The 57,392-nt window shown below is 72.5% G+C and carries 53 protein-coding genes and 1 pseudogene (1 of these 54 running past the window's edge); 21 read left to right on the top strand and 33 right to left on the bottom strand.

The features are described 5' to 3' along the window. The 6 genes from KBX00_RS18760 to KBX00_RS18735 form a co-directional block, all read left to right on the top strand. Window positions 1–657, top strand: partial view of a glycoside hydrolase family 3 C-terminal domain-containing protein gene (locus tag KBX00_RS18760; protein WP_210828769.1) — the 3' portion only. It extends 1,788 nt beyond the left edge of the window; only the last 657 of its 2,445 coding nucleotides appear in the window; the start codon falls outside the window, past its left edge; its stop codon occupies window positions 655–657. After that, window positions 654–1,751 carry a LacI family DNA-binding transcriptional regulator gene (locus tag KBX00_RS18755; RefSeq protein ID WP_210828767.1) on the top strand — a complete coding sequence of 366 codons (1,098 nt, stop codon included), beginning with the start codon at window positions 654–656 and terminating at the stop codon, window positions 1,749–1,751. The genes KBX00_RS18760 and KBX00_RS18755 overlap by 4 nt, the downstream gene beginning before the upstream one ends. Then, window positions 1,702–1,950, top strand: a complete 249-nt coding sequence (locus KBX00_RS18750; RefSeq protein ID WP_210828879.1) for a hypothetical protein — start codon at window positions 1,702–1,704, stop codon at window positions 1,948–1,950. The genes KBX00_RS18755 and KBX00_RS18750 overlap by 50 nt, the downstream gene beginning before the upstream one ends. 12 nt (window positions 1,951–1,962) lie before the next feature. Continuing rightward, window positions 1,963–3,162: a hypothetical protein gene (locus tag KBX00_RS18745; protein WP_210828765.1), complete on the top strand. Its 1,200-nt coding sequence runs from the start codon at window positions 1,963–1,965 to the stop codon at window positions 3,160–3,162. Between the two features lie 51 nt (window positions 3,163–3,213). After that, window positions 3,214–3,807, top strand: coding sequence for a pyridoxamine 5'-phosphate oxidase family protein (locus KBX00_RS18740; protein WP_210828763.1), 594 nt, complete (start codon window positions 3,214–3,216; stop codon window positions 3,805–3,807). Between the two features lie 266 nt (window positions 3,808–4,073). After that, window positions 4,074–4,415 (top strand): RNA polymerase-binding protein RbpA, encoded by a 342-nt coding sequence (locus KBX00_RS18735; RefSeq protein ID WP_046564157.1) that lies wholly within the window; start codon window positions 4,074–4,076, stop codon window positions 4,413–4,415. Between the two features lie 55 nt (window positions 4,416–4,470). Here the strand turns inward: KBX00_RS18735 and KBX00_RS18730 are convergent, their stop codons facing one another. The 9 genes from KBX00_RS18730 to KBX00_RS18690 form a co-directional block, all read right to left on the bottom strand. After that, window positions 4,471–5,022, bottom strand: a complete 552-nt coding sequence (locus KBX00_RS18730; protein ID WP_210828761.1) for an FxsA family protein — start codon at window positions 5,020–5,022, stop codon at window positions 4,471–4,473. A gap of 134 nt (window positions 5,023–5,156) precedes the next feature. Further along, on the bottom strand, window positions 5,157–5,966 hold the full coding sequence (locus KBX00_RS18725) for a polyprenol monophosphomannose synthase (RefSeq protein WP_307868866.1): 810 nt from the start codon (window positions 5,964–5,966) through the stop codon (window positions 5,157–5,159). 10 nt (window positions 5,967–5,976) lie between these two features. After that, window positions 5,977–7,707 carry an apolipoprotein N-acyltransferase gene (lnt, locus tag KBX00_RS18720; RefSeq protein ID WP_210828760.1) on the bottom strand — a complete coding sequence of 577 codons (1,731 nt, stop codon included), beginning with the start codon at window positions 7,705–7,707 and terminating at the stop codon, window positions 5,977–5,979. Between the two features lie 507 nt (window positions 7,708–8,214). Then, window positions 8,215–9,546, bottom strand: coding sequence for a glutamate mutase L (locus tag KBX00_RS18715; RefSeq protein WP_210828758.1), 1,332 nt, complete (start codon window positions 9,544–9,546; stop codon window positions 8,215–8,217). Further along, window positions 9,543–9,935 (bottom strand): hotdog domain-containing protein, encoded by a 393-nt coding sequence (locus tag KBX00_RS18710; protein WP_210828757.1) that lies wholly within the window; start codon window positions 9,933–9,935, stop codon window positions 9,543–9,545. The genes KBX00_RS18715 and KBX00_RS18710 overlap by 4 nt, the downstream gene beginning before the upstream one ends. Then, window positions 9,932–10,687, bottom strand: a complete 756-nt coding sequence (locus tag KBX00_RS18705) for an OAM dimerization domain-containing protein (RefSeq protein ID WP_210828756.1) — start codon at window positions 10,685–10,687, stop codon at window positions 9,932–9,934. The genes KBX00_RS18710 and KBX00_RS18705 overlap by 4 nt, the downstream gene beginning before the upstream one ends. Then, complete coding sequence (locus KBX00_RS18700) at window positions 10,684–12,261, bottom strand: lysine 5,6-aminomutase subunit alpha TIM-barrel domain-containing protein (RefSeq protein WP_210828755.1); 1,578 nt, start codon at window positions 12,259–12,261, stop codon at window positions 10,684–10,686. The genes KBX00_RS18705 and KBX00_RS18700 overlap by 4 nt, the downstream gene beginning before the upstream one ends. Next, window positions 12,258–13,826, bottom strand: coding sequence for an amidohydrolase (locus KBX00_RS18695; RefSeq protein ID WP_210828754.1), 1,569 nt, complete (start codon window positions 13,824–13,826; stop codon window positions 12,258–12,260). The genes KBX00_RS18700 and KBX00_RS18695 overlap by 4 nt, the downstream gene beginning before the upstream one ends. A 4-nt stretch (window positions 13,827–13,830) precedes the next feature. Beyond that, window positions 13,831–14,892 (bottom strand): zinc-binding alcohol dehydrogenase, encoded by a 1,062-nt coding sequence (locus KBX00_RS18690; protein WP_307868864.1) that lies wholly within the window; start codon window positions 14,890–14,892, stop codon window positions 13,831–13,833. Between the two features lie 142 nt (window positions 14,893–15,034). Between KBX00_RS18690 and KBX00_RS18685 the strand changes: the two genes are divergently transcribed. Then, a complete protein-coding gene (locus tag KBX00_RS18685; protein WP_210828753.1) occupies window positions 15,035–16,441 on the top strand; it encodes a KamA family radical SAM protein in 1,407 nt (468 codons plus the stop codon). A gap of 67 nt (window positions 16,442–16,508) precedes the next feature. Here KBX00_RS18685 and KBX00_RS18680 read toward each other — a convergent pair whose 3' ends face one another. Continuing rightward, the gene (locus KBX00_RS18680) at window positions 16,509–16,703 is read right to left on the bottom strand and encodes a CsbD family protein (RefSeq protein WP_210828751.1); all 195 of its coding nucleotides are present in this window, start codon (window positions 16,701–16,703) and stop codon (window positions 16,509–16,511) included. A gap of 304 nt (window positions 16,704–17,007) precedes the next feature. Between KBX00_RS18680 and KBX00_RS18675 the strand changes: the two genes are divergently transcribed. Beyond that, complete coding sequence (locus KBX00_RS18675) at window positions 17,008–17,619, top strand: histidine phosphatase family protein (protein WP_210828750.1); 612 nt, start codon at window positions 17,008–17,010, stop codon at window positions 17,617–17,619. Between the two features lie 47 nt (window positions 17,620–17,666). Here the strand turns inward: KBX00_RS18675 and KBX00_RS18670 are convergent, their stop codons facing one another. The 5 genes from KBX00_RS18670 to KBX00_RS18650 form a co-directional block, all read right to left on the bottom strand. Further along, window positions 17,667–19,370 carry a CDP-glycerol glycerophosphotransferase family protein gene (locus tag KBX00_RS18670; protein ID WP_210828749.1) on the bottom strand — a complete coding sequence of 568 codons (1,704 nt, stop codon included), beginning with the start codon at window positions 19,368–19,370 and terminating at the stop codon, window positions 17,667–17,669. 2 nt (window positions 19,371–19,372) lie between these two features. Beyond that, on the bottom strand, window positions 19,373–20,827 hold the full coding sequence (locus KBX00_RS18665; RefSeq protein ID WP_210828747.1) for a polysaccharide pyruvyl transferase family protein: 1,455 nt from the start codon (window positions 20,825–20,827) through the stop codon (window positions 19,373–19,375). Between the two features lie 244 nt (window positions 20,828–21,071). Further along, complete coding sequence (locus KBX00_RS18660) at window positions 21,072–21,542, bottom strand: Lrp/AsnC family transcriptional regulator (RefSeq protein ID WP_210828746.1); 471 nt, start codon at window positions 21,540–21,542, stop codon at window positions 21,072–21,074. A 63-nt stretch (window positions 21,543–21,605) separates the two neighbouring features. After that, on the bottom strand, window positions 21,606–22,748 hold the full coding sequence (locus tag KBX00_RS18655) for an acyl-CoA dehydrogenase family protein (RefSeq protein WP_210828744.1): 1,143 nt from the start codon (window positions 22,746–22,748) through the stop codon (window positions 21,606–21,608). Then, window positions 22,745–23,860: a Xaa-Pro peptidase family protein gene (locus KBX00_RS18650; protein WP_210828739.1), complete on the bottom strand. Its 1,116-nt coding sequence runs from the start codon at window positions 23,858–23,860 to the stop codon at window positions 22,745–22,747. The genes KBX00_RS18655 and KBX00_RS18650 overlap by 4 nt, the downstream gene beginning before the upstream one ends. Window positions 23,861–24,035: 175 nt before the next feature. Between KBX00_RS18650 and KBX00_RS18645 the strand changes: the two genes are divergently transcribed. Beyond that, the gene (locus tag KBX00_RS18645) at window positions 24,036–24,263 is read left to right on the top strand and encodes a hypothetical protein (RefSeq protein ID WP_210828738.1); all 228 of its coding nucleotides are present in this window, start codon (window positions 24,036–24,038) and stop codon (window positions 24,261–24,263) included. 12 nt (window positions 24,264–24,275) lie between these two features. Here KBX00_RS18645 and KBX00_RS18640 read toward each other — a convergent pair whose 3' ends face one another. Then, window positions 24,276–24,656: a VOC family protein gene (locus tag KBX00_RS18640; protein WP_210828737.1), complete on the bottom strand. Its 381-nt coding sequence runs from the start codon at window positions 24,654–24,656 to the stop codon at window positions 24,276–24,278. A gap of 108 nt (window positions 24,657–24,764) precedes the next feature. Between KBX00_RS18640 and KBX00_RS18635 the strand changes: the two genes are divergently transcribed. Continuing rightward, the gene (locus tag KBX00_RS18635; protein WP_210828863.1) at window positions 24,765–25,673 is read left to right on the top strand and encodes a 5'-3' exonuclease; all 909 of its coding nucleotides are present in this window, start codon (window positions 24,765–24,767) and stop codon (window positions 25,671–25,673) included. 63 nt (window positions 25,674–25,736) lie between these two features. Here KBX00_RS18635 and KBX00_RS18630 read toward each other — a convergent pair whose 3' ends face one another. The 3 genes from KBX00_RS18630 to KBX00_RS18620 are packed head-to-tail and all read right to left on the bottom strand — an operon-like array spanning window position 25,737 to window position 28,848. Then, a complete protein-coding gene (locus KBX00_RS18630; RefSeq protein WP_307868861.1) occupies window positions 25,737–26,549 on the bottom strand; it encodes a sugar phosphate isomerase/epimerase family protein in 813 nt (270 codons plus the stop codon). Next, window positions 26,546–27,700: a DUF993 family protein gene (locus tag KBX00_RS18625; protein ID WP_210828736.1), complete on the bottom strand. Its 1,155-nt coding sequence runs from the start codon at window positions 27,698–27,700 to the stop codon at window positions 26,546–26,548. The genes KBX00_RS18630 and KBX00_RS18625 overlap by 4 nt, the downstream gene beginning before the upstream one ends. Further along, on the bottom strand, window positions 27,697–28,848 hold the full coding sequence (locus KBX00_RS18620) for a Gfo/Idh/MocA family protein (protein ID WP_210828735.1): 1,152 nt from the start codon (window positions 28,846–28,848) through the stop codon (window positions 27,697–27,699). The genes KBX00_RS18625 and KBX00_RS18620 overlap by 4 nt, the downstream gene beginning before the upstream one ends. A 191-nt stretch (window positions 28,849–29,039) precedes the next feature. Here KBX00_RS18620 and KBX00_RS18615 point away from each other — a divergent pair, with 191 nt between their 5' ends. The 4 genes from KBX00_RS18615 to KBX00_RS18600 all read left to right on the top strand — a co-directional run bounded on the left by KBX00_RS18615 (window position 29,040) and on the right by KBX00_RS18600 (window position 33,523). Next, window positions 29,040–29,879 (top strand): class I SAM-dependent methyltransferase, encoded by an 840-nt coding sequence (locus tag KBX00_RS18615; protein WP_210828728.1) that lies wholly within the window; start codon window positions 29,040–29,042, stop codon window positions 29,877–29,879. A 96-nt stretch (window positions 29,880–29,975) separates the two neighbouring features. After that, the gene (locus KBX00_RS18610) at window positions 29,976–30,992 is read left to right on the top strand and encodes a LacI family DNA-binding transcriptional regulator (protein WP_210828726.1); all 1,017 of its coding nucleotides are present in this window, start codon (window positions 29,976–29,978) and stop codon (window positions 30,990–30,992) included. Between the two features lie 93 nt (window positions 30,993–31,085). Continuing rightward, window positions 31,086–32,615, top strand: a complete 1,530-nt coding sequence (locus KBX00_RS18605; protein ID WP_210828725.1) for an alpha-N-arabinofuranosidase — start codon at window positions 31,086–31,088, stop codon at window positions 32,613–32,615. Window positions 32,616–32,647: 32 nt separating this feature from the next. Beyond that, a complete protein-coding gene (locus KBX00_RS18600) occupies window positions 32,648–33,523 on the top strand; it encodes an aminoglycoside phosphotransferase family protein (RefSeq protein WP_210828723.1) in 876 nt (291 codons plus the stop codon). 9 nt (window positions 33,524–33,532) lie between these two features. On the opposite strand, the gene KBX00_RS18595 is transcribed toward KBX00_RS18600, so the two are convergent. Continuing rightward, window positions 33,533–35,239 carry an NAD-binding protein gene (locus tag KBX00_RS18595; protein WP_210828721.1) on the bottom strand — a complete coding sequence of 569 codons (1,707 nt, stop codon included), beginning with the start codon at window positions 35,237–35,239 and terminating at the stop codon, window positions 33,533–33,535. A gap of 182 nt (window positions 35,240–35,421) precedes the next feature. Here KBX00_RS18595 and KBX00_RS18590 point away from each other — a divergent pair, with 182 nt between their 5' ends. Beyond that, complete coding sequence (locus KBX00_RS18590; RefSeq protein ID WP_210828712.1) at window positions 35,422–36,459, top strand: phosphotransferase family protein; 1,038 nt, start codon at window positions 35,422–35,424, stop codon at window positions 36,457–36,459. A gap of 95 nt (window positions 36,460–36,554) precedes the next feature. Here the strand turns inward: KBX00_RS18590 and KBX00_RS18585 are convergent, their stop codons facing one another. From KBX00_RS18585 to KBX00_RS18560, 6 genes are all read right to left on the bottom strand, one after another. Beyond that, entirely contained in the window at window positions 36,555–36,710 is a 156-nt protein-coding gene (locus tag KBX00_RS18585) for a hypothetical protein (RefSeq protein ID WP_210828710.1), read from the bottom strand. Between the two features lie 84 nt (window positions 36,711–36,794). Continuing rightward, the gene (locus KBX00_RS18580) at window positions 36,795–38,597 is read right to left on the bottom strand and encodes an IucA/IucC family siderophore biosynthesis protein (RefSeq protein WP_210828707.1); all 1,803 of its coding nucleotides are present in this window, start codon (window positions 38,595–38,597) and stop codon (window positions 36,795–36,797) included. Continuing rightward, complete coding sequence (locus tag KBX00_RS18575) at window positions 38,584–39,195, bottom strand: GNAT family N-acetyltransferase (protein WP_210828704.1); 612 nt, start codon at window positions 39,193–39,195, stop codon at window positions 38,584–38,586. The genes KBX00_RS18580 and KBX00_RS18575 overlap by 14 nt, the downstream gene beginning before the upstream one ends. Continuing rightward, window positions 39,192–40,472, bottom strand: a complete 1,281-nt coding sequence (locus KBX00_RS18570) for a lysine N(6)-hydroxylase/L-ornithine N(5)-oxygenase family protein (protein WP_210828703.1) — start codon at window positions 40,470–40,472, stop codon at window positions 39,192–39,194. Before KBX00_RS18570 ends, KBX00_RS18575 begins: the two co-directional genes overlap by 4 nt. Window positions 40,473–40,507: 35 nt before the next feature. Continuing rightward, window positions 40,508–42,058 carry an aspartate aminotransferase family protein gene (locus KBX00_RS18565; protein WP_210828698.1) on the bottom strand — a complete coding sequence of 517 codons (1,551 nt, stop codon included), beginning with the start codon at window positions 42,056–42,058 and terminating at the stop codon, window positions 40,508–40,510. 145 nt (window positions 42,059–42,203) lie between these two features. Then, window positions 42,204–43,232 (bottom strand): ABC transporter substrate-binding protein, encoded by a 1,029-nt coding sequence (locus KBX00_RS18560; RefSeq protein ID WP_210828697.1) that lies wholly within the window; start codon window positions 43,230–43,232, stop codon window positions 42,204–42,206. A 234-nt stretch (window positions 43,233–43,466) separates the two neighbouring features. Here KBX00_RS18560 and KBX00_RS18555 point away from each other — a divergent pair, with 234 nt between their 5' ends. The 5 genes from KBX00_RS18555 to KBX00_RS18535 all read left to right on the top strand — a co-directional run bounded on the left by KBX00_RS18555 (window position 43,467) and on the right by KBX00_RS18535 (window position 48,900). After that, window positions 43,467–44,414 carry a FecCD family ABC transporter permease gene (locus KBX00_RS18555; protein ID WP_374225324.1) on the top strand — a complete coding sequence of 316 codons (948 nt, stop codon included), beginning with the start codon at window positions 43,467–43,469 and terminating at the stop codon, window positions 44,412–44,414. Then, the gene (locus tag KBX00_RS18550; protein ID WP_210828696.1) at window positions 44,411–45,433 is read left to right on the top strand and encodes an iron chelate uptake ABC transporter family permease subunit; all 1,023 of its coding nucleotides are present in this window, start codon (window positions 44,411–44,413) and stop codon (window positions 45,431–45,433) included. The genes KBX00_RS18555 and KBX00_RS18550 overlap by 4 nt, the downstream gene beginning before the upstream one ends. 77 nt (window positions 45,434–45,510) lie before the next feature. Then, complete coding sequence (locus tag KBX00_RS18545; RefSeq protein WP_210828695.1) at window positions 45,511–46,320, top strand: ABC transporter ATP-binding protein; 810 nt, start codon at window positions 45,511–45,513, stop codon at window positions 46,318–46,320. Next, entirely contained in the window at window positions 46,317–48,359 is a 2,043-nt protein-coding gene (locus tag KBX00_RS18540; RefSeq protein WP_210828693.1) for a penicillin acylase family protein, read from the top strand. Before KBX00_RS18545 ends, KBX00_RS18540 begins: the two co-directional genes overlap by 4 nt. Continuing rightward, window positions 48,352–48,900, top strand: coding sequence for a GNAT family N-acetyltransferase (locus KBX00_RS18535; protein ID WP_210828692.1), 549 nt, complete (start codon window positions 48,352–48,354; stop codon window positions 48,898–48,900). Before KBX00_RS18540 ends, KBX00_RS18535 begins: the two co-directional genes overlap by 8 nt. A gap of 176 nt (window positions 48,901–49,076) precedes the next feature. Here KBX00_RS18535 and KBX00_RS18530 read toward each other — a convergent pair whose 3' ends face one another. The 7 genes from KBX00_RS18530 to KBX00_RS18500 form a co-directional block, all read right to left on the bottom strand. Next, complete coding sequence (locus KBX00_RS18530) at window positions 49,077–49,793, bottom strand: dihydrofolate reductase family protein (RefSeq protein WP_210828689.1); 717 nt, start codon at window positions 49,791–49,793, stop codon at window positions 49,077–49,079. Beyond that, a complete protein-coding gene (gene ribA, locus KBX00_RS18525; protein ID WP_210828687.1) occupies window positions 49,790–50,431 on the bottom strand; it encodes a GTP cyclohydrolase II in 642 nt (213 codons plus the stop codon). Before ribA ends, KBX00_RS18530 begins: the two co-directional genes overlap by 4 nt. Before the next feature lie 11 nt (window positions 50,432–50,442). Continuing rightward, on the bottom strand, window positions 50,443–51,363 hold the full coding sequence (locus tag KBX00_RS18520; protein WP_210828859.1) for a lysylphosphatidylglycerol synthase domain-containing protein: 921 nt from the start codon (window positions 51,361–51,363) through the stop codon (window positions 50,443–50,445). Window positions 51,364–51,467: 104 nt separating this feature from the next. After that, on the bottom strand, window positions 51,468–52,295 hold the full coding sequence (locus KBX00_RS18515) for a class I SAM-dependent methyltransferase (protein ID WP_210828685.1): 828 nt from the start codon (window positions 52,293–52,295) through the stop codon (window positions 51,468–51,470). Next, a complete protein-coding gene (locus KBX00_RS18510; RefSeq protein ID WP_301548201.1) occupies window positions 52,292–53,317 on the bottom strand; it encodes a glycosyltransferase family 4 protein in 1,026 nt (341 codons plus the stop codon). The genes KBX00_RS18515 and KBX00_RS18510 overlap by 4 nt, the downstream gene beginning before the upstream one ends. 10 nt (window positions 53,318–53,327) lie before the next feature. Further along, window positions 53,328–53,759 carry a 6-carboxytetrahydropterin synthase gene (locus KBX00_RS18505; protein WP_210828683.1) on the bottom strand — a complete coding sequence of 144 codons (432 nt, stop codon included), beginning with the start codon at window positions 53,757–53,759 and terminating at the stop codon, window positions 53,328–53,330. Window positions 53,760–53,762: 3 nt separating this feature from the next. After that, complete coding sequence (locus tag KBX00_RS18500) at window positions 53,763–54,743, bottom strand: zinc-binding alcohol dehydrogenase (RefSeq protein WP_210828681.1); 981 nt, start codon at window positions 54,741–54,743, stop codon at window positions 53,763–53,765. A gap of 97 nt (window positions 54,744–54,840) precedes the next feature. Here KBX00_RS18500 and KBX00_RS29870 point away from each other — a divergent pair. After that, window positions 54,841–57,392, top strand: a pseudogene (locus KBX00_RS29870) (CDP-alcohol phosphatidyltransferase family protein); the annotation flags it as partial.

Raw genomic sequence — 57,392 nt, 5'->3', positions numbered from 1 at the left:
CTGGGCTGGGCTCAGCGGCACCTGCCGGCGGTGCTCTGGTCGGCGCACGGCGGGCAGGAACACGGCAACGCCCTCGCCGAGGTGCTTCTCGGCGACGCCGACCCCGGCGGCCGGCTCACCCAGACCTGGTACGCCGACGCCGCCGAGTTGCCCGACCTGCTCGACTACGACGTGATCGGCGCGGACTCCACCTACCTGTACTACCGGGGAGAACCGCTGTACCCGTTCGGGCACGGGCTGTCCTACGCCGAGTTCGACTACCGCGACCTGCGGCTGAGCGCCACGTCGGTGCGCGTCGGCGAGGAGGTCGGGGTGAGTGTGGACGTGACGAACACCAGTGACCGCCCCGGCGTGGAGGTGGTGCAGCTCTACACCCGGCAACGGCGTTCCCGGGTGAAGCAGCCGCTGCGGCAACTACGCGACTTCGCCCGCATCGTCCTCGCCCCCGGCGAACGGCGTACCGTCACGCTGCGGCTGCGCAGCGCCGAGCTGAGCTGGTGGGACGCCGACGCGGGCACTTTCGTGGTGGAGGATGCCACCCACACCGTGCTGGTCGGGCGTTCCGCGACCGACGTACGGCTGGTCGGCGCCGTGGCCGTACGCGGTGAGCCGCTTACGCCGCCGGCCCGGCCGCATGCCACCAGCGGGGCCCGGTGAGCGGGCGGGGCCGGGTGCCGTCCGGCCAACCCACCATCGCCGACGTGGCTCGGCACGCCGGTGTCGCGGTGAGCACCGTGTCGTACGTGCTCAGCGGCAAGCGGGCCATCTCGGAGCTGACCCGCAACCGGGTGCTGGCCAGCGTCCGGCTGCTCGGCTACCACCCGAACGCCGGTGCCCGGGCCCTGGCCAGCCGACGCGCCAACGTCATCGCGTTGGTCCTGCCGCTGCGCTCGGGCATCCAGGTGCCGGTGGTGATGCAGTTCGCCACGGCGGTGGTGACCTCCGCCCGCCGTCACGACCACGACGTGTTGCTGCTGACCTCCGACGAAGGCCCGCAGGGGTTGCACCGCATCGCCGCCGGTGCCCTGGTCGACGGGGTGCTGGTGATGGACGTGGAACTGCGCGACGTCCGGGTGCCGCTGCTGCGCACGCTGGGTCGACCCAGCGTGCTGATCGGGCTGCCCGCCGACACCGACGGGCTGACCTGTGTGGACCTGGACTTCCACCGGGCCGGGCAGGTCTGCGTGGAGCACCTGGCGGGGCTCGGACACCGCCGCGTCGCGCTGCTCGGCGCGCCGGCCGCCGTCTACGAACGAGGCACCGGATTCGCCCACCGCACCCGCGCGGGCGTGGTCGAGGCGGCGGCCCGGCACGGCGTCGAGGCGATCACGCTGCCCTGCGAGGAGAACGCCGCGCAGGTGCACGCCCGGGTGGTCGAGCTGTTCGCCCGGCAACCGGAACTGTCCGCTCTGGTGGTGCAGAACGAGGCGGCGGTGGGTCCGGTGCAGGCGGCGCTGGCCGCGCTGGGTCGACGGGTGCCCGATGACGTGTCGGTGGTGGCCGTCTGCCCGGACCAGTTCGCCGAGCACGCCAGCCCCCGCCTGACCTCGGTGCCGGTACCCGCCGAGGAGATCGGTCGACAGGCCGTGTCGCTGCTCATGCGTAAACTGCGCGGCGAGCCGACCCCACCGGTGACGCTGCTGGAGCCTCGGCTGACCGTACGGGACAGCACGGCCGCGGCGACCGGCACGCCGGCGACGTATGACCCCGGCCGGCCGGCGGGCGCAGGCCGGCCGGCCGCTGGCCGGTGACGGGATGCTGCGCTGGACGCAGTCGTTCCATCCCGGCTTCGCGTTGACCGTCGACTCGGCGGTCACCCGACGACTGCGGGTGCGCAGCCGCTACGGCGAGCCGGTCCGGCAGATGGCAGCCGGCCAGCCGGTCGAGGTGTCGTTCACCGGGGACAGGGCCCCGCCGCGACCTCGGCAGCGGCGCTGGGCGGCGCACTAGACTGCCCGTTCGATGGACGTTGAGTCGACTTCCGCCGCCGACACCCGGCCCTGCGCCCACTGCGGGCGTGACGTGCCGCAGCGGGCCGGCGCCGGCCGCCCGTTCCGGTACTGCCGGGACAACGACGGTGCCTGCCAGCGGGCCTCCCGCAACAGCCGCATGCGGCACCGCAACGCCCCGGGCCTGCCCGGACAGGTGGCCCGGACCTGGGAGGCGGTGGACCGGCTCGACCAGATCGTGGCCACCCTGACCGAGGCGCTGCACGCCGAGTTGTCCCCGGCCGGGGTGCAGCGGCAACTGTCACAGCTACGCGCGGAGACCGCCGGTGAGATCGCGGCGGCGCAGACCGAACGCGACGAGGCGCTACGGGCCGCCGAGGACGCCGCCGCCCACGCCGAGCGGCAGCGTCGGCAGGCTCAGGCGGCGACCGTCGAACGCGACGCCGCCCGAGCCGAGGCCGCCCACGCGAGCGAGCGGGCCGAGTCGGCCGTCAGCCGGGCGCAGGATGCGCAGACGGCCCGGGACGAGGCACGGCGGGAGGCCGCTGCCGCGCAGGCGTTGCGGGCCCAGGCCGAGGCGGACCGGGACGCCGCGCGCGGCCAGGTGGCCGAGCTGCGGGCCGACCTGGCCGCCGAGCGTCGTCGCAACGGTGACCTGGTCGCCGAACGCGACGCTGCCCGCGCCGAGGCGGAGCGGGCCGCCGGCACCACGTCGGCGGCGCTCGCCGAGGTCGACCGGCTGCGGGCCGAGGTCGACCAGGCGCGGGCCGAGGTCGACCAGGCGCGGGCTGCGGCCGAGCGAGCCCATGCGCTGGCCGAGCAGGCCAGGGCCGAGACTGAGCAGTCCCGGGCGGAGGCTGCGCAGGCTCGGGCGCAGACCGAGCGGGCCAGGGCGGAGGCGGTGGCCGCCCGGGCCGAGACCGAACGGGCGCAGCAGGCGCAGGCGCAGGCATCCGCCGACCGCGAGCACGCCCGGGCGCAGGCCCGGCAGTCCGCTGAGCAGCGGGCCGCGCTCGCCACGCGCGTCGACCGGTTGGGCGAGGAACTGACCGGCCTGCGGGCGACGCTCGGCGCCGCCGAGAGCCAGGTGAGCGAGCTGACGCTACGCCTTCGCGCCACCGAGGCCGACCGCGACGACGCCCGCGAGCGGGTGGCCCAGCTCGCCGCCAAGGTCGCCGACCTGGCCACCGCCCTCACCCGCACCACCCCCTGACCACCGTCCTCTCCCTCTCGGCGTCGAGCGGGGGTGGGGGAGGATGGCGGTATGGGTAAGACGCATGAGCGCATCGACGGGCGGCTGCGGGAGTTCATCGAGGCGCAGCCGATGTTCTTCACCGCGACCGCGCCGCTGGCCGGCGACGGCACCGTCAACCTCTCCCCGAAGGGCCTGCAGGGCTGCCTCGCGGTGCTCGACGAGCAGACGGTGGCCTATCTGGACTTCGCCGGCAGCAACGCCGAGACCATCGCCCATCTGCGGGAGAACGGCAGGATCACCCTGATGTGGTGCGCCTTCGCCGGCCCGCCGAACATCGTGCGGATACACGGCCAGGGTGAGCCGGTGTTCCGCGACGATCCCCGCTTCCCCGACCTGCTGACGCACTTCCCGGACATCGACACCACCCAGCACGGCCTCCGGGCGGTCGTCGTGGTGCGGGCCCGGCTGATCCGCGACACCTGCGGCTACGCGGTGCCGTTCATGACCTACGACAGTGACCGGGACCTGCACGCCCGCCGTTTCGCCCGGGAGGACGACACGTCACTGGACGCCTACTTCGCCGGCAAGGACGACATCGCCACCAGCATCGACGGCCTGCCGGGGTTGCCGTTGCCGCTGCCACCGACGCCGCGCACCGGCTGACCGCGACACCGAAGGGTGCCCGCCCGGCGCGTCCACCCGGCGCGTCACCGCACCACGACCTCGGCCGGTTACCATTCCCGCTGGCGGTGACGGTCCGCCGAGACGACCCGGCCGGGACGACCCCCGCCGGGCGTACGTGATGGCCGGTTACCCTGGACTGCGCACCCGGGTGTACGGGGTTGTCGACGCGCGGCCGCGGGAATGGCCCGACGGAGACGGACCGTTACACCGATAGGACCCGCACCACCGAAGAGGGGAAGTCGATCATGGGCGAGCGTATGCTGCGCGGAAGCCGGCTGGGCGCGGTCAGCTACGAATCCGACCGCAACACGGAGCTCGCGCCGCGGCAGACCCGCGAGTACCTGTGCGCCAAGGGTCACCAGTTCGAGGTGCCGTTCGCCGTCGACGCCGAGGTGCCGACCACCTGGGAGTGCAAGTTCGACGGCAGCGTGGCCCGACTGGTCGACGGCAGCGAGCCGGAGCAGAAGAAGGCCAAGCCGCCGCGTACCCACTGGGACATGCTGCTGGAGCGACGGTCGATCGCCGAGCTTGAGGACATCCTGGCCGAGCGGCTGCAGGAGGTTCGCACCCGTCGCGGTCGCGCCTGACCCGTCACGTCGACGGCGCCCCGGGAATTTTCCCGGGGCGCCGTTTTCGCGTGCGTCAGCGCGGCTCCACGATCTCGCCCTCGATGGCCTCCCCCTCGACCACCGGACGCGCCGGGGAGACGGGCGGCGGCGACGTCGTCGAGGCCTGCGGCGGCGGAGTCGGCCCCGGCTGCGCCGGCCCGCCCCGGTACACCCGCACCCGGCGGGGACCGAACAGGTCACCGGCGGTCATCGACGACACCCGGCGCTCCGCGACCCGCTGCACCCCACCGCGGGTCAACCGCCGCACCGGCGGCACCAGCAGCAACACCCCCACCAGGCCGCTGACCAGACCCGGGGTCGCCAGCAGCAGCGCGCCGAGCAGCCCCACCAGCCCGTCGGTCACCTGCCGGCCGGGCGGCCGACCCGACTGCGCGGCCTCCCGGAAACCCCGCCACGCCCGTACGCCTTCGCGGCGCAACAGCACCAGACCCAGCAGCGAGGCCGCGAACACCAGCAGCGTCGCCGCACCGAACCCGAGCGCCCGACCCACCACCACGAACACGGCGATCTCCGCGGCCACGGACACCAGCAGAGCCAACGGTACGAACCTCAGTGCTCGGCGCATCTCACCCCAACCGCCTCACGGCGCCTCGTCGTCCCGGCCCCGCCCCGGCGGCGCAGCCGTCCCGTCCGTCCAGCATGACACGCCGCCGCTCAGAGCGGGTTCGAGGATGCCCGCCCGCAGCGGGCCGAGTGTGGTCAGGGCCACCGCGCCTGTCCGGCCGTGGCCGCACGCAGCCCACGCCGCACCGCCGTACGCCGGTCCCGGACCGCCCAGCCGGTGATCCGCCACAACGCCTCGACGACGATCAGCGGGCTCATCTTGCTGGCACCACGTTCCCGCTCGGCGAAGGTGATCGGCACCTCCACGATCCGCGCCCCCGCCCGGTGCGCCAGCCGCGACAACTCCACCTGGAACGAGTACCCCTGCGAACACACCGAGTCCAGGTCCAGGGCGTCCAGCACCCCGGCCCGGTAGACCCGGTACCCGCCGGTGGCGTCGGCGACCGGCATCCCCAACGCCAGCCGCGCGTACAGGTTGCCGCACCGCGACAGCAGCAGCCGCCGCAGCGGCCAGTTCACCACCCGGGCACCCCGGGTCCACCGCGATCCGATCACCACGTCGGCGTCCCGGGCCGCGGCCAGCAACGCCGGCAGGTCCTCCGGGGCGTGGGAGCCGTCGGCGTCCATCTCCACCACCGCGTCGAAGCCACGCCGCCGCGCCCACGCGAACCCCGCCAGGTACGCCGCGCCGAGTCCCTGCTTGCCCTCCCGGTGCAGCACGTGCACCCGCTGGTCGGCGCGGGCCATGCCCTCGGCGATCTCGCCCGTGCCGTCGGGGCTATTGTCGTCGGCGACGAGAATCTCCACCTGCGGCGCGGCCCGCCGAACCCGCCGCACGATCGCCGTGACGTTGTCGGCCTCGTTGAAGGTCGGAATCACCACCAGCACCCGACCCACGCCGGGCACGCCGGTCGTCACCGGACGGATGTCGGTTCCGCGTACCACCGCTGCCCCCTCACCCCGGGTGGGCGGCCCCCGGTACGGACCGGCCGTCCCGCCGACGCCGCAGCACCGCCGTGCCGACCAACGCGGCCACGGCCAGCCCCGCCAGCACCACCTCCGGCAGCACCCCGACCCGGGTGGCCAGCGTGCGTCCCTCGGTCAGCCGCAGCTGCCGCACCACGACCGCGCGGGTGTTGAACCCGGTGGCGTCGCTTACCCGCCCGTCCGGGGTGACGAACCCGGACACCCCGACCGTGGAGGCCATCAACGCCGCACGCCCGTGCTCGACCGCCCGTAGCCGCACCATGGCCAGCTGCTGACGCGCCTCGGCCTCGTCGAAGGTGGCGTTGTTGGTCTGCACCACCAGCAGTTGCGCCCCACCGACGACGGTGTCGCGGACCAGCCCGTCGTAGGCGACCTCGAAGCAGATCACGTCCCCGAGCACCACCGGTCCGGTGTCGACCACTCCCGCCTCGGTACCGGCCACGAAGTCGGCCCGCACCCGATCGACCTGGTCGCTGACCATCCGGGCGATCCGGCGCAACGGCACGTACTCGGCGAACGGCACCGGATGACGCTTCACGTACAGCTGCTCCAGGTCGGGGCCGCTACCGGGACGCCACAGCAGCCCCGCGTTGCGCACCTGCCCCCGCTCCGGCCCGGACAGCACGGCACCGACCAGGATCGGCACCCCGACGGCGTCCGCGGCGGCGGAGATCCGCGCTCCGGCCGACGCGTTGCGCAGCGGATCGATGTCACTGGAGTTCTCCGGCCACACCACCAGGTCCGGTCGGGGCCGGGTCCCGGCGGCGACCTCACCGGCCAGGGCGATGGTGGCCTCGACGTGGTTGTCGAGCACGGCCTGCCGCTGGGCGTTGAAATCCAACCCGAGTCGCGGCACGTTGCCCTGCACGATCGCCACCGTCACGCTCGCCGCGTCACGGGTGGTGGCCACCGGCACCAGCAGCCCACCGGCGAGCAGCAGCAGCACCGCCGCGGCGCACCCGGCCGCCGGCACCCACCGCCGGGGGCCGCTGCTACGCCGCGCCCGTACCGTCCACCACGCCCCGGCGACCAGCAGCCCACCGGCCAGCGCCACGGCGAACGTCACCAGCGGCGCACCGCCGAGCGCGGCCAGCCGCAGCAGCGGCGACTCGTCCTGCCCGAACGCCAACCGGCCCCACGGGAACCCGCCGAACGGTGTCCGGTCGCGCAGCGCCTCCTGCCCCACCCACAGCACACCGGTCACCGCCGGCCACATCGCCGGCAGCCGGTCGACAAGCGGCGACACCCACGCCGTGGCCATGCCCAGCACCGCCAGGTAGCCGGCCTGCAACAGCGACAGCAGCACCCACGGCAGGTAGCCGGTGTGCAGGTTCGTCCAGGCCAGCAACGGCGCGAACAGGGTCAAACCGGCCAGGAAACCCAGACCGGCGCCGGCCCGCAGCCGCCGCCGGTGGGTCGCGGCGGCCAGCAACGCCACCCCGACCGGCGCCAGCGGCCACCACCCGTACGGCGGGAAGGCCAGCAGCAACGCCAGGCCGGCGCCCACCGCCATGGCGACAGCCACCGGCAGGCGCACCAGGCCCGCCGGCACCTGACCGGACGGCGGCGGTTCAGGCCCGGCGGCGCGGTCCACGGTCGTCACGGGCGGGTCGGACGCGATCACGCGCCGAAGGCTACCCGGCCGCCCGCACCATCGCCCCCGGCGGCCCGGGTCACGGCCGGGGGCGATCCGACGCATCCCGCCGGCGGCGCCCCCGGCGCATCGTCCGGCACGGCATGACATGCCTGCCGCAGACTGGCCGCCCCGGCGGCCACACACGAAGTCGGGGCGCGGCATATGCCGCGCCCCGATGCTCCCAGGCCCCTCCCGGCCGGTGCGGCGGAATGTGGCACGCCGACCTTCGGACCGACCCGACGGTGACTGGCTGTCCCCGCCTGACCGTTGTCTACTGGCCGTGCACCCCATCCTGCCCATACACCGGTAACCGCGGCCGGTTCGCGCCGCCCCGCCGACCCCCGCCCGCTGGACCTGGCCGCCGCGACTGAACATGCACCGTGTCGCTCGGCCAGCGGACGAAGGGACGAAGCGAACAACAGCCGCTTCCCGTGGTAGGACTCAAAGACGGTACGTGGCCAACCCCCGGCCTTGTCAACCCACCCCCGACGAGTCGTCGCACCGGCCCGGCGTGTCGTGACGGCCACCACCTCGTCGACGCCCCCGACCGGCGGCAGGCATCCACCCCGGTCAACCCAGCAGCGACCGCAGCAGCCCCCGCGCCGCCACCTGATGCTCCTCGGCCAGCAAACCGGCCGCAGCCAGCACGTAGTCGGTGTCCACCACCGGCCGGGCCGCCCTCGGCAACGCCCACCCACCCGCATGGTCGGTCAACACCGTGCCCAGCACCCCGGCCGCGTCGTTGTCCGAAGCGTGCCGCAACACCCCACCCGAGCCCACGAGCAGCCGAACATCACGAAGATCCCGACCGGCCCGCTCACCGGTACCCACCCCACGGGCGTGCCGACGCAGCGCCACCGTCGCCGCCAACGCCGCGATCCGCGCGTCGACCGCCCGACCGGCGGCGTCGCCCGGCAGGAACCCGGGATCGGCGGCACGCACCGCAGCCTCGGCCGCCAACCCGTCGCCCTCCCCCACCGCGACCAGACGTTCCTCCACGGCCGCCCGCACCACCCCCGGTGCGCTCCACCGCACACCCAGATCCCCCTCGACCGTCCGAGCCCGCCACAGCTCACCGGCCACCTCCCGACCCGGCCCACCGGCCCGCTCGTCCGGGGTGAGCACCGAGTACACATCCGTCGTCGCCCCACCCACGTCGACGACCACCAGGTCACCGCCGGCCACGTCGGCGAGCACCTCCACCCCCGACAACACCGCATCCGGTGTCGCCGCCCGCACCAGCCGGGCGAACCGGCCACCCCTCGACAACCCCTTACCACCGATCACGTGGCGCAGGAACACCTGCCGGATCGCCGAACGCGCCGACACCGGCGCCAACACCCCGATGCGGGGCAGCACGTTGTCGGCCACCGTCACCGGCACCCCCGCCCCCGACAACAACGCGTGCAGGTCGTCCCGGGCGTCGACGTTGCCGGCGAGCACCACCGGCACCCGCCACCGGGCCCGCGCCAGCCGCGTCGCATTGTGCGTGAGCGTGTCCGCGTCCCCGCCGTCGGTGCCACCGACCAGCAGCACCACGTCCGGGCGGGCCGCCCGCAACGCCGTCAGCTCCGCCCGACCCAGCCGCCCGGCCGCCACGTGCACCACGTCCGCCCCCGCCGACAGGCCGACCCGCCGACCCGCCTGCGCGGTCACCAGCGGCTCGTAGCCGATCACCGCCAGCCGCAACCCACCACCCGCCGACGAACACACCAACCACGGCACCTCAGCCGAGGTGAGGCCGACAGTCGCCGCACCCACCGCCGCGTCCAGGCCGTGCAGCACATCCGAGCCCACGGTGGTCGGCGCCGCCGCCGCCGACACCAGCCCACCACCGTCGAGGTCGACCACCGCCACCTTCGTGAACGTCGAACCGACGTCGGCGCAGACCGCGACGTTCACACCGCGGCGGGCACGACCACCGTGCCGGTCGCCGTCACCGCCACCAACGGCTCAGCCAACACCTCCGCCGCCGACCCGCCACGATCCGGCCGGCCCCGGCACACCACCCGGGCCTCGAAGTCGATGGTGCGGCTCCGGGTACCCACCCGAATCACCGTCGCCACCACCTCCACCACGTCACCGGCCCGCACCGGGGACCTGAACTGCACGTCCGAGTACGACGCGAACAACCCCTCGTCACCGTCGGTACGGATACACACCTCGGTGGCCACATCGCCGAACAGCCCCAACGCGTACGCCCCGTCGACAAGATCACCCGCGTAGTGCGCGTGCGAATACGGCACATACCGCCGATGCGTCACCGTCACACCCAACCGACCGTCAGTCATGCCACCCTCGCCCTCCCACCCGTGATCAACGCATGGACCAGATAGGACGCCACCTCACCCGGAGTCGTACCCCGACCGAAGATCCGATCCACCCCCAGCTCGGCGGCCTGCGACTCGTCGAACCGCGGCCCACCCACGATCAACAACGGTCGGCGGGCCGCCGGCAACGCCTCCCGGAACGCCGCCGACATCTCCCGCGTGTTGTGCAGGTGCGCATCCCGCTGCGTCACCACCTGCGACACCAGCACCGCATCGGCCCGCGCCACCCGCGCCGCCTCCACCAACTCCGGCACACTCACCTGCGCGCCCAGGTTCGTCACCGACAACTCCCGGTAGTACTCCAAACCCTTCTCCCCCGCGATGCCCTTCACGTTGAGGATCGCGTCGATGCCCACCGTGTGCGCGTCCGTGCCGATACACGCCCCCACCACCGACAACTTCCGCCGCAACCGCCGCTTGACGACCGCGTTGACCTCCTTGGCGCTCAGCAACGGAAAATCCCGCTCCACCACCCGCACCGCCGACAGGTCCACCAGATGGTTCACCCGCCCGTACACCACGAAGAACGTGAACCCGTCGCCGATCGGCTTCGCGTGCACCAGCAACGCCGGGTCGATACCCATCCTGTTCGCCAACTGCACCGCCGCACCCTCGGCCCGCTTGTCATGCGGCACCGGCAACGTGAACGACACCTGCACCATGCCGTCACCGGTGGTGTCCCCGTACGGCCGCACCACACCGCCGCCCGTCATGGCCGGGCCTCCTCGGGTCGCGGCTGCTCCAGGATCTCCGTCGCCGGGTTGAAGTAACCCACCTCGTGCCGCGCCACACCGTCCAGACCCTTACCCCGATCCGCCGGCCGCTTCATGATCCCGAACGTGCCCTCGGCGATCGCCGTCAACAACGACTGCTCACCGATCCGCTCCAACAACGCCACCGCCTCGGCCAGCACCCGGTTCGCCCGCTGCTGAATGAACCCACCCGCAGCCGGCACGAAATCCTCGTGCAACCCACCCGCCGCGCCGAGCACGTACCGCACGTTCTGCAGGGCGATGTCCCGATCCGACAACCACGGCGTCACCACCGCCTCCGTCATCATCCCCACCAGCAGGATGCCCTGCCCGGTCATCGTGCCCACCAGGTTGAAGAACCCGTCCAGCAGATTCCCCCGGAACACGTCCCCGGTCATGTGCTTCGTCGGCGGCATCCACTTCAACGGCGCGTCCGGAAACAACTCCCGCGCCAGCAACGCGTGCGCCAACTCCAGACGCAACGACTCCGGCACCTCCGGGTTGATCTCGAAAGCGTGCCCCAGCCCCAACTGCCAGTCCGCCAGCCCCGCCTCATGCGCGAAGTACTCGTTGAGCAACTGCGACACCGTCACCGTGTGCGCCTCGTCCACCGCATCCGCAGTGGTCAGATAGTTGTCCTCACCGGTGTTGATGACGATCCCCGCCCGCGCGTGCACCTGCCGCGAAAACCGCTGATCCACGAACGTACGCACCGGATTGATATCCCGGAACAAGATCCCGTACATCGAGTCGTTGAGCATCATGTCCAACCGCTCAAGACCCGCGAGCGTCGCCATCTCCGGCATGCACAGCCCCGACGCGTAATTCGTCAACCGCACATACCGCCCCAACTCCTTCGACGACTCGTCCAACGCCGCCCGCATCAGCCGGAAGTTCTCCTGCGTCGCATAGGTACCCGCGAAACCCTCCCGGGTCGCCCCCTCCGGCACGTAATCCAACAGCGACTGCCCCGTCGACCGGATCACCGCGATCACATCCGCACCCGCCCGCGCCGCCGCCTGCGCCTGCGGAATGTCCTCGTAGATGTCCCCCGTCGCCACGATGAGATAGATCCACGGCCGCTGCGCCGGATCCCCGAACCGCCGCACCAACCGGTCCCGCTCGGCCCGCCGCCGGTCGATCCGCCGGACCCCCGCCGCGACCGCCCTGCCGGCAGCCCGCCGCGCCACCGTCGCCGCCCGACCCGACGGCACCTGGAACCGCACCGACCCCGCCGCCGCCTGCTGCGCCAGCAACGTCACATCCGTGACCTGCTCCCGGGCCAGCGCGTCGAACACCGGCAACGCCACCCCGTGACCCAACCCGACATCCGCCACCACCGCATCCACCAGCCGGTTCACCCACGGAATGCCATCCGGATCCGCGCCGGTCACCCCGGCAAGCCGCAGCACCGCCCGCTCCACCGACACCGTGGTATGACCACGCGCCAACTCCACCACCGGCCGCCCGGCCCGCCGCGCCAACTCCCGCGCCCGCGCCACCAGCACCGGATCCAGGTCAAGCTTCCCCGTCACACGGACCCTTCCTCATAGATCACCTCACCGCGCAGCACCGTACGCCGGCACACCGGCAACGGCGTCGGATCATCCACACCACGCGTCTCCGGATCAGCGGCCTGCAACACCGGCAACCCCCGCTCTACCCCGGCCGGCGTGGACCACACCGCGAACGTCGCCGGCGCACCCAACGCCAACACCCCCTCGCTGTCCAGATGCACCGCCCGCCAACCACCCCGGGTATGCGCCGCAAACGCCGCCCGCACACTCATCCGCTGCACCGGATTGTGATGCGCCACCGCCGCCCGCACCGAACCCCACGGATCCAACGGCGTCACCGGCGAATCCGAACCGAACGCCAACGTCACCCCGACCCCGTGCATCGCCCCCATCGGATTCGACGCCAACGACCGCGCCAACCCCAACCGCGTCTCGTACATCCGGCCCGCGCCGCCCCACAACCGGTCGAACGCCGGCTGCATCGACGCCACCACCCCGTACTCCACGAACCCGGCGATCAACCGCCGATCCACGATCTCCGCGTGCTCCACCCGATGCCGCGCCGCCCGCAACCGCTCCGTGCCCAACCGCCGCGCCGCCGCCGCGAAACCCTCAAGCACCGTCGACACCGCCGCGTCACCGATCGCATGGAACCCGCCCTGCATCCCGTGCGCCGCACAGTCCAACAAATGATCACGCACCTGGTCCGCGCTCAGATAACCGTGACCACACCCGTCACCGTCGGCGTACGGCTGCGACAGGTGCGCCGTCCGGGAACCCAACGCACCGTCCGCGAACAGATCACCACCGGCACCGACCGCCCCCAACTCCCGCGCCCGCGCCGCACCACCCAACTCACCCCAGTACCCGTACACCTCCGGCACCCCCGCACCGGAGATCGCCAACAGGCCGGTGAAATCCTCCTCGTCGGAGATCTCCGGCCCACCGCACTCGTGCACCGCCGCGATCCCCACCGACGCCGCGTGCCCCAACGCCACCCGCTGCGCCGCCACCCGCTGCGCCCCCGTCACCGACGCCCGCGCCACCGCCCGCACCACATGGTGCGCGTCCCGCCGCAGCCAACCCGACCCGTCGTAGCCCGGCGCGGCCACCGCCTCCGGACACGCCGCCAGCAACGCCTCCGACACCAACGCCGAATGGATCGACGCCTGCGACAGATAGACCCGCCGACCGTCGGCCGCCCGCCCGAGCTGCGCCGCCGACGGCGGCTGCGCCACCGGCCACGTCGACTCGTCCCACCCGTGCCCCAGCACCACCGCGTCCGCCGGCAGCCCCGCCGCGTACGTCGACACCGCGCCCAGCAGCTCACCGGCCGAGCGCACCCCGGACAGATCCAGCCCGGACAACGCCAGCCCCGTGTCGCTGACGTGCACGTGCGCGTCCACGAAAGCCGGCGTCACCAACGCACCGTCCAGCTCCACCACCAGGTCCGCCGACGGAGCGTCGGCATCCGAACCCAGCCACACGATCCGCCCGTCACGGACGAGCAACGCCGTCGCGGACGGATCCGCCGGGCAGTGCAGCACACCGGCGCGGTACAACGTCGAGGGGATGTTCGTCATGGCCTCAGTCTGCCGCCAGCCGCGACTCGAACAGCCCACGCACCCCCGGCTCACCCCGCAACAGACCCAACGCCAACTCCGCGTGCCCCGGCACGTACCCGTTGCCGACAAGCATCGTCACGTCCGCCGCCAGACCCTCCGCACCCAACGCCGCCGCCGCGAAGCTCGTCGCCATCGAGAAGAAAATCACCGTGCCGCCGCCCCCGGTCGCCAGCACCGCGCCGTGCTCACAGCCCGGCACGTCCACGCACACCACCGTCACGTCCGCCGGCACCCCCAGCGCCGAGGTCACCGCCGACGACAACGCCACCGGATCACGGGCATCGGCCACCGCCACCACGTCGGCCAGACCCGCCGCCACCAGCGCGTCCCGCTCCGCGACCACCGGCACCACCCCGACCGTACGGCCCGCGCCTGCCCGCCGCGCCGCCGCCAGCGACAACGAACCACTCTTGCCCGCGCCGCCGACCACCGCCACCGTGACCGGCCGGGCATCCCCCTCGGCCGCCCGCTCGGCCATGTACCGGGCCACCACCCGCGACGTCAACGCCGGCGCACCACACACGTCCAGCACCGCCAGGGACAGCTGCGGGTCCAGATCCGCCGGCAGCACCGCCGCCACCGACCGGGCGAACAGGATCGCCCACCCTTCACACGGCACCTGCTCGCTGCGGCCGTCCCAGCCGGCCAGCCCGTCCGTCACCACCAGCGGGGTCAACGTCAACGACACGAGCGTGGCCACCCGCTCGCCCGCCTTGAGCCCCAACGGCGACCGCCGGCCCGTCTCCTCGACGGTGCCGATCAGCATGCCGCCGGACCCGGTCACCGGGTTCTGCATCTTTCCCCGGGTCGCGATGATGTCGAGCACCTCGGCCCGGATCGCGTCGCCGTCCCCATCGTGCTTGACGGACAACTGCCGGAAACTCGCGGCGTCCAGGTTGAGCCGCTCCACCCGGATCCGCACCTCGTTCGGCGCGATCTCCGCACGTGTGTCGAGCCGCCAGGCGGCCTGTGGCAACACGCCCGCAGGCTCCAGGACGCGGTGCAGACCCACCGGTGACGTCACACCGACCTCCCCCTGTCCGGCCGCCTGAAGCCTCGCTTTGGACTCGCATGGCGGGAAAACTTACGGCAGAATAATTTCTCTACCGAAATTTTTCCAGTAGCCTTCGGGTCGCTGATCACCCAGGCAGACCAGAGGAGGGGCCGTGACCCAGACCCGACCGCCGGCGCAGACCATCCCGGCGCCCACGCCGGCCCTCACCACCACCCGCACCGGCCAGCCCTACGAATACCGCCGCAGCCCCCTCGTCGAACCCGACTGGACCCGCTTCCCCGGCTGGCGCGAGGTCACCCGCGACCAGTGGGAGAGCGCCCAGTGGCAGCGCGTCAACTGCGTCAAGAACATCAAGCAACTGCGCACCGTGCTCGGTGACACCGTGGACGACACCTTCTACGCCGACCTCGAAGCCGACCAGCGCGCCCTGGCCACCATGTCCATGCTGGTGACCCCACAGATGATCAACACCATGGCGCCGTACGGCCCACCCACCACCGAGACGCTGCTCGCCGACCCGATCCGGCGCTACATGATCCCGGTCGCCTCCGACCGGCGCACCGACTGGCCGTCACACCCCTACGCCACCCGCGACTCCCTGCACGAACACGACATGTGGGTCGCCGAGGGCCTCACCCACCGCTACCCCACCAAGGTCCTCGCCGAACTGCTCTCCACCTGCCCGCAGTACTGCGGGCACTGCACCCGCATGGACCTGGTCGGCAACTCCACCCCCACGGTGGACAAGCTCAAGCTCACCCTCAAGCCCGTCGACCGCTACGACGCCCACATCAGCTACCTCAAGGCCCACCCCGGCGTACGCGACATCGTCGTCTCCGGCGGCGACGTGGCCAACGTGCCCTGGCGCAACCTTGAGTCGTACCTGATGCGCCTCCTGGAGATCGAAACCATCCGCGACATCCGGCTCGCCACCAAGGCCCTCATGGGCCTGCCACAACACTGGCTGCAACCCGACGTCGTCGAGGGCCTGGAACGGGTCGCCCGCACCGCCGCCCGCCGCGGCGTGAACCTCGCCATCCACACCCACGTCAACCACGCCCAGTCGCTCACCCCGCTGGTCGCCAGGGCCGCCCAGACCGCCCTCGACATCGGCGTGCGCGACGTACGCAACCAGGGCGTGCTGATGCGCGGAGTCAACGCCACAAGCACCGACCTGCTCGACCTCTGCTTCGCGCTCCAGGGCGAGGCGGGCATCCTGCCCTACTACTTCTACATGTGCGACATGATCCCCAACGCCGAGCACTGGCGGGTCCCGTTCTGGCACGCCCAGCAGCTCCAGCACGACATCATGGGCTACCTGCCCGGCTACGCCACCCCACGAATCGTCTGCGACGTGCCCTTCGTCGGTAAGCGCTGGGTGCACATGGTCACCGAGTACGACCGGGAACGTGGCATCTCCTACTGGACGAAGAACTACCGCACCTCCATCGAGTCCGCCGACCTGGCGGCACTCAGCAAGCGCTACGCCTACTACGACCCGATCGACACTCTCCCGGAGGCCGGTCAGCAGTGGTGGCGCGTCCACCGCGACGACTGATTCCCGCACGACACACCGCGAAGCGGGCCGCCGGAATGATCCGGCGGCCCGCTTCCGTACCGGGCGGTCACTTCCTGAAGGCGTCCTTCGCGTTGCGCCCAGCCTCCTTCACGTTCTCACCGGCCTGACGGGCACGGGCATCGCCCTGCTGGCTGGCGCCCTCGGCCCGCATGCGCTCGTTGTCGGTCATGTCGCCGATCCGCTCTCTGGCGGCACCGCTCAGTTCCTCGACCTTGTTCTTCGCCTTGTCGGTGAAGCTCATGTCGCCTCCCTGCCTGTTTCGGCGGTTGACGGAGCGGACCGCTCCGCTCTCCTTGGTGTCCCCCCGTGCAGTGAGCTGAAACGGCCTTGCGGGGTGGTGAAGCCTGGCACAACCGCTACTGCATCCTAGGACACTAGGTGTGTAGCGGGTCTTGGACCCGTGACGCGACTGAGCGCTGAAAGCGATCCGGTCGCCGTCCGGCATCGGACCCGGTGTCCTGGTTGACTGAGGACATGGGCGAGCGAATTCTTCGGATCGGCGCAGTCAGCGCGCACCGCACCGCGCAGCACGCTGAGGCGCGGGCATGAGCGAGATCCTGCTCGTCCGGCACGGCGAGACCACCTGGAGCGCCAGTCGCCGTCACACCTCGTACACCGATCTCAATCTCACCCCCGACGGCGAGCGACAGGCCCGCGCACTCGGACCGGCCCTCGCCGGACGACGGTTCGTCGCGGTGCTGACCAGCCCACGGATCCGGGCGCTACGCACCGCGCAGCTGGCCGGGCTGCCGGTCACTGACTCCGACGACGACCTCGCCGAGTGGCACTACGGCGTCTATGAGGGCCGCACCACCGCGGAAATCCAGGACGAGCGCCCCGGGTGGAGCGTCTGGACCGACGGGTGCCCGGGCGGCGAGTCGCCAAGCGAGGTCGGTGAGCGCCTGGACCGACTGCTCGCCAAGCTGCATCCCCTGCTCGACCGCGGCCCGGTCGCATTGGTCGGTCACGCGCACGCGCTGCGCGTGCTGGGCGCCCGGTGGATCGGCCTGCCGCCCTCCGCCGGCGGGCTGCTCCGACTGGACACCGCCACCCTCAGCCTGCTCGGTCACGAACACGGCCGGCGGGTGATCCTCCGCTGGAACCAACTCGTCGCCCAGCCCTCCGGGCCCGCGCGGGAGCCGACGGCCCGGCACTGACCGACCGGGAAGCGGTTCCGGGCGGCGTCGAGCCGGTAGGTGGAGCCTCAGAGGTGGCGCGACGCCTCGTCCAGGAAGTGCTGGGCGTACCGCTCCGGCGGGATGTCGCCGAGGTAGTACTTCTTGAGGTCGTGCCGGGTGGGAACCAGGGGGTCGGCACCGAGGAAGTCGTCGAGGATCGCGTCGAGTCCCTGCACCCGGCCACTGTGCGCGTCGATGATGTAGCCGGCCCGTCCCAGGGGGAACTCGTCGGTGAACGTCACCGCCGACGTCGAGACGGCCACCATCGCGAAGGGCTTCTCCGAGTACAGATAGTCGGCCACCACACTCGACACGTCCGACACCATCGCGTCCGAGGCGTTGAAGCAGTCGACCACCGACATCTTCACCTCGGCCTGGTTGCCGAAGACGTGCTGCCGCCCGTTGACCCGGTGGTCCTCCTCCAGCAGCGCCCGGATCCGGTCACACTCACGGGCCAGCGCCGGGGACCGGCGGCTGTACGGGTGGGGCCGGAAGACGATGCTGCAACCGCGCGCGACCAGGGCCTTGACGATGTCGTAGCCGACGTGCAGCGAGGAGTAGTTCGAGTCGGCGTAGAAACCCGCCCAGGTCGGTGCGTACAGCACCCGGGGGTTGGCGATCGAGGCGATCGGCTTGGCCGCCACCGCCACGTTCTCCACCTGGGGCCGCCCGACGACGGTGAACATCTCCATCGGCATGCTTACCCCGTTGGCCGCGAACCGGTCGATGGCGGCCTGGCCGGCGACGAAGTTCTTGTCGTACATCCGGAAGACCGGGTTGTGACTCGGCACCTTGTCGCTGTCGCCGTGGTTGAGCTGGATGTGCGTCAGCTTCGTGTACCGGATGAGGTGGTTGTTCCTCGTCGCGGTGTTCACGTAGAAGGCGACCCGCAGGGACGGGGTGACGACGTCGTCCAGGTCCTCCAGGGCGGTCCGGAGCACCACCGGGGCCGTGGTGAGCGCCGCGACCTCGTTGAAGTTGGCCTCGCTGCGGACCAGCACGAAGAACCTCCGACCGAGGCGCTCCAGGTACGGCAGCCACATCGCGATCTGGTACGCGGTGCCAGCGGGCGCGTTCCAGTGCACGACGAACGCCGGCTCGTGGGCGGACAGCGCGGTGAAGAGGTTCTGCTCGCTGGTCCGCCTGGCCCGTACCCTGGTCAGCGCCTGCCACGAGGTGAACAGCGCCAGGCCGAGCGCGGCCGCCGACACCGCCGCGGAGATCACTGCGAGGGCGCCGGTGAACGCGCAGCCGAGTGCCACCAGCACCGCGGCACCGTTGACCAGCACGCTGCGGCTGGTGTTCGGACGCCGGTAGGGTCGCGCCCCGATCCCCGGCAGGTTGGCGGTGACCGGGTAGGCGGCACGGGACATGAGCCCCAGCGGCGCCTCGCCGAGCACCGCCAGACCGGCCAGGGCAACGCCGACGGCGAGCGCGGCATCGACGCCGCCGTGCACCACGCCGACCAGGTACGCGCAGGCGAGCAGGAGTACCCGCGGCACGACCGCCTTCGCGGTGGGCACCGCTCCCCCGCGCAACGCACCACGCCACGTCCAGGCCAGCAACACGGCCGCGAGCAGGGCCGGCGGCAGTGCCCAGAGGCGGGAGCCGCCCACCGCCGCCAACAGCAGCGCGACGAGGGCCGACACCTCGATCGTGGTGGAGACGAATCGCCCTCCCGCCTTCGAGGCCAGCAAGGCCGTCAACCCGGACTTCTCCGGATCAGCCATCGTCACCGTCGGCCCCCATTGGACAACGGGTTGATCCGCAGGACACGCCCCATCCGGCCCCGCCAGCTCGCCAGCGACTCCTGCTGCACCTTGAGTTCCTTTTCCAACTCGGTTACCCGCTCCTCGAGCGTCTTCTTTCCGCGCGGTTCGCGGAAGGGTGGTTCGAATTCGTACGCGCGGCGCTCCAGGTCGCCCTCGTGCCCCTGCCGCAGCCAGCGCAGCCGGGACATGACCTGGCGCCGTCCGACCACGTCCGAGGCCATCAGCGTGTGCACCGGGCCGGGGAACTTGGCGGCGGCGAGCGCCTTGTCGTAGGCGGGGTTCTCCTTGCCCGGCTGGAACACGTGCTCAAGGTCGTTGTGCTCGAGGAATCGCACGTAGGTGTCGAAGGTCTCGGCCTGACGCGGCCCGAAGGCGTCGAAATCCGCCTCCTCGTAGAGCCGCTGCGCGTCGACATCCGGCGGCAGCTCCGAGTAGAGGCGGTACGGAATGCCGTGGTACTCGGAAAGCTCGACGGTGCGGGAGTCGTGGGCCAGCACCACCGACGGTGTGCCCGCCAGCACACCCGCGACGTTGCCGTGGATGCGGGTACCGAAGGCGAAGTGCTGCTCGGCCATGAACTCGACCCAGGTCGACGCGTCCACGAAGAAGCGCATCCGGTCGTTCTCGTACAGCGGATGGTCGGTGTGGATGGGCATCCGCTTGTTGGGGACCTTGGCCGGGTTCTCGCCCCACAGCATCAGCGCCAACCGGTGATGCTGCTGCGGCACGATGACGCTGTTGGGGTACCGGTCGGTGTTCGCCTCGACCAGTCGGTCCACGCCCTTGACCTTCGGGGTGTACGAGATGGCCATCGGGCTGTCGTAGGCCAGCCGATCCACCTTGCGCACCAGGGGTCCCAGCGGCCCGTTGCCGAACATCGACGGGCAGCCGATCACTCGCACGTGCTCGTCGCCGAAGCCCAGGTACTTCAGCAGGCGGGCCGTGTACTCGCCGCGTACGCCGATGGAGGCCGACCGGTCGAGCACGGCCCGGGTGAACCGGGTGACGATCTTCTTGTAGTCGTCGGGTAGCGAGTCGAACTCGGTGCCGTACGGCAGCTGCGCGCCGATGCCGACCACCGTGACCGGGATCTTCAACCGCTCGATGACCTTGGCGAGACGCTCCAGGTGTGGCAGGAAGGTGTCCCGGTACGAGTTCGCCATCGGCAGGACGAACCGGTCGAACTCCTCGTTGGTCCGGTTGATGTAGGTGCCCAGGTGCACCGGGCGCTCATGCACGTAGGAGTTCGCGACCACCTCGGCGCCGGGCACGCTCAGCACCCGGAACACCGCGCTGTAGAACAGCATGTTCCCAGAGTTCGACCCGAAGACACCCAACCGAGAGGTGGACAGGCTTTGCTCATGGGACAGCGCTGTCAACGGGCTCTTGCCGGCGCGGATGAGGATGCGTGTCATGGGCGTACCCCGGACGCCGCCTGGCTGGAGCGCGATCGCATCGATCGGTTCACCTCATCCTCCCCTTCGAGACACGCGACGTGACCGGGACGGGGCGGCACGAATCGGCCCGGCGTCCGGTCATGATCCGGGTCTCACTTTCCGCTGAATCAGGGATGGATCCTAGCCGCGTCTCCGGTGCGGCGGCAGCACGGGGTGTCCCGGGTCAGCCCGCCTGCCGGTTCGCCACCTCGGGCGACACGTCTCAGGGGCGGTGGTGGTTCGCCGGGTGGCCGACGACCTTGGGTGGCCGATGCTCGTACGGGGTGGACAGCACCACCGTCGTGCGGGTGGTGACGTTCGCCGACGTCCTGATCTGCTGGAGCACCCGTTCCAGGTCGACCGGGCTGGCCACCCGGACCAGCAGCAGGTAGAAGTCCTCCCCCGCCACCGAGTAGCAGGAGTCGATCTCCGGCAAGTGCGCCAGCCGTTCCGGCGCGTCGTCCGGCTGCGACGGATCGAACGGCCGGATCGCCACGAACGCCGTCAGGGGCAGGTCCAGCGCCTCGAACGAGACCCGCGCGGCGTAACCCTTGATCACCCCGCGCTGCTCCAACCGACGGACCCGCTGGTGCACCGCGGAGACCGACAGGCCGACCTTCTCCGCCAGATCCGTGTACGACAGTCGGCCGTCCGCGGTCAGCGCCACCACGATGGCGCGGTCGATCTCCTCCACGGCGTGCAACCTACCGGGTACGACGGGTCGACGCGACTGACAAACCACTCGCCGTCGCTACGGTCAGCCCTTCGCCAGCGCCCGGGAGATCACCAGCCGTTGGATCTGGTTGGTTCCCTCCACGATCTGCAGCACCTTCGCCTCTCGCAGGTACCGCTCGACCGGGTGGTCGGCGACGTAACCGGCACCGCCGAGCACCTGCACCGCCTCGATGGTCACCCGCATCGCCACGTCGGTGGCGAACAGCTTCGCCTTGGCCGCCTCGATGGAGTACGGCCGACCGGCATCGCGCAACCGGGCCGCCGCCAGCGTCAACGCCCGCGCGGCGGAGATCTGGGTGGCCAGGTCGGCCAGGGTGAAGCCGAGCCCCTGGAAGTCGATGATCGACCGGCCGAACTGCTCACGCTGCCGGGCGTAGTCCACCGCGTAGTCCAGCGCCGCCTGGGCCAGCCCGACCGCACAGGCCGCGATGCCCAACCGACCGGAGTCCAGTGCCGCCATGGCGATGGTGAAGCCGGCACCCTCGCCGCCGATCAGCCGGTCGGCCGGCACCCGAGCCTCGTCGAAGACGACCTGCGCCACCGGAGAGGAGCGCAGCCCCATGGTGCGCTCGGCGGCCTGCGGATGCACACCCGGCGTGGCGCGGTCGGCGAGCAGGCAGGAGATGCCCTTCGGGCCCGGGCCGCCGGTGCGGCAGAAGATGTTGTAGAAGTCGGCCACCTGCGCGTGGGTGATCCACGCCTTGGTGCCGGTGACCAGATAGCCGTCGCCGGCGCGCACCGCCCGGGTGGTCAGCGCCGCGGCGTCCGAACCGCCCTGCGGCTCCGACAGGCAGTACGCCCCGAGCAACTCGCCGCCGATCATGTCGGGCAGCAGCTTGCGCTGTTCCTCGCTGCCGAAGGCGGCCACCGGGTAGCAGGACAGGGTGTGCACGCTCACCGCCTCGGCGACCGCGAGCCAGCGGCCGGCCAGGATCTCCAGCACCTGAAGATAGACCTCGTACGGCTGGGCGGCGCCGCCGTACTCCTCCGGGTACGGCAGGCCGAGCAGCCCCGCCCGGCCCAGCGTGCGCAGCACCTCCCGAGGGAACTCGGCCCGCTGCTCGTACTCGACGACCTTCGGCGCGAGTTCCCGGTCGGCCAGCTCGGTGGTCAACTCCAGCAGGTCGCGAGCCTCGTCGGTGGGCAGGATCCGGTCGACAGTCATAGCGCGATGAGCTCCGTGGGGATGGTGTTGAGCCGTCGTACGCCGTCCGTGGTGCAGACGACGATGTCCTCGATCCGGGCGCCGTGTCGCCCGGCCAGGTAGATGCCCGGTTCGACGGAGAAGGCCATCCCGGCGGCCAGCGCGCGGTCGTTGCCGGCCACCACGTACGGCTCCTCGTGGCCGTCCAGGCCGATGCCGTGACCGGTGCGGTGCAGGAAGGCGTCGCCGTAGCCGGCCGCGGTGATCGGCGCACGGGCGGCGGTGTCGACGGCTGCGGCACGCACTCCCGGCCGGACCGCCGCGACGGCGGCGTGCTGTGCCTCGTGCAGCACCGCGTAGTAGTCGACGAACTCGGCCGGCGGTGGGCCGCCGACCGCATAGGTGCGGGTGCAGTCGGAACGGTAGCCCGAGGGCATGGTGCCGCCGATGTCCACCACGACCGGTTCACCCGCGCCGATCGGCCGGTCGGAGGTGCCGTGGTGCGGGCTGGCGCCGTTCGGGCCGGCGGCCACGATGACGAAGTCGACGGTGACGTGGCCGGCGGCCCTGATCGCGGCGGCGATGTCGGCGGCCACCTCCGCCTCGGTCCGCCCCGGCCGTAGCCACTGCCCCATCCGGGCGTGCACCGCGTCGATGGCCGCGCCGGCCTCGGCCAGGGCCTCGATCTCCGCGGCCGACTTGTGGACGCGCAGCTCCCGCAGGACCGTCGAGGCGAGCCGCTGCCGGGTGTCGGGCAGCAGCGCACGCAGTGCCAGCACCTGCTCGGCCCACATCCGGTCGGCCAGCCCGACCGCGCCGACCGGCCCGCCCAGGGCGGCGGTCACCAGTGGGTACGGGTCCGTGCCGTCGGGGTGGTCGACGATGCGTACCCCGGTGGCCGGCGCCGGCGACGCCTCGGCCGCCGGGCGTTCCAGGGTCGGCACGATCAGCGTCGGCTCGCCCTCGGCGGGCAGCACCAGCAGGGTCAGCCGTTCACCGGCGTGCGCGTCGTAGCCGGTCAGGTAGCGCAGGTCGGAGCCGGGGCTGAGCATCAGCGCGTCCAACCCGGCCGCAGCGACGGCCCGCTGCGCGGCGGCCAGGCGCCCTGGCGGATACAGCTCCTCGAACCCCACACCGCTAGCTTAACGGTCGTTTGGTCCGGTCGGCGCTGACGGTGCCGGACCACCACGACGCACCGGTCAGGAATCGAGAAGCACCGACCAGCCGGACGTCACTAGCTTGACCAGGGTAGATCCCCGGCCGGGCAGCCGCTCGGGCCGGTGCGGAGAGCCACCCGGGAGGTTCATGATGAGTGGGAACAACTGGATCCGGCAGGCACATCGGTGGCTGGCGATCGCGTTCACGGTGACCGTCGTCGTCACCTTCGTCGCGCTCGCGCAGGAGGATCCGGTCGTCTGGATCTCCTACGTGCCGCTGCTGCCGCTGGCCCTACTGCTGATCACCGGCCTGTACCTGTTCGTGCTGCCGTACGCCGTCAAGCGACGCGGCAGGCGGGGTACGGCCGGCGCGAGCTGACGGCACGGCGGGTCAGTCCGTCAGCCAGAGGCAGAACGGGTGGCCGTCCGGGTCCAGGCAGACCCGGACGTCCTCCTGCGGCTGGAAAGCGGCAAGCGTCGCCCCGCAGGCCAGTGCGTGTTCCAGCGCGGCCGGCAGATCCTGCACCCCGATCTCCAGGTGCATTATCATCTGCTGCCGACCGGGCTGCGCCGGCCAGCTCGGCCGCACGTACGCGCGTTCCCGCTGGAAGGACAGCCCGACCCCACCGTCGGCGGCACGCAGGATCACGTCGTCGGCCTCCTCGACCGCGATGTCCCAGCCGAGCAGGCGCGCGTAGAAGCGGGCCAGGGCCGCCGGGTCGGGCGTGTCGAGGTTCACCGTGGTCAGCGTCAGCCGGGTCGGTACGGTCATCGGTCCCTCTCCCTCGTCGCGCCGGCGGCACGCACCGCCGACCTGCGGTCCGCCGTGAACGTCGGTGCGGTGTGCCAGGCTGTCGGCGTGACAGCGCAGACCCCGATCATGCTCATCGACGCGCCCAGTCTCTACTTCCGGGCGTACTTCGGCATCCCCGAATCCGCCGCGAGGACCGCCGACGGTCAGCCGGTCAACGCCGTGCGCGGGTTCCTCGACATGCTCGCCCAGCTGGTGCGCACCCGGCGGCCAGGGCGGATGGTGTGCGCGATGGACCACGACTGGCGGCCGGACTGGCGGGTCGCGCTGCTGCCGTCCTACAAGGCGCACCGGGTGGCTCCGGAGGGCGGCGAGGTGGTGCCGGACACCCTCTCCCCGCAGGTGCCGATGATCCTGGAGGTGCTCGAAGCGCTGGGGGTGACCGTGGTCGGCGCGACCGGCTACGAGGCCGACGACGTGCTGGGCACCCTCTCGGTCACCCAGCCCGGCCCGGTGGAGGTGGTCTCCGGTGACCGGGACCTGTTCCAGCTGATCGACGACGCCCGGGGCGTTCGGCTGCTCTACGTCGGGCGGGGGGTGGCCAAGTTGGAGGACTGCGACGACGCCGCGGTGCGGGCCCGCTACGGCGTGCCGGCCGACCGCTACGCCGAGTTCGCCGCGCTGCGCGGCGACCCGTCCGACGGGCTGCCCGGGGTGGCCGGCGTCGGCGAGAAGACCGCCGCCCGGCTGGTCGACAGGTACGGCGACATCGCCGGCATCCTCGCCGCCCTGGACGACCCGGCCGCCGGCTTCGCACCCGGGCTGCGCACCAAGCTCGACGCGGCCCGGGACTACCTGGCCGTGGCGCCGAAGGTGGTCCGGGTCGCCCTGGACGTGCCGCTGCCACCGCTGGCCACCGAGCTGCCGGTGGCGCCGGCCGATCCGGAACGGCTGCTCGACCTGGCCGAGCGGTGGAACCTCGCCGGCTCGACCCGGCGCCTGGTCGACGCGCTCGCCACCCGCACCGCGACGAGCTGATCCGCTCGCGAGCCGGCTCGGTCGACGATCCAGCCCGGCAGTGGCCGGTCGACGCGCCGCAGGTCACACGACCTCGCGCAGGTAGCCGTCGATGGCGGCGGCCAGGATCCGCTCGCCGGGACGGGCCCAGACCTCGGCGTTGAAGACCTCCACCTCGATCGGGCCGGTGTAGCCGGCCGCGTCGACCGCCTCGCGCAGCCGGCGCAGCTCGATGCAGCCGTCGCCGGGCAGCGCCCGGCCGAGCAGCACCCCCTCCGGCAGCGGGGTGACCCAGTCGCAGACCTGGAAGGCGGCGATCCACTCCCCCGCGCGGGCGATCTGGTCGTGCACGGTGTCGTCCCACCACACGTGGTACGCGTCCACCACCACCCCGACCACGCCCGGGTCGAACCGCTCGGCGATGTCCAGCGCCTGACCGAGGGTGGCGATGACGCACCGGTCGGCGGCGAACATCGGATGCAGCGGTTCGATGGCCAGCCTCACCCCGGCGGCGTCGGCGTGCGCGGCGAGTTCGGCGATCGCGTCGGCCACCCGGGCGCGGGCGCCGTCGATGTCCCGGCTGCCGGCGGGCAGGCCACCGGAGACCAGGACCAGCACCGGGGCGCCGAGCGTGGCCGCCTCGTCGATGGCCCTCAGGTTCTGCTCCCGCCAGTCGTCGGCGGTGAAGAACCCACCCCGGCACAGGGTGGTGACCGTCAGCCCGGCGTCGCGGACCAGCTTCGCGGTACGGCCGAGCCCGTACTCGGCGACCGGCTCCCGCCACAGGCCGATGCCCGGCACTCCGGCGGCGGCGCAGCCGGCGACCAGGTCGGGCAGCGGCCAGTGCTGGGCGGTGGCCTGGTTGAACGAGAACCGCCGCAGCGCCGCCCGGCTCACTGGGTCACCCCGGCCACGGTGAAGAAGGCCCGGGCCCGGGCGGCGGCCAACTCGGCGTCGGGCAGCAGGCCGGCGGCGTCGGCGAGGGCGAGCAGGGTGCCCAGGTGCTCGGGTGAACGGCCGGACTGCAACCCGCCGACCATCGTGAAGTGCTCCTGGTGCCCGGCCAGCCAGGCGAGGAAGACGATGCCGGTCTTGTAGTACCAGGTGGGCGCGGCGAACAGGTGCCGGGCCAGCGGCACGGTCGGAGCGAAGATCTCGTCGTACCGGCCGAGGTCGCCCCGGTCGAGGGCGGCGAGCGCGGCCGACGCGGCGGGTGCGATGGCGGCGAAGACCCCGAGCAGCGCGTCGGAGTGGCCCGCCGCGTCGCCCCGGATGAGTTCCGGGTAGTGGAAGTCGTCGCCGGTGTAGAGGCGTACGCCCGCCGGCAGCCGGCGGCGCAACGCCACCTCGCGCCCGGCGTCGAGCAGCGACACTTTGATGCCGTCCACCCGGCAGGCGTGGGCCTTGAGCAGCTCGACGACGGTGTCGGCCGCCAGGTCCAGGTCGGTGGTGCCCCAGTAGCCGGACAGGGCCGGGTCGAACATCGGACCGAGCCAGTGCAGCACCACCGGCTCGTCGGCGGCGTGCAGCAGCTCGTCGTACACCCGCAGGTAGTCCTCGGGGCCACGGGCGGCGGCGGCCAGGTGCCGACTGCACATCAGCACCGGCACCGCCCCCGCGTCGCGCACGTCGTCGAGCTGCTCCCGGTAGGCGGCGGTGACCTCGGCGAGCGTCGCCGGGCCAGGCGGCAACTGGTCCGTGGCGGCCCCGGCGACGATCCGGCCACCGACGGACCGCGCCTCGGCCGCGCTGCGCCGAATCAGCTCCCGGGTCGCCGGGTAGTCCAGACCCATGCCGCGCTGCGCGGTGTCCATCGCCTCGGCCACCCCCAGGCCGTAGGACCACAGGTGGCGGCGGAAGGCGAGGGTACGGTCCCAGTCCAGGACCGCCGGGGCGCCCGGGGTGTTGTCGCCGGCCGGGTCGGCCACCACGTGCGCGGCGGCGTACGCGACGCGGCAGGTCGGCGGACCGTCGGGACGGGGATGCCCGGTGCCGCCGGACAGCCGGATCCGCCGGCCGCCGGGCAGGGCCACCTCGGTGCCGTTCACAGGGTCAGCTCCGGCACCTCGACGCGGCGTCCCTCGCGGGCCGACAGCAGGCCCAACTCGGCCAGTTGCACGCCACGGGCACCGGCCAGGAAGTCCCACGGGAACGGCTCGCCGGTGGCCACGTGCCGCAGGAACGCCTCCCACTGCACCTTGAAGCCGTTGTCGAAGTCCTCGTTGTCCGGCACCTCCGTCCACTGCGAACGGAAGTCCTCGGTGGCGGGCAGGTCCGGGTTCCACACCGGCTTGGGGGTGACCGCCCGGTGTTGCACCCGGCAGCGCCGCAGCCCGGCGACCGCGCTGCCCTCGGTGCCGTCGACCTGGAACTCGACAAGCTCGTCGCGGTGCACCCGGACGCACCAGGACGAGTTGAGCTGGGCGATGACGCCACCGGCCAGCTCGAAGACGCCGTAGGCGGCGTCGTCGGCGGTGGCCTCGTAGGGCCGCCCGGCCTCGTCGACCCGACGCGGGATGTGGGTGGCGATGGTGGCGGAGACCGCGCGTACCTCACCGAACAGTTCCGCGAGGACGTAGTGCCAGTGCGGGAACATGTCCACCACGATGCCGCCGCCGTCGGCGGACCGGTAGTTCCACGAGGGGCGTTGGGCGGGTTGCCAGTCGCCCTCGAAGACCCAGTAGCCGAACTCGCCGCGCACCGAGAGCACCCGGCCGAAGAAGCCGCCGTCGAGCAGCCGCTTGAGCTTGCGCAGCCCCGGCAGGAAGAGTTTGTCCTGCACCACGCCGGTGCGTACGCCGGCCGCCCGGGCGGCGCGCGCCAGGTCCAGGGCGGCCGCGGTGTCCTCGGCGAGGGGCTTCTCGGTGTAGATGTGCTTGCCGGCGTCGATGGCCTGCCGGATGGCCTTCTCCCGCTGCTGGGTCACCTGCGCGTCGAAGTAGACCTCGGTGTCGTCGCGGGCCAGGGCGGCGGTCAGGTCGGTGGTCCAGTCGGCCAGGCCGTGTCGTTCGGCGATCTCGCGCAGCTTCGCCTCGCTGCGGCCGACGAGGACGAGATGCGGCCAGGCGGTGGTGCCGTCGGCCAGCGGCACCCCACCGGCGGATCGGATGGCCAGCAGGGAGCGCACCAGATGCTGCCGGTATCCCATCCGGCCGGTGACGCCGTTCACGATGATGCCGATCGACCTGCGGGTCATGGGGGTCCTTCCGTCGTACGCGCTCGGACCGGGTGAGGTAAGCGCTTTCCCGCCCAGATTAGGCCGCACCTCCGAAGCCAGGCAAGGGCTTACCTAACGGCGGTGTCTCCGGCCTCGGCGGCCGACACCGGGCCGCCGAGGCCGGAGCAAATCGCTCGTCACCCCGCCACCGGAACGAGGACCATCAGTGCATGGATCGCCAGTCCGACGAGATCGTCACGTACTACACCGACCGGTACCGCGAGGACCTGCGGCTCGCCGCCCGGCCACAGGCCCGGCTGGAACGGACCCGCACAGTGGAACTGCTGCGCGAGCACCTGCCCGCACCGCCCGCCCGGATCCTGGACGTCGGCGGAGGACCCGGCGAGTACGCCCGCGACCTCGTCACCCTCGGCTACCGGGTACGCCTGCTCGACCTGGTGCCCGCGCACGTCGCCCAGGCCCGCGCCGGCCACCCCACCGTCGACGCGGACGTCGCCGACGCCCGCGCGCTGCCCGAGCCCGACGACAGCTACGACGCCACCCTGCTGCTCGGGCCGCTCTACCACCTGCCCGAGCGCGCCGACCGGTGCCGGGCCCTGGCGGAGGCGGTCCGGGTCACCCGGCCCGGTGGTCGCGTCCTCGCCGCCGCGATCTCACGATTCGCCGGGCCGCTGGACTTCGCCGCCACCGGTCGGCTCGACGAACCGATGGTCAGGGAAGCCGCAGCGCTGCTCACCGACGGCCGCAACGACGCGCGTCTCGGCTTCACCCACGCCTACTTCCACCGGGTCGAGGAACTGCTCGACGAGTGCCGGACCGCCGGCCTGGTCGAGCTGGCCGTCGACGGCGTCGAGGGACCAGCCTGGACCGCCGCCGAGGCGGCCGCGCACGGGCCGATGGCGCAGACCGTGTTCGACGCCGCGCTGCGGCTCGCCCGCGTCTACCGAACCGAGCCCGCCCTGGTCGCGGCGAGCGCTCACCTGCTCGCCCGGGGCACCGCCCCCGATCCGTCGGACATCGACCGGGACCGGCCGGACCTGCCGGCTTGACCTGCGCCAACCACGCCCCGGAAAAGGCCCCCGCCCTGCGGTACGGTGTCGCTGGTCGCCGCGACAGCGGCCGGCGCGACGCGTGAGGGGGCGGGTGTGGCGACGCTGTCCGATGTGGCCCGACGGGCCGGTGTCTCACCCGCCACCGCCTCCCGCGTGATAAACGGCAGCAGCAAACCGGTCACTGAGGAACTGCGCGAGCGGGTGCTGCGGGCCGTCACCGAGTTGCAGTACGTGCCCAACGCGCACGCCCAACTGCTGGCCCGGTCGCATCGCGGTGCCGTCGGCGTGATCGTGCACGACGTCTCCGACCCGTACTTCTCGGAGATCACCCGGGGCCTGCAACGGGTCGCCACCGACCAGGGCCGGCTGCTGATGATCTGCAACAGCTACCGCGACCCGGAGCGGGAACTGGAGTACGTCGAACTGCTGCGGGGGCAGCAGGTCGCCGCCATCATCCTGGCCGGCTCCGGATACCACGACGCCGACTTCACCCGGCTGCTCAACGGCAAGCTCGCCGCGTACGAGGCCACCGGCGGGCGGGTCGCGGTGATCGGCCGCCACGAACACTCCGGTGACGCGGTGATGCCGGACAACCGGGGCGGCGGCGAGTTGCTCGGGCAGGAGCTGTGCCGCCTCGGCCACGAACGCATCGGCGTGGTGGCCGGTCCCCGGGTGTTGACCACCATCACCGACCGGCTCGCCGGGCTGCGCGCGGCGCTCGCCGACCACGGCCGGGAGCTGCCCGAGCACCGCATCCGGTACGCCGACTTCGACCGCGACGGCGGCGCCGAGGCCACCGCCGCGCTGCTCGACGCCGAGCCCGACCTGACCGCGATCGCGGCGCTCAACGACTCGATGGCCATCGGCGCGCTGGCGCTGCTGCGCGCCCGCGCGGTGCCGGTGCCGCGGCAGGTGAGCGTGTTCGGCTTCGACGACATGCCGATCGCCGCGGACGTCACCCCGGCGCTGACCACGGTCCGACTGCCACTTGTCGAGATGGGCGCCCGCGCGATGGCCCTGGCGCTGGACCCGGGAGCCGCCGGTCCCCGGGTCGAGTCGCTGTCGGCCGAACTGGTCCGCCGGGACAGCGCCGGCGCCGCCCCGAGGTGACGCCCGGCATCGTCGGGTGCCGGAGCCGGGCGGCTGGGGCTCGTCTGACGTCGCCGAAAACGTTATCGTTGGTGATCATTGGTAAGGAGTCCCATGCCCCGCGCGCACCTCACCATCAACCCGGCGTTCACCATCGGGCCGGTCCGTCGCCGGCTCTTCGGCGGCTTCGTCGAGCACCTCGGCCGCCACATCTACGACGGCATCCACGAGCCCGGGCATCCGAGCGCCGGACCGGACGGGTTCCGGCGTGACGTCGTCGAGCTGGTCAAGGAGCTCGGCGTCAGCACCGTCCGGTACCCGGGCGGCAACTTCGTCTCCGGTTACAACTGGGAGGACGGCGTCGGGCCGGTGGCCGAACGGCCGCGCCGGCTCGACCTCGCCTGGCACTCCACCGAGACCAACCAGGTCGGCCTGCACGAGTTCCAACACTGGCTCGACCTGGTGGGCAGCGAGCTGATGCTGGCGGTGAACCTCGGCACCCGGGGCCCGAAGGAGGCCGTCGAGCTGCTGGAGTACGCCAACCTGCCGGCCGGCACCGCCCGCGCCGCGCAACGGGCCGCCAACGGTCGGGAGAAGCCGTTCGGCATCGCCATGTGGTGCCTCGGCAACGAGATGGACGGGCCCTGGCAGCTCGGCCACCGCGACGCCACCGACTACGGCAAGCTCGCGTCGATGACGGCCAAGGCGATGCGCCAGGTCGACCAGAACCTGGAGCTGGTCGCCTGCGGATCGTCCGGCCGAGGCATGCCGACCTTCGGTGAGTGGGAACGCGTCGTGCTGACCCACGCCTACGACGACGTCGACTACATCTCCTGCCACGCGTACTACCAGGAACACGACGATGATCTGGCGAGCTTCCTCGCCTCCGGCGTCGACATGGACACCTACATCGAGTCGGTGGTCGCGACCGTCGACCACGTACGCACGGTCAAGCGGTCGACCAAGCGGGTCGACCTCGCGTTCGACGAGTGGAACATCTGGTACATGAGCCGGTGGCAGGAGAAGGCGCGCACCTTCACCATCGACGAGTGGCCAGTCGCACCTCGCCTGCTGGAGGACCGGTACACCGTCGCGGACGCCGTGGTCCTCGGCGGCCTGTTGATCTCCCTGCTCAATCACGCCGACCGGGTCACCTCGGCGAACCTCGCGCAGCTCGTCAACGTGATCGCACCGATCATGACCGAGCCCGGCGGTCCGGCCTGGCGGCAGACCACGTTCTTCCCGTTCTCGGTGACCTCGCGCGCCGCCCGGGGCGACGCGCTGCGGGTCCTCGCCGACGCCGACGAGACGACCACCGCGACCTTCGGCTCGGTGCCGGTGGTGGCCGCCGCCGCGACCAGCGACGGCACCGGGCTGTCGGTGTTCCTGCAGAACCGGCACCTCACCGAGGCGACGACGGTGACGATCGACCTGCGCGCGTTCCAGCCGACCGGCGCGGTCTCGGCCCAGGGAATCTGGGACACCGAGGTGCGCGCCGCCAACGACCTGCGCGACCCGCACCGGGTCGGACTGCGCAGCAACGACACCGCGCGGCTCGCCGACGGCCTGCTCACCGTCGAACTGCCGCCCGTGTCGTGGACCGCGCTGACCGTCCCGCAGGCAACCGGGTCCGGCGGGTCCTGACCGTACCCACGGTCGGCTCGTATCCTCTCGCTGTGACCTCGACGCTCGGGAGCCTCACCCGCCAGCAGCAGGCGCTGCTGGCGCGGTGGCTTCCCGGGGCGAGCGTCGAGGCCGAGCACAGCTGGGGGTTGGTGGCCACCACCGTCCTGGAGGTGACCTGCGCGGGTGCGCGATTCATCGTCAAGGCCGGCGACGACGACCACGGCATCGGCCGCGAACTCGACGCCCATGCCAACTGGTTGCAGCCCTGGACCGATCGGGGTCGCGCACCGGCCCTGGTGCACGGCGACGCGGACGCGAAGCTGCTCGTCACCCGCTACCTGCCCGGTCAGCTGGTGCTCGGCAGTGCACACGCCCACGATCCCCGCGTCTACCGGCAGGCCGGCGAGTTGCTGGCGCTGCTGCACGCCCAGCTCGTCGTTCCCGACGACGAACACGAGCGACGCGAGAACGAGAAGTCGCTGGCCTGGCTGTGCCGTCCACACCGGATCGCCGCGCACACCGTGCGGCGGCTCCGGGCCGAAATCACGGCCTGGCCGACCCCGTCGGCGTCTCTGGTACCCACCCATGGCGACTGGCAGCCCCGGAACTGGCTGGTCCACGACGGCGTGCTCGGTGTGATCGATTTCGGTCGCGCTGCGCTGCGTCCCGCGTACACGGACCTCGGTCGGCTGGCCGCCCAGGACTTCCGGCGCGATCCGAGGCTCGAGGCAGCCTTCCTCGACGGGTACGGCCCCGATCCCCGCGAGCCGCACGCGTGGCACCGGACCCGGGTCCGTGACGCGATCGGCACCGCGGCGTGGGCGTACCGGGTGGGCGACGAGGCGTTCGAGGCCCAGGGCCACCGCATGATCGCCGAGGCGCTGCGGGATGTCCGGGGCGACCGCCCGCCGGGAGTCGGACCATGATCGCTGGCGTCACTCGTGCGGCACGATGTGCCGGAGCGCGTCTGGTCGGGCCGCCGCCTCCGCCATCAACCGGGCCAGCCCGGCCCGGGTGGCCACCACCGTGAGCTTCTCTCCGGGACGCAACCGCCGTCCGTCCGCGACGGTCGCCGGCAGCTGACTGCCGACGAGGTTCGTCAACCGCAGTAGCCATGCCTCGCCCGGCCGGCGCAGGTCACCGACGGTCATCCGGGTCAGCAACGAGCGCTCCCCGACCGTCGTCTCGGCGACCAGCAGCACCCGCCGGGCGACGGGAATCGCCTCCAGTTCGTGGCCGAGCATCCGCGCCACGAACGACGGCACCGCGAGGTTGCTGACGCTGCGGGAGATGGTGAGGTCGAAGGCGCGCTGCACCTGGTCGGCGAAGTCGCCGTCGAACAGCCGCAGCACCACCCGCAGGTCGGCCCGGACGGCCCGACCGACCAGTGCGGTCTCCAAATTCGTCACGTCGTCCGAGGTGAGTACGACAAGCGCGCGACTGGTCGCCAGCGACGCGGCGAGCAGCGTCTCTCGACGACTCGCGTCCCCGACGATCAGCGGAATTTGTAGCTCCCGCACAGCCGACACGCCGCGCGCGTCCGCCGAGCGGTCGATGGCGATCACGTCGACCCCGAGGGCGTGCAGGCCTTCGACCACGTGGCTGCCGACCCCGCCCAGCCCGACCACTATGACGTGTCCGCTGGCCCGCCTCGGCAGGGAACCGTCCGCCACCTCCAGTCGTACCTTGATCACCGCGTCCACCACCGCGCCGGTGAGCAGCGGGATCAGGGCGATGCTGGCGATGGTGAGAACAACGAGGGTGGCCTTCTCCACCCCGGTGGCGGTCGGCTCGACGTCCGCACCACCCAGAGTGGCGAGGACCGCCTCGACGAACGCCTGCGACCAGGACGTTGCCGGCCGGCTCAGGGCGAGCACGGCCGCGGCGACGAGCAGCAGTCCGAGGAAGACGCCGAGGACGAGGCGGATCCGGCGCCAGACCCGACCCGCGATCGTTCCGAGCGGGTAGCCGTGGGTCATCGGACGGCGGCGGGACGTCTCCGGCCGCCAGGGTGCCACGGCGGCGAGCACCAGGTCGGCGTCGTGCTGCCGGGCCGGCAGCACCTCGACCTCGTCGCCGTTCCGAGTGACCGCCAGGCCACAGACCACCTCGTGCTCGCGCACCTCGTCGCGTCCGGCGACGAACATCGTGCCGTCACGTAGACCGTGCCGAGGAGTGGCCTGGCCGACTGCGGCGGAGACGAAGGCCGGCGCGGCCAGCGCCCCGTCAGAGAGGACGGTGCAGTAGGGCAGCTGGTCGAGTCCTCGACTCAGTCCGGTGTTGAACATCCGCACCACGATCCGCAGCGTCGGGTGCAGGTCGTGGGCCTGGAGCGCGGCCTCAATGTTCGCCACGTCGTTCCGGTCGACCAAGGCCAGCGCGTCGGCCGTGCCCAGCCCGGCCGTCTGGTAGGCGTCGGCATCCGGCCGCTCCGCCACGACGAACCGGACGCCGGGCAGCCGGGCGATGCGTCGACCGTACCGGGATGTCCGAGATCGCAGGATCACCGTGACCTGGCCCGCGTGCCGGTTGGTCAGCTCGTCGGCGAGCCGGTACGCCAGGCTGTCGTCGCCGCAGATGACGAAGCGACGGGGCTCCTCCGGCTCCGGCTGGACCGGTGGCCCGGCCTCCGCGACCTCCACGCCGCTGAGCGTATAGAGCCCTCGCCAGGGCCGGCAGGGCACCGATCGTCGCACCGGTGGGACAGGTGTGACCGGATGCGTCGACTCCTGAACGCGGCCCCGCTCGCGCTGGCCCTGACAACCGGATCGCTGCCGGCGGACGTCGGACGGACAGCAGGCGGGCCACAGCCTACGCTGGCCGGGTGGCGCCGGTCAGTCCAACGCAACGGGTCCTCTCCCCCGACGACGTGGTCGACTTCGTACGGTCGTCCTTCGGTCCGGGCCGGCGGGTGGCCGACTGCGGGCCGCTGTCCGGTGGGGGCTTCGCCGCGGTGTGGTGGGTCCGCCTCGACGGCGACCGGCCGGGAGCGGGCCGTACGGCACCAGCTCACCGGGACGTGGTGCTGAAGGTCGCCCCGCCGCCCACCGCGCGGCTGCTGCGCTACGAGTCCGACCTGCTCGCCGCCGAGGCCCGCTACTTCCGGCTGGTCGCCGAGCGTGCGCCGCAGGTGCCGGTGCCGGCGGTGTTGCACCACGGCCGGGACCGGCGGCTCGGCGAATGGCTGGTAACCGGCCGGCTGCCCGGCCGGGCGCTGCCCGACCTGAACGGTGGCGACGGGCCGGTCCGCGCCGACCTGGGCGCGGCGGCTGCCGCCCTGCACCGGATCACCGGCGCGCGGTTCGGCTACGACGCCGGCCGCACCGGCGGACCGACCTGGTCGGCCGCGTTCGCGGCGATCATCGACGACCTGCTTGCCGACGCGGCCGACTGGCAGGTGCCGCTACCGGTGCCACCGCAGCGGTTCCGCGCACTTGTGGCCCGGCACGGCGAACTGCTCGACACGGTACGCCGGCCGGCGCTGCTGCACTTCGACTGCTGGGACGGCAACGTGCTCGCCGACCGGGACGCCGACGGCGCGTACCGGATGTGTGGGCTGGTGGACGGCGAGCGGTTCCTCTACGGTGACCCGCTGCTCGACCTGGTCTCCCCGCTGCTGTTCCGGCGTGCCGAGGACGAACCGACACATCCGTTCCTGCGCGGGTACGCCGAGGCCACAGGCGTGCCGCTGGTGTTCGACGACGGGGTCCGCCGCCGGCTCGCGCTGTACCGGATGCACCTGCACCTGCTGATGACCGTGGAGATGCCGAGCCGGGGCATCACCCCCGACAACGACCCCGGCCGGCACACACTGCTGGCCGAGCTGCTCGACCGCGACCTGGTCGAGCTGACCGCCCAGTGAGCACCGAGCCAACCAGTCGCAGGGCGCGGCGAAAGGTCGGCCAGGTGGGGCGGCCCGGATATTGCAGGATCATCGAGTCAGAGGGCGCTGCCCGTTCAGGGCCGGCGACCGCTGCCCTTTCCCCTTGCGATAAGCCGCCGGAGCTTCTCCTGGTTACCAGGTTTCGCCAACTCGCGCCGTCCCCGGTCAACAACCTGGCGGCCCTTGGGGCTGTTGAGGAACGACATGATCCGCTGCACAATGGATGCCATTTCCACAGCCTAGCTCGCTCTTGACGTCGCTCGACGCGGTCGTGATGCGGTGCCTCGTTCGCGGCCACCGGGGTTCGCCGAGCGTCAGGACGGTGCGAACCGGGCGAGTGGGTTGGTGAGCGCCCCGACCAGTTGCAGGGCCGCCGACGGGTCGGCCAGGTCGACCATCTGCTGATTGTCGCGCAGTTGCAGTCGGTTGAGGCAGGACAGCGCGAACTCCGGGGCGAACAGGTCGTAGCGGGCCAGCCGGTCGGCCAGGTGCGGTACCCGGCCGGCGTACTCGGTGGCGCAGTCGGCCACCGTACGCCAGAACTCCTCCTCGCCGAGGACGCCCTGGTCGGCGAGGGTCGCGCCGAGGAAGCGGAAGAAGCAGTCGAAGACGTCCGTGAAGATCGACAGCAGCTTCATGTCCTCCGGGATGTCGGCCCGGATCCGCTCGACCGCCGGCGGCAGCGGCGCCTCGGCGCTCATCACCACGATCTCCTCGGCGATGTCCTTGAAGATCGCCCGCTCCACGACCCCGTCGCGCAGCACCAGGATGACGTTCTCGCCGTGCGGCATGAACGCCAGGTCGTAGGCGTAGAAGGCGTGCAGCAGCGGGGTCAGGTAGGCGGTCAGGTAGCGGCGCAGCCACTGCGCCGGTGCCAGGCCGGAGGCGGCGATCAGCTCGGCGGCGAACGACCGCCCGTCGGTGTCGACGTGCAGCAGCGACGCCATGGTGGCCAGTCGCTGACCGTCGGCCAGGTCGGGCACCGGGCTCTCCCGCCACAACGCGGCGAGCATCTTGCGGTACGGGGAGTAGCGGTCGGTGGCGGCCTCGTACTGCCGGTGCCGGTAGCCGACGGCGGCCCGCTCCCGGATGATCGTCAGCCCGGTGGTCCGGAACACCTCATCGTCGTCGATCAGGTCGGCCAACCAGTCGTTGATGGCCGGGGTGGCCTCCATGTACGCGGCCGACAGGCCCCGCATGAAGCCCATGTTCAGCACGGACAGCGCGGTCTTGACGTAGTGCCGCTCGGGGTGACTGACGTTGAAGAAGGTGCGGATGGACTGCTGGGCGAGGTACTCGTCGGGGCCCTCACCGAGGCAGACCAACCGGCGACCCGCCACCTCGCCGGCGAAGGTGACCGACAGCTTGTTCCACCACTGCCACGGGTGCACCGGGATGAGGTGGTAGTCGGCGAGGTCCAGGCCCAGCTCGGTCATGGCCCCGGCGAACCGGGCGAGGGTCGCCTCGCCCAGCTCGGCGCGCAGCAGCGTCTCCCGGTCCAGGTCCGCCGAGCTGGTGAAGGTGGCATGGTCACGGTGGGCGGCGAGCCAGATCAGCCGTACCGGGTGGGCCGCCTCGGGGGCGTACCGGTGGTACTCGTCGACGCCGAAGCCGAGCCGCCCGTTGTTGGCCACGAAGCAGGGATGGCCCTCGGTCATCGAGGTCTCGATGGTCTGAAAGTCGGCCGCCACCAGCTTCGCCGCGCCGGGCAGCGCCCGGTCCAGCTTGTACGCCAGGCCGGCGAGAGTGGACGTGATCTCCTCAAGGTAGACCGGCAGGATCCGGTCGGTGAGGCCGAGCGCGTCACGCAGGTCGAGGCAGAGGTCGACCGCGTCCAGCGGCAGCGACTCGCCGTCCCGGTGCCGGGTGATGCTCTCCGGGTCGATGTCCCAGTGCTCCAGGGTCATCACCCGGGCCGCGAACCGGTACCGGACCGCGCCGGAGGCGGCGCTGACGGCGTACCAGTGGCGGCCGGTGGAGTCGGCGGCGGGGCCGTCCGGTTCGGGGGTGAGCAGCCGCTCGTGGGTGAATTCGGCGAGCGCCTTGCGGACCAGCAGGCGGTTGGCTCGCTCCCAGGTCTCCGGGCGCAGGTGGGCTACCGGGTCAGGCGTGGTCACGGTGATGCTCCTTCGTTTCGGCGCCGGCCGCGCTGGTCACGCCGGTGGCGGCGCGGAATCGTTGCCGGGTGCAGATGCTCAGCAGGGCCGTCTTCTCCGGCTTGGTGACCGGTCCGACCACCTCGAAGCCGACCGCCGCGTTGAGCGCCTGCACGGCGGTGTTGCGCACGTCCGGCTCGACCACCACCCGCTCGGTGGCGGGGTCGGCGAAGATCCAGGCCAGCACGGTGGTGATGACGGCCCGGCTGAACCCGGAAACCGGGGTGTCGGTGGGTGCGCAGAGGAAGTGCATCCCGACGTCGCCGGGCCGCGCGTCGTGCAGGCCGACCAGCTCGACGTGGGCCGGGTCGTACCGTTCGGCGAGGAAGGCCGGCTCGCCACGCCACAGGCCGAGGTACGCCTCGTGGTGCGGGTGCTCGGCGATGCGCTGGTATTCGGCGGCCACGGCGTCGACGTCGGCGTCCCGCATCAGCCAGAACGCCGCCTTGGGATGGGTCACCCACCGGTGCAGCAGCGGCGCGTCGGCGGCCACGTCGATCGTACGCAGGGCGAACTCGCCGAGTCGCCGATCGTGGCGGACGTGCACGAGCTGGGTCACCCGGGCACCCCGAAGTCCTGGAAGGTGATCGACTTCTCGATGGGGTACGGCTCGCGGCCGAGCAGTTCCCGGATGATCCAGCTGTTGCGGTACGGACCCATGCCGAGGTCGGGCGAGGTGATGCTGTGCGTGTGGGTGCCGCCGTTCTGCAGGAACACGCCGCGCCCGGTGGTGTCCACGCTGTAGTTGCGGGCGACGTCGAGCCGCCCGTGGTCGTCGAAGCGCAACCGGTGCCGGATCGGCTCCAGGAACCCGGGCACCTCGTACCGGTAGCCGGTGGCCAGCACCAGCCCCTCGGTGTCCAGGGTGAAGTCCCGCTGCTGCTCGACGTGGCGCAGCCGAAGGGTGTGCACTCCGGTGCTCCGGTCGTGCGTCACCTCGGTCAGCTCGGTGTTGGTGAGCAGCCGGGTGTTCACCGGGCCGTCGACGCTGGAGGCGTAGAGCAGGTCGTAGATGTCGTCGATCAGGTCGGCGGAGATGCCCTTGAACAGCCCCTTCTGCTCGGCCTCCAGCCGGTACCGGGTGGGCTCCGGCAGCGCGTGGAAGTAGTCCACGTAGTCCGGTGAGGTCATCTCCAGGGTGAGCTTGGTGTACTCCAGCGGGAAGAAGCGCGGCGAGCGGGTCACCCAGTTCAGCTGGTATCCGTGGGTGCCGATGTCGCCGAGCAGGTCGTGGTAGATCTCGGCGGCGCTCTGCCCACTACCGACGATGGTGATGCTCCGCTTGGCCCGCAACGTGTCCCGGTGCGCGAGGTACCGGGAGTTGTGCACCGCGTCGGACGTCAGGCCGGCGCAGGCGTCCGGCAGGTGCGGCGGGGTGCCGGTGCCGAGCACCAGGTGCCGGGCCCGGTGGGTGACGGCGGCACCGTCGACGGTGGCGGTCACCACGTAGCGGTCGTCGGCCGGGTCGTACTCGACGGCGGTGACCTGGTGACCGAAGCGCAGGTTGGGCAGCTTGGCGGCGGCCCAGCGGCAGTAGGCGTCGTACTCCACCCGCAGCGGGAAGAAGTTCTCCCGGATGTAGAAGGGGTAGAGCCGGCCGATCTCCTTGAGGTAGCTCAGGAAGGAGAACGGCGAGGTGGGGTCGGCGAGGGTGACCAGGTCGGCCAGGAACGGCGTCTGCAACCGGGACGACTCCAGCAGCATGCCGGGGTGCCAGGAGACGTCGTCGCGGGCCTCCAGGAACAGCCCGTCGAGTTCGGCGATGGGTGCGGTCAGGCAGGCCAGGCCGAGGTTGTACGGCCCGAGGCCGATCCCGATGAAGTCGTGGCTTTGCATCCGGCCCTCCAGGCTCGGGTTGGCAGCCGGCATGGTCAGCCGACCGGGCAGGTCAGGTCGGCGGTGGCCGCAGCGGCGTGTTCGTGCACGTAACGGCCGGCATGCTCCGCGATCAGGTCCAGCACGTAGGCGACGTCCTCGGTGGTGGTGGCCGGGTTCAGCACGGTGAACTTGAGGTACTGACGGCCGTCGACCTTGGTGCCGGCGACCACGGCGAGACCGGAGGCGGCCAACGCCTCGCGGGCCCGCAGGTTGGCCGCGTCGGCCAGGTCCCGGCCGGGTCCGGTGGGTCGCCAGCGGAACACCACGGTGCTCAGCTGCGACCGGGTCAGCACCTCGAAGCGCGGGTCGGCGGCGACCAACTCCCACGCCTGCGCGGCCCGGTCGCAGACCTCGTCGAAGAGTTCACCGACCGCGTCGGGCCCCATCACCCGCAGGGTCAACCAGAGCTTGAGCGCGTCGAACCGGCGGGTGGTCTGCAGGCTCTTGTCGACCTGGTTGGGGATGCGCTGGGCGACCGTCCGGGCCGGGTTGAGGTAGTCGGCGTGCCAGGTGGCGTGCCGCAGGGTCCGCCGGTCGCGGACCACCAGCGCGCTGGAGCTGACCGGCTGGAAGAAGGACTTGTGGTAGTCGACCGTGACCGAGTCGGCGCGTTCGATGCCGTCGAGCAGGTGCCGGCGGGTGGGCGAGACCAGCAGCCCGCAACCGTACGCGGCGTCGACGTGCAGCCACACACCGGCCGTGGCGCACACCTCGGCGATGTCGTCGAGCGGGTCGATGGTGCCGAAGTCGGTGGTGCCGGCGGTGGCCACCACCGCCATGACGGTCAGTCCGGCGCGCCGGCAGCGGGCGATCTCGTGGCGGACCGCGCCCGGACGCATCCGCCGGTCGGGGCCGGTCTCCACCACCACGACCGCATCCGGTGCCAGGCCGAGCAGCTTGGCCGCCTTCTGCACGCTGAAGTGACCGGCCGCCGAGGCGATGATCCGCAGCTGAGGCAGCAGGATCCGCCGGTCGGCGGGGGTCGCGGCGGCCAGCGCCTCCTCCCGGGCCAGCAGCAGGGCGTGCAGGTTCGACTGGGTGCCGCCGCTGGTGAACACCCCGTCGGCGGCCGGGCCGAGACCGATCCGGTCAGCGGTCCACTCGACGAGCCGGCGCTCGATCAGGGTGCCGCCGGCGCTCTGGTCCCAGGTGTCCATCGAGGAGTTGACCGCGCTGAGGACCGCCTCGCCGAGCAGGGCCGGAATCACCACCGGGCAGTTGAGGTGCGCCAGGTAGCGGGGGTGGTGGAACCAGACCGCGTCGCGCAGGTAGACGTCCTCCAGTTCGTCGAGGGCGGCGGTGGTGTCGCCCAGCGGCCGGTCCAGGTCGATCGCCTCCACCTGGGGGGCGAGTTCGTCCGGGCGTACGCCGGTGAAGGGTCCGGTGACCTCGGCGATCCGGCGGGCCACCCGGTCGGTGCCGGCGGCCACCGCCCGGCGGTACCGCTCGACCGTGTCGTCGCTGAGCAGGTGGGCCCGGGCGGGTGTGGGGCCGGGCCGCAGGGGGGTCGGCGTTGCCTCGGCGGTGTGCACCGGCAGGGTCATGGACGTGTCCTCCACGCTCGGGCGGTTCGGTTTTCGGGCAGCCGGAACCCGCCGCACGGCAGGTGGGCGGCGGGCGGATCGGGTCTGGGAGGGCGGCGGTGGGCCGGCCGGTCCGATGCTGGATCGGCCGGCCCGCCCGCCGGTGTCAGGTCAGCTTCTTGGCGCCCTGGATCGCCTTGGCGAGGTTCTCCAGCAGCGGCGCCGCGCCGGCGTACGAGAAGCGTGGCACCGCGTCCCACGGGGTGACCTGCCCGGCCTGCACGGCGGGCAGTTGCTTCCAGGTGGGCTTGGCGGCCAGGTCGGTGGGTTGCAGGGCGGTGCCGCGGTTGTCGAGCAGGATCAGGTCGGCGGGGAACTTTCCGGCGTTCTCCCAGCTGAGCGCCTCGAAGTAGTCACCGGACTCCAGCTTGGTCGGCACCACGATGTCGACGCCGAGTTCGGCGAAGTACATCAGGTCGGTGCTGACCTTGGGGTTGGAGACGTAGAACAGGTCGGGGCTGCCCGAGGCGGCCATCACCTTGATGCCCGGATTGGCCGCGACGGCCTGGCGTACCGCCTCGGCGGCGGCCTCGAACCGCGCCTTGGCGTCGGTGACCTTCGACGCCGACAGGTCGGCGCCGAGGGACTCGGCGAGCTGGGCGTACCGCTCGATCGGCTTGGTCATCGGCACCCGGGCGGTGGTGATGGTCACCACCGGCGCCAGCGGCAGGATCTTGTCCTTGCTCTCGTCCGGGACGTACCAGTAGGCGCCCGGGTCGTACATGTGGGTGACCAGCAGCTCCGGGCGCAGGGCGGCGTACTTCTCGACGCTGAACTCGCCCCAGACGTTGCCGAGGATCTCGACGCTCTCCACGTCCAGGTCGCCGGCCTGCGGCTCGATGCTGCCGTCGGCCTTCTTCGTCTCGCCGAAGACCCCGACAATCTCGCGGCCGAGTCCGAAGTCGACTAGCGCCGCAGCGGAGCCGGTGAAGGCGACCACCCGTTGGGGCCGAGCGTCGGCGGTGACCGTCTCGGGGCGGTCGTCGATGAAGGACCAGGGGCCGGAGGCGTCGTCGGTGCTGTTTCCGGCGCCGTCGTCACGGCCGCAGCCGACGAGTGCGGCGGCCATGGCGGCACCGCCGACGGCGAGCAGCCCCCGGCGGGAGAGGCGACGGGCGGAGTGGTGCTCAGACATGCGTGTCGTCTTTCGATCAGGGTCTCGGACCATGGACGGCCGGGGGTTAGGCTAACCTAACCTAACTTCCTGCCTACACTCGGCTCCTGTCAAGTCCCGACGGCGTTTCGCACCGCACTGGAGTTCACCCTGTCCGTCATCGAGTCGCCACCCCGCGAGCAACCGACCCGGTCGACCACCGCGCCCCGGCACCGCCGTACCGCCCTGCGTGCCGGTGGTCTCCTCGTCGCCGCGTTGGCCCTGCTCGCGGTCGCGGTGCTCAGCATCGCCGTCGGCGCCAAGCCGATCCCCCCGTCCGACGTCTGGCACGCCCTGACCGACCGGGACGCCGCCGAGTACACCGTCGTACGGCAACTGCGGCTGCCCCGGACGCTGCTCGGCCTGCTGGCCGGCGCCGCGCTCGGCGTGGCCGGCGCGGCGATGCAGGCCCTCACCCGCAACCCGCTCGCGGATCCCGGCCTGCTCGGCATCAATGCCGGAGCCGCCGCCGCCATCGCCACCGCCACCGCCCTGTTCGGCCTCCGCGGTGGCACCGGCCAGGTGTGGTTCGCGCTGCTCGGTGCCGCCGTGGTCACCGTCGGGGTGTACGCCGTCGGTGGCGGTCGCGCGGCCACTCCGGCCCGTCTGGCGTTGGCCGGCGCGGCGCTCAACGCGGCCCTGTACTCGTACGTCAGCGCGGTGATGCTGCTCGACGCCGCCGGCCTGGAACGGCTGCGCTTCTGGACCGTCGGCTCACTGGCCAGCGCCGACACCGGCACGGTGCTGCGGGTGCTGCCGTTCATCGCGGTCGGGCTGCTGGTCGCGCTGGCCGCCGCCCGTCCGCTCAACGCCCTAGCCCTCGGTGACGACGCCGCGCAGGCCCTGGGTGCCCGGCCGGCCGTGGCCCGAGCCGGTGTGATCATCGCCATCACCCTGCTCTGCGGGGCCGCCACCGCCGCCTGCGGACCGATCGTCTTCGTCGGTCTGCTCGTGCCGCACCTGGTCCGTGCCCTCACCGGGCCCGACCTGCGCTGGCTGCTGCCCTACTGCGCACTGCTCGCCCCGGTGCTGCTGCTCGGTTCCGACGTGCTCGGGCGAGTCCTCGGCCGCCCCGGTGAACTCCAGGTCGGGCTGATCACCGCGGTGGTCGGCGGCCCGCTGTTCCTGGCGCTGGTGCTCCGGACGAGGACGATCCGCTCATGATCGTGATCCGTACGCCCGCCCGGCTCTCCGTCCGGCTGCGTCCCCGCGTCCTCGCCGTCGGCACGGTCTGCCTGCTACTCACCGTCGGCGTCGGCGTACTGGCCATCGGGCACGGCGAGTACCCGATGTCACCGACCGACGTGCTGCGCACGCTTACCGGTGGCGGCAGCCCCGCCGAGGAGTTCATCGTCACCCAGCTGCGGCTGCCCCGGCTGGTCACCGGCCTGGCCGTGGGCACCGCGCTCGGCCTGGCCGGAGCGGTGTTCCAGGCGCTGGTCCGCAACCCGCTGGGCAGCCCGGACGTGCTCGGTTTCACCCAGGGCGCGGCCACCGGGGCGCTCGTCGTGGTCGCCGTCGGCGGCAGCAGCGCCGCCCTCGCCGGCTCCGCGGCCCTCGGCGGCGTGGTCACCGGCCTGCTCATCTACCTGATCGCCTGGCGGCGCGGCGTGCACGGCTACCGGCTGGTCCTGGTCGGCATCGGCATGTCGGCCATCCTCACCGGCGTCAACGGATACCTGATGACCCGGGTACCGCTGATGAGCGCCTCCCGGGCGATGCTCTGGCTCACCGGCAGCCTCGACGGTCGCGGCTGGTCCGACGCCGCGCCGCTGCTGGCTGCCCTCGCGGTCCTGGTGCCGGCGCTGCTGGCCTGCGCGCCGGCGCTGCGGATGACCGAGTTGGGCGACGACGCCGCCAGCGGGCTGGGGGTGAGCGTGCACCGGCTGCGGCTGCTGCTGCTCGCCGGGGCCGTGCTGCTGGTGGCGCTGTCCGCGGCCGCCGCCGGACCGGTGCCGTTCGTCGCGCTCACCGCCCCGCACCTGGCCCGACGACTCACCCGGTCGCCCGGGGTCACCCTCCTGCCGGCGGCGGTCGTCGGCGCGCTGATCACCGTCGTCGCCGACCAGGTCGCGCTGCGTGCCCTCCCCGGCCAGCTGCCGGTCGGCGTGGTGACCGGCGTGATCGGCGGCGGCTACCTGGTGTGGCTGCTGGCCACCGAGCGTCGGGCCGGCCGGCTGTGACGCCCGGTCAGTCCGGTGAACCGCGGCCGACCACCGTGCCGGTCCCCACCACGACACCCGAGAACGGAGCAACAAGCATGTCGACCTCCCGGCTCGGTGGCGACGGGCTACGGCTCGCCTACGACCGGCGCGTCGTCGCCGAGGATCTCACCGTCGCTGTGCCCGACCGCTCCTTCACGGTCATCATCGGCCCGAACGCGTGCGGCAAGTCCACCCTGCTGCGGGCGCTGTCCCGGCTGCTGAGGCCGGCCGCCGGGGCGGTGCTGCTGGACGGGACGGACATCCACCGGTTACCCGCCCGCGCCGTGGCCCGTACGCTCGGGCTGCTGCCCCAGTCGCCGATCGCTCCGGACGGCATCGACGTGGCCGAGCTGGTGGCCCGGGGGCGCTACCCGCACCAGGGGCTGCTACGGCAGTGGTCCCGCGACGACGAACGGATCGTCGCCGAGTCGATGGCCGCCACCGGCGTCGACGACCTCGGCGACCGGCTGGTCGACGAACTCTCCGGCGGTCAGCGGCAGCGCGTCTGGCTGGCCATGGCGTTGGCCCAGCAGACACCCCTGCTGCTGCTGGACGAGCCGACCACGTACCTCGACATCGCCCACCAGATCGAGGTGCTGGACCTGTGCGCCCGGCTGCACGAGGAGCAGGGTCGCACGCTTGTCGCGGTGCTGCACGACCTCAACCACGCCGCCCGCTACGCCACCCACCTGATCGCGATGCGCGGCGGTCGGGTGGTGGCCGCCGGCGAACCCCGCCGGATCGTCACCGCGGAACTGGTCGAGGAGGTCTTCGGCCTGCCCTGCCGGGTCATCGACGATCCGGAGACCGGCACGCCGCTGGTGGTGCCGGCGGCCCGCGCCCGAGCCGGTACGGTGACACGGTGACCGCCCGCCGCTACCGCGACGGCTACGGCATCCCGCATCTGCGCGCCGACGACCACCTGTCGCTGGCCTACGCCCAGGGTCGGGTCACCGCCCTGGACCGGGCCTGGCAGATCGAGGTGGAACGGCACCGGTCCCAGGGCACCTCCGCCTCCTTCCTCGGCGCCGAGGCGGTGGCCTGGGACAGCTTCGCCCGCCGGGCCCGGCTAGACGACACCGCGCGACGCTGCCACGCCGCCCTCGACCCGGCCACCGCCGAGTGGGTGGGTCGTTACGTGGACGGGGTCAACGCCGGGCTGTCCGCCGGTGCGGCGCGGGCTCCGGAGTTCGCCGCCACCGGCCTGCGACCGGGGCGCTGGCAGCCGTGGACGCCGCTCGCGCTCTGGCTCGGACATCACGTCCTCTTCGCGGGTTTCGGCACCAAACTCTGGCGCGACCACGTGGCTCGCCGGCTCGGCCCGCCGGCCGCCGGCCTGTTCGCCGTGGACAACCAGGCCACCTCGGGCAGCAACGGCTGGCTGCTCGCCGCCGACCGCACCGCCACCGGCGCCGCCCTGATCGCCGGTGATCCGCACCGGTTCATCGAGGCACCCGGCATCTACCAGCAGATCCGGCTGGCCTGCCCGGAGTACGACGTGCTCGGCTTCGCCGTACCCGGTATCCCGGGCATCCCGCACTTCGGCCATGCCGGCCAGGTTGCCTGGGCGATCACCAACGCGATGGCCGACTACCAGGACGGGTACGCCGAACGGCTGCGCCGCCGGGGTGACCGGGTCGAGGCGTACGGGCCGGACGGGTGGCGGCCGGCGCACCGGCACGTCGAGACGATCGAGGTGGCCGGCGCCGCACCGGTCGAGGTCGAGGTGATCGAGACCGAACGCGGGCCACTGGTCTCCGGTGGACCGGACGACGACCCGGCCGTCACGGTCAGCCTGCGGTACCCGCCCCGCGTCCTCGGTGAGCTGGGCTTCGGCGTCCTGCCGGCGCTGCTGCGGGCGCGCACCGTCGACGACGTCGACGCGGCACTTGACGACTGGGTCGAACCGGTGAACGTGGTCCTCGCCGCCGACACCGCCGGCGGACTGCTGCACCGGGTGGCCGGCCGGGTGCCGCGACGCCACCCGGACAACGGGCAGCGGGTGGTCCCCGGCTGGGCGGCGAGCCATGCCTGGCAGGGCTGGCACGACCTGCCGAGCAGCCCGGTCGATCAGGTGGCGGTGATGGCCAACGAGCGTGGCCTCGCCGCCGGGCTCGGCGTGGAGTTCGCGCCGCCGTACCGGGCCGACCGGATCCGCCAGCTGCTGGACGCCACCGACGACTGGCGTGCCGAGCAGTTGGCGACCGTGCACACCGACACCCATCTGGCCGCCGCCGGCCCGCTGCTGGAGCTGCTCGCCCCGCTGGACGGGCTCGATCCGGCCGCCGCCGAACTGCGCGACCGTCTGCTGGGCTGGGACCGCCGGATGGCCGCCGACAGCGTGGACGCCGCCGCCTTCGCCGACCTGCGGGCCGCCGTGACCCGCCGGCTCGCCGCCCACCCCGCGCTGGCGACGCTTGCCGAACCACCCGCCTACCCGGAGGTGTTCCGGCCGTGGCTGGGCCTGCCGGCCCGGGTCGGGTACGCGGTGACCCCGCTGCTGCACGCCGACCTGCCCGGCCTGGATCGGGCCGACCTGCTGCGCGAGGCCCTGGCGGAGGTGGCCGCCGCGGACGACACCCGTCGCTGGGGCGAACGGCACCGGCTCCTGCCGTGGCGGGCGCTGCCCGACCCGGCCGCGTCGCCGGGGCCGCAACTGTCCGGTGACCACGACTGCGTACTGGCCACCTCCAGCGTCCCCGGGGTCACCGACCTGTGCCTGCGCGGGCCGGCGGCCCGCTACGTGTGGGACCTGGCCCGACGGGACGACAGCCGCTGGGTGGTGCCGTTCGGCGCCACCGGCGCCGGGCCGCACCGCGACGACCAGCTACCGCTGTGGTTGCGCGGCGATCTGATCCGGACCAGCTGCGACTGGGACCGGCTGACCGAGGAGCACGATGACTGACCGTCACCATCACGAACGTCACGTGCCCCGGTTCGGTGTGGTGGCCTTCCGGCCGGTCGAGCCGGACGCCGACGCCGACGTGATCCACTCCTGGGTCAGTCAGGACCGGGCCCGGTTCTGGGGGATGCGCGACGCCGACCGGGAGCGGGTCGCCGAGATCTACCGGTACGTGGACTCGCTGTCCACCCACCACGCGTACCTCACCCTGCGCGACGGGCACCCCGTGGCGCTGTTCCAGACCTACGAACCGGAGCACGACCCGGTCGGCACGTGCTACCCGGTACGCCCCGGCGACCACGGTGGGCACCTGCTGATCGGCACCCCGGTACGCCCCGAACCGGGCTTCACCGGCACGCTGCTGGCCGAGTTCGTCGCCTTCGTGTTCACCGACCCCAACCGGCTACGGCTGGTGATGGAACCGGACGCCCGCAACGACAAGGCGATCACCCGGCTACGCCGGGCCGGCTTCGTCGACGGCCCGCTGATCGAACTGCCCGACAAGCACGCCCGGCTGATGTTCCTCGACCGTACCCCGGATTAGACCCTGGTCGAAGTCCTCGGTCGAGCCGAGGCGGAGTCCAGCCGGCGGTCCGGCCAGGGACTTCGACACAGGGCCTCACCCCGAGATGCGGCATGTCGCGCCTTCCCGCCTCCCGGACAGCGCGAGATGCGGCATGTCGCGGCCCCGCCGCCGCAGAGACAGCGCGAGATGGTGCGTCAGTCGGCCTGCGTCGGTTCGCAGCGCTCGGACAGGGCGTAGCGGGTGAGCACCACGTCACCGATCTGACGCGCCTCGACCACCTGTGCCCGCCGACCCGGGTGCCACGGAAAGCTGCCCTCGCCGACGAACCGCGGTGCCCGCCGGTCACCGACGAAGAACGGGGCCACCACCAGGTGCAGCTCGTCGGCGAGCCCCGCCGCGAGGAACTGGCCGTGCACGCCCGCACCGCCCTCCACCAACAGGCGGCCGACACCCCGCTCGGCCAGGTCGGTCAGCATCCGCGGCAGGTCGACCGGATCACCGGCGTCGACCACGGTGGCCAGCTCACCCAGCCGGTGTCGGGTCTTCTCGACCGCGCCACTGGCGCTGTAGACGATCCGGTCGGTGTCACCCACGGTGAACAGCCGGGCCTCGGGTTCCAGGTCACCGCAGCCGGTAATGGTGACCCGGGTCGGCGATGCCGGCAGGCCCCGGGCGACCCGTTCGGCCCGGCGTCGTTCGCAGCGCACCAGCAACCGGGGATCGTCACGGCGGACGGTGCCGGCACCGACCAGGATCGCGTCGCAGCCGGCCCGGACCTCGTCCACCCGGTCGAGGTCCGCCTCGTTTGACAGCAGCAGCCGCTCGTCGGTGGCGTCGTCGATGTAGCCGTCGATCGAGGTGGCGCAGCTGAGCAGCACATACGGCCGGGCCGCCCCGGACGGGCCGGTCACCGGACGAAGGGGAGGTCGGCGGCGCGGGCCGCACGGCTGGCCTTCGCCGCGAGGTAGTCCGCGTTTGCCGGCGACAGGAACACGCCGGTGGGCACCTGCTCGGTCACGGTGATCCCGAGTCGCCCCAACTGCTCGGTCTTCTCCGGGTTGTTGCTCAGCACCGCGATCGGGCCGACACCGAGTGCGGCGAGCATCTGCGCCGCCACGGTGTAATCGCGTTCGTCCTCGGCGTGACCGAGCGCGACGTTCGCCTCGAAGGTGTCCAGTCCCGCGTCCTGCAACGCGTACGCGTCGAGCTTGGCGTACAGCCCGATGCCCCGGCCCTCCTGGCGCAGGTAGAGCAGGTAGCCGCCGACGTCGGCGATGCGCTGCACCGCCTCGCGCAACTGCGGCCCGCAGTCGCAACGCTGGCTGCCGAACACGTCGCCGGTGAGGCATTCGCTGTGCGGGCGGACCAACGGCACGTCGCCGCCGCGTTCGGCTGCGACGGTGTCGCCGAGGGCGAAGGCGAGGTGCTCCCGGCCGTCGATCAGCCCGTCGAAGGTGAACAGCCGGGCCGTGGTGGTGTAACCGTCGGGAAACCGCAGCGGCACGGTGACCTGCGTCCGGATGGTGGCAACAGGCAGTGATTCGGACATGGGTCTCCTCGTCAGACGGTGGCGGGTACACGGACACGTCGGGCCAGCAGCACCGCGGCTCCCGGCAGACTCGCGACGAGCACCAGGGCGCCGTACACCGTGGCGGTGGCCACCCCCTCGGCGGCGGTCAGGCCCGCGGCGGCGAACGCCCACGCGGCCACCCCCTCGCGGGGGCCGAACCCGGCGACGTTCGCCGGCACCCCCATCGCGAGCAGGGCCAGCAGGGTCAGCGGCAACAACAGGGTCAGCGGGGCGGTCGAACCCGCCGTGCGTGCCGCCACCAGGAAGGTGGCGAGGTGCCCGGCCACCGCCAGCGCGGAGGCGAGCAGCACCCCCGCCCAGGTACGCCGGCCGAGCAGCCCGAGACGTACGTCCGAGCCCGCGGTACCCAGTGCGCGGGCCCAGCGGGAGGCGCCGGACTGTGGTAGCAGTCGGGCGGCCAGCACCACGGCGACCAGCGCCGCCACCGCCACGGCGGTCGCCACCGGCAGGAACGGGCGCACCGGCGACGGTAGGGCGAACAGCAGCACCGCGGCGACCGCGACCAGCACCACCTGGCCAGCCATCCGCTCCCACACCACCGCCCGGATGCCGCGCCCGACGTCGCCCACGTCACGGCCGTGCCGCACCGCGCGGTGCACGTCGCCGAGGATGCCGCCGGGCAGCGTCGCGTTGAGGAAGATCGCCCGGTAGCAGTGGGCGACCGCCTCCCGCAGTGGCAGGCGTACCCCGAGACCGCCGGCGACGAGACTCCACCGCCAGGCGGCGCAGACAGTGGTGAGGACGCCTATGGCGAGCGCGGCGGCCAGCGCGGGCGCGTCGATCAGCCGCAGCCCGGCCAGGAACGGCCCGGTGCCGAACCAGCAGAGCAGGCCGACGAGGACGGCCAGCCCCAGTGCCAGTCGGGCCCAGCCCCAGAACGACCGGCGCACCGGGGTCGCCGTGGGTGCGGCGCCGCCAGCTTCATCCCCCACTCGTGCCTCCCCGGCATGACGATCTTCCCTGACTGTACGCACGCAGCTGGGCGGCTGCCGGTTCAACGGCGCAGCGCCAGCAGGTCGACGTGACCGACCAGTACCCCGAGCCGACCGCTTTCAGCCTCCGCCAGCCGACGTCGTGCGTACTCGTCGGTGTCGACGGTCAGGTCGGGGCGTTGCTCACGGGCCGCGTCGAGCCACCCGGTGAACCACTCCGCCGCCAGGGCGGCCCGCTCCGACCCGAGCTGCCAGGGGCTGGGGCGTAGTTGCACGTCCACGCCGTGGCGGGCGAAGGCGGCGGCGCAGGCGTCGACCGCGTCCGGTCCGAGCAGCCGCCGGCCGCCGACGGTGCGACGCTGGTGTGCGTTGAAGGCGGCGGCGACCTCGTCGTCCAGCGGGTCGGCCGGGGTCAGCCGCACCGCGCCGGTCACGGAGATCAGGAACAACGCCGGACAACCAGCCTCGGCGCAGGCGGCGACCAGGTGGTCGAGTTCCTCGGCGGTCAGCATGTCGAGCAGGGCCGAGGCGGTCACCAGGGCGGCGTCGGCGAGTTCGGCGGCGGTCAGCCGGGTCAGGTCGCCCTGGCGTGTCTCGACGGTCACCGGCGCGCCGTCGGCGGCGGTGGCCGGCATGCCGGCGCAGGCCCGGGCCAGCAGGTCCGGATCCTGGTCGTACAGGATCCAGTGCTGGGCGCCGGGCAGCAGCGGGGCCAGCCAGCGGCCCAGCGAGCCGGTCCCGGCGCCGAGATCGTGTATCACGAGGGGTGCGGCGTGGGCGGGCAGCGCCGCGCGCAGCGTGTCGACCAGCTCGGTGGACCGGGCCGCCACGTCGGCGGGCTCCCGCAGCGCGAGCCACTGCGCGAAATCGGGCGGTAGGTCGATGCTCATGCCGATGCCTCCTTCAGGGCCGTGCTGATCCGGGCGACCGTGCTGCTCCAGTCGGCGAGGGTGTCCCGACGCCGGAGCGCGGCGTGCCGCAGTTGCTCGCGCAGGGCCGCGTCGTCGAACCAGCGGCGCAACGCCGTGGCGAGGGCGGCCGGGTCGTCGGGCGGCACCAGCAGACCCGGCCGGTCGCCCGTCGCCGTGCGCCCGAGGGCGTCGGGCAGTCCACCGACGGCGGTGGCGAGCACCGGTACGCCGCGCGCCAACGCCTCGGTGACCACCATCCCGTACGTCTCGCCGCGCGACGGGTGCACCAGCAGGTCGGCGGCGGCGTACGCGGCGTGCAACCGGTCACCGGCCAACGGTCCGGTCAGTCGGATCCGGTCGCCGAGCCGCCCGGCGGTGATCCGCTCGCGCAGCCGGCGCACGAACTCCGGCTCCCGGTGCACCGGTCCGACGCAGGTGAGCGTCCAGTGCCGGTCGGCCACCGTGGTCAGCGCCTCGACCAGCACGTCGTGCCCCTTGTGCCGGGCGACCACGGCGACGCAGAGCAGGGCCGCCCCGGTCGCCGACCGGGTCGCGGGTGGGGCCGGGTCCACCCCGGGCGGGGCCACGTGCACCCGTTCGGCGGGCAGCGCGTACCGCCGCAGCAGCGCGTCGCGGGTCCAGGCGCTGGTGGCCACCACGGCGGTGACGGTCGCCAGCGCGCGAGCCTCGGTGTCGTCGTCGCGGGGCAGGTGCACCAGCGCGACCAGCCGCAACCGCCCGCAGTGGGCGGCGAGAACGTCCGGCACCACCGAGGCGACCAGGCCGTCGACAAGCACCAGCGCACCGTCCGGCGTACCGGCCAGCACCCGGGCCAGCGCGGCCCGCGCCGGCGGGGAGGGTCGCGGCCAGTCACCGGCCACGGCGTGCTCGCGGACCGACCAGCCGGCGGCGGTGAGGCCGGCGCAGATCCGTCGGTCGTAGCCGTTGCCGCCGCTGGGTGATGCCGGGTCGTCGATGTCGCCCGGCAGGATCACGTGCAGTATCGGCACGTCAGGTGGTGCCCTCGCCGACGGCGGTCGAGCCGGGCAGCGCCCGCTCGTAGCTGGCCCAGGCCACGTGCGACTCGTGCAGGGTGACCGTGATCCCGGTCAGCCCCCGGGCGCCGCCGCCCAGTCGACCGCCGGCCACCCGGTCGGCGAGCCGGTCGGCGATGGTGCGGGCCAGCACCTCGGTGGTGGTGTTCTGTCCGGCGAAGGCGGGTTCGTCGTCGAGGTTGCGGTAGTTCAGCTCGCCGAGCACCGCCTTGAGCTGGTCGGTGGCCAGTCCGATGTCGACCACGATGCCGTCGTCGTCGAGGTCGGGGCGGCGGAAGGTGGCGTCGACCACGAACGTCGCGCCGTGCAGCCGTTGGGCGGGGCCGAAGACCTCGCCCCGGAAGCTGTGGGCGATCATGATGTGGTCACGGACGGTAACGCTGAACACGGTTCACTCCCCGTCGTAGGTGATGAGATGGCACAGCGCGGGCAGGTCGCCCCCGCTGAGTCGGGCGAGTACGTCGGGCAGTTCCGCGAACGGCGACCGGCCGGTGATCAGCGTGTCGAACGTCGGGTCGGTGAGCAGGTCCAGGGCGAGCGCCATCCGGTCGGCGTAGCTGCGACTGCCGCGTCGCGCCGGTGCCACCATGCCGACCTGGCTGCTGCGGATGGTCAGTCGTCCGGAGTGGAACGCGCCGCCGAGGGACAGTTGCACCGGCCGGTCGCCGTACCAGCTCAGTTCGAGCAGGGTGCCTTCCGGCGCGAGCAGGTCCAGGCCGCGTTGCAGGCCGGTGGCGCTGGCGCTGGCGTGCACCACCAGGTCACGGCCGTCGCTGGCGGTCTCGGGGGAGGCGAAGTCGACACCCAGCGCGGCGGCCACCTCGGCGCGGGCCGGATCGGTGTCCACCAGCTCCACCCGTACGCCCGGGAAGCCGGCCAGCAGAGCGGTCACCGCGCAGCCGACCATGCCACCGCCGACCACGGTCACCCGGTCGCCGACCAGAGGCGGGGCGTCCCACAACGCGTTGACGGCGGTCTCCACCGTGCCGGCCAGCACCGCACGGGCCGCCGGGACGTTGTCCGGTACGACGGTCACCGCCTGCGCCGGCACCACGTACGCGCTCTGGTGCGGGTGCAGGCAGAACACCGTACGCCCGAGCAGGTGCGCCGGACCCTGCTCGACCTCGCCGACACTGAGGTAGCCATACTTGACCGGGGCCGGGAAGTCACCCTCCTGGAACGGGGCGCGCATCGCGGCGTACTGGCTGGCCGGCACCCGGCCGGTGAAGACCAACGTCTCGGTGCCCCGGCTGACCCCGGAGTACCGGCTGCGCACCAGGACCTCGTCGGCGCTCGGTTCCGGCAGCGTCACCGGACGGATCTCACCCGCACCGGGAGCCCGGAGCCAGAAGGCGAGGGCGGTACGCGTCACCCGATTTTTCTCCTTACCTGCGTCCAGACCGAACCGATCCGTCGTATTTCCCGTAGTTCCCTGTCGGGGGGTCGTCGATCATAAACACGGAGGCACGGTGTCCACAGTTCGAACCGGTCCGCAAATCGGGCTGATCGTCCAGATCGTCCTGCTGGCGGGGCTCGCCGCGACGGTCGGTCTCGGTGTCGCGGGCTGGCTGGCGGGTCTGGCGTACGGGGCGGTGACCTACCTGGCACTTGTGCGTGGGCTCCGTCACGCGGGCTCGGACCGACTGGGACCGGCCGACTGGGTGACCATGGGCCGCGGGCTGCTGGTCGGTGCGGTGACCGCGCTGATCGCCGACGCGCTGATCAACGGTCGCCCCACGCCGGTGGCACTGCTGGTGGCGATGACGGCGGTGGCGCTGGCGCTCGACGCGGTCGACGGCAAGGTGGCCCGGCGCACCGGGACGACGAGCGCCCTCGGCGCCCGGTTCGACATGGAGGTCGACTCGTTCCTGGTGCTGGTGCTGAGCCTGCACGTCGCGCCGTCGGTCGGTGCCTGGGTGCTCGCCATCGGCCTGATGCGGTACGTGTTCCTGATCGCCGGCTGGCTGCTGCCCTGGGTGAACGCGCAGTTGCCGCACCGGTACTGGCGTAAGGTGGTCGCCGCGGTCCAGGGGATCATGCTCACGGTCGCCACCGCCCAGGTGCTGCCCGGAGTGCTGACCACGGTCGTGCTGGTGGCCGCGTTGGGGCTGCTGGTCGAGTCGTTCGGCCGGGACGTCGGCTGGCTGTGGCGGCACCGGCAGGTCCGGACCGTGCCGGCCGTGGTGGTTCCGGCCATGCCGACCGTGCCGATCGGCATGCGGCGGGTCGACGAGCGTGACCTGTCCACCGCCCCCGTCCTGTCGCTGCGCTGACCCCGGAGACCCAGTTGCCGATCGCCGACCGGGCGTCCACCCCCGACGCCGAGCAGAACCCGAGCCGCGCCACCGACCCGCGCGAACACACACACGGGACCGCAGCGGTTGGCGCCGCGTCCCGGCCGGTGCCGGTCACCATGCGCCGCCGGATCGTCGCGCGGGTGGTCACGGCGCTCGCCGCGCTGCTGGTGCTTGTCACGTTCACCCTGCCCAACCGGCCGTGGCAGCTGGAACCCGGCGCGTTCCTGCGAATCCCGCTGGAGGGACTGCTGCTGGCCGCGCTGCTGCTCGCGCTGCCCGGTCGGCCCCGCCGGGTGGTGGCCGCGCTGGCCGGTGGGCTGCTCGGGCTCGTCGCCGTGGTGAAGGTCGGCGACCTCGGTTTCTACTCGTCGCTGGGTCGCCCGTTCGACCTGGTGCTGGACTGGTCGCTGCTCGACGAGGCGTTCACCTTCGTGGCCGAGTCGATCGGCCGACCGGGCGCGATCGCCATCGCGCTCGGGGTCGGGGTGGTCCTGCTGGCCGTACCGGTGCTGACCGCCCTGTCGGCGGTGCGGTTGTCCGGGACGCTGGCCCGACACCGGACCGGCAGCACGCGGGCGGTCGCCACGCTGGTGCTGGTCTGGGCGGTGCTGGCCGCCTTCGGGGCGCGGATCGTGCCCGCCATGCCGATGGCCGACACCAACGCCACGATCCTCGTGCAGGAGCACGCCGCCGAGGTCCGGGACCGGCTGTACGACCGCCAGGCATTCGCCAACGAGGTGGGCGTCGACCCGTTCCGGGACGTGCCCGGCGACCAGCTGCTCACCGGGCTGCACGGCAAGAACGTCATCATCGCCTTCGTGGAGAGCTACGGTCGCGACGCGGTCACCGACGCCGAGTTCGCGTCCATTCCCCGGATGCTCGACGAGAGCGCCGGGCGGCTGGCCACGGCCGGGTTCGCCACCCGCAGCGGCTTCCTCACCTCACCGACGATCGGCGGTGCGAGCTGGTTGGCGCACGCCACGCTGCTGTCCGGCCTGTGGGTGGACAACAACCAGCGCTATCGGAACCTGCTCGCCACCGACCGGTTCACCCTCGGTGACGCCTTCCGGCGCGCCTCCTGGCGTACGGTCGGGGTGATGCCGGCGGTCAACCAGGCCTGGCCGGAGGGTGCCTTCTACGGCTACGAGCAGTTCTACAGCGGCCCCGACCTGGGCTACCAGGGCCCCAAGTTCGCCTTCGCTCCGATGCCGGACCAGTTCGCCATCCACCAGTTCCACGAGCGGGAACTGGGCGGGCAACAGGATCGTCCGGTCATGGCCGAGTTGGCCCTGGTCTCCAGCCACTCCCCCTGGACGAAGGTGCCGTCGCTTGTCGACTGGGACACCATCGACGACGGCGAGGTGTTCCGGCGGGGCATCATCGGCACCCCGACGGCGCAGGCGCGCACCGGCTACCGGCACTCGATCAGCTACACGCTGCGTACCCTCATCTCCTACGTGGAGCGCTACGGCGACGACGACACGGTGCTGGTCTTCGTCGGTGACCACCAGCCCGCGCCCGTCGTCACCGGCGAGAACCCGAGCCACGACGTGCCGATCCACATCGTGGCGAAGGACCCGGCCGTGTTCGAGCGGATCAACGACTGGGGCTGGCAGGACGGCCTGACCCCGGACCCGAACGCCCCGGTCTGGCCCATGAACGAGTTCCGCGACCGCTTCCTAACCGCCTTCGCCCCCACCGCATCCCGCCCCCAAGCCCACCCC

Source organism: Micromonospora sp. C95, assembly GCF_018070465.1.
GTDB lineage: Bacteria > Actinomycetota > Actinomycetes > Mycobacteriales > Micromonosporaceae > Micromonospora.
Note: the sequence above shows the minus strand (reverse complement) of the source record. Positions and strands in the feature narration are given on the sequence as shown.

Coding starts and splice junctions, on each gene's coding strand:
- KBX00_RS18710 (WP_210828757.1), bottom strand. CDS start 9,935: ATGACTGACGGTCGGTTGGGTGTGACGGTGACGCATCGGCGGTATGTG.
- KBX00_RS18655 (WP_210828744.1), bottom strand. CDS start 22,748: ATGACTGTCGACCGGATCCTGCCCACCGACGAGGCTCGCGACCTGCTG.
- KBX00_RS18570 (WP_210828703.1), bottom strand. CDS start 40,472: ATGCAAAGCCACGACTTCATCGGGATCGGCCTCGGGCCGTACAACCTC.
- KBX00_RS18750 (WP_210828879.1), top strand. CDS start 1,702: ATGACCCCGGCCGGCCGGCGGGCGCAGGCCGGCCGGCCGCTGGCCGGT.
- KBX00_RS18670 (WP_210828749.1), bottom strand. CDS start 19,370: ATGGCTGATCCGGAGAAGTCCGGGTTGACGGCCTTGCTGGCCTCGAAG.
- KBX00_RS18735 (WP_046564157.1), top strand. CDS start 4,074: ATGGGCGAGCGTATGCTGCGCGGAAGCCGGCTGGGCGCGGTCAGCTAC.
- KBX00_RS18545 (WP_210828695.1), top strand. CDS start 45,511: ATGTCGACCTCCCGGCTCGGTGGCGACGGGCTACGGCTCGCCTACGAC.
- KBX00_RS18615 (WP_210828728.1), top strand. CDS start 29,040: ATGGATCGCCAGTCCGACGAGATCGTCACGTACTACACCGACCGGTAC.
- KBX00_RS18705 (WP_210828756.1), bottom strand. CDS start 10,687: ATGACGGGCGGCGGTGTGGTGCGGCCGTACGGGGACACCACCGGTGAC.
- KBX00_RS18560 (WP_210828697.1), bottom strand. CDS start 43,232: ATGTCTGAGCACCACTCCGCCCGTCGCCTCTCCCGCCGGGGGCTGCTC.
- KBX00_RS18605 (WP_210828725.1), top strand. CDS start 31,086: ATGCCCCGCGCGCACCTCACCATCAACCCGGCGTTCACCATCGGGCCG.
- KBX00_RS18680 (WP_210828751.1), bottom strand. CDS start 16,703: ATGAGCTTCACCGACAAGGCGAAGAACAAGGTCGAGGAACTGAGCGGT.
- ribA (WP_210828687.1), bottom strand. CDS start 50,431: ATGTCCGAATCACTGCCTGTTGCCACCATCCGGACGCAGGTCACCGTG.
- KBX00_RS18565 (WP_210828698.1), bottom strand. CDS start 42,058: ATGACCCTGCCGGTGCACACCGCCGAGGCAACGCCGACCCCCCTGCGG.
- KBX00_RS18740 (WP_210828763.1), top strand. CDS start 3,214: ATGGGTAAGACGCATGAGCGCATCGACGGGCGGCTGCGGGAGTTCATC.
- KBX00_RS18640 (WP_210828737.1), bottom strand. CDS start 24,656: ATGACCGTACCGACCCGGCTGACGCTGACCACGGTGAACCTCGACACG.
- KBX00_RS18515 (WP_210828685.1), bottom strand. CDS start 52,295: ATGAGCATCGACCTACCGCCCGATTTCGCGCAGTGGCTCGCGCTGCGG.
- KBX00_RS18695 (WP_210828754.1), bottom strand. CDS start 13,826: ATGACGAACATCCCCTCGACGTTGTACCGCGCCGGTGTGCTGCACTGC.
- KBX00_RS18675 (WP_210828750.1), top strand. CDS start 17,008: ATGAGCGAGATCCTGCTCGTCCGGCACGGCGAGACCACCTGGAGCGCC.
- lnt (WP_210828760.1), bottom strand. CDS start 7,707: ATGCGTCGGATCGCCCCCGGCCGTGACCCGGGCCGCCGGGGGCGATGG.
- KBX00_RS18635 (WP_210828863.1), top strand. CDS start 24,765: ATGCTCATCGACGCGCCCAGTCTCTACTTCCGGGCGTACTTCGGCATC.
- KBX00_RS18585 (WP_210828710.1), bottom strand. CDS start 36,710: ATGGCATCCATTGTGCAGCGGATCATGTCGTTCCTCAACAGCCCCAAG.
- KBX00_RS18745 (WP_210828765.1), top strand. CDS start 1,963: ATGGACGTTGAGTCGACTTCCGCCGCCGACACCCGGCCCTGCGCCCAC.
- KBX00_RS18645 (WP_210828738.1), top strand. CDS start 24,036: ATGAGTGGGAACAACTGGATCCGGCAGGCACATCGGTGGCTGGCGATC.
- KBX00_RS18665 (WP_210828747.1), bottom strand. CDS start 20,827: ATGACACGCATCCTCATCCGCGCCGGCAAGAGCCCGTTGACAGCGCTG.
- KBX00_RS18730 (WP_210828761.1), bottom strand. CDS start 5,022: ATGCGCCGAGCACTGAGGTTCGTACCGTTGGCTCTGCTGGTGTCCGTG.
- KBX00_RS18620 (WP_210828735.1), bottom strand. CDS start 28,848: ATGACCCGCAGGTCGATCGGCATCATCGTGAACGGCGTCACCGGCCGG.
- KBX00_RS18550 (WP_210828696.1), top strand. CDS start 44,411: ATGATCGTGATCCGTACGCCCGCCCGGCTCTCCGTCCGGCTGCGTCCC.
- KBX00_RS18535 (WP_210828692.1), top strand. CDS start 48,352: ATGACTGACCGTCACCATCACGAACGTCACGTGCCCCGGTTCGGTGTG.